General features: G+C 71.5%; 56 protein-coding genes (2 of these 56 cut by a window edge). 31 read left to right on the top strand and 25 right to left on the bottom strand.

What is annotated here, in order from left to right; all coding sequences use genetic code 11:
- The 6 genes from dnaQ to GNT64_RS17040 all read left to right on the top strand — a co-directional run.
- Positions 1–331, top strand: partial view of a DNA polymerase III subunit epsilon gene (gene dnaQ, locus GNT64_RS17015; RefSeq protein WP_156680595.1) — the 3' portion only. It extends 383 nt beyond the left edge of the window; only the last 331 of its 714 coding nucleotides appear in the window; its start codon lies beyond the left edge, outside the window; its stop codon occupies positions 329–331.
- 82 nt (positions 332–413) lie between these two features.
- Positions 414–980 carry a ribosome hibernation-promoting factor, HPF/YfiA family gene (hpf, locus tag GNT64_RS17020; protein ID WP_156680596.1) on the top strand — a complete coding sequence of 189 codons (567 nt, stop codon included), beginning with the start codon at positions 414–416 and terminating at the stop codon, positions 978–980.
- 11 nt (positions 981–991) lie between these two features.
- Positions 992–1,501: a PTS sugar transporter subunit IIA gene (locus GNT64_RS17025; protein WP_156680597.1), complete on the top strand. Its 510-nt coding sequence runs from the start codon at positions 992–994 to the stop codon at positions 1,499–1,501.
- Positions 1,502–1,518: 17 nt separating this feature from the next.
- A complete protein-coding gene (locus GNT64_RS17030; protein ID WP_156680598.1) occupies positions 1,519–2,004 on the top strand; it encodes a PaaI family thioesterase in 486 nt (161 codons plus the stop codon).
- On the top strand, positions 2,001–2,339 hold the full coding sequence (locus tag GNT64_RS17035; protein WP_156680599.1) for a DUF1491 family protein: 339 nt from the start codon (positions 2,001–2,003) through the stop codon (positions 2,337–2,339). The genes GNT64_RS17030 and GNT64_RS17035 overlap by 4 nt, the downstream gene beginning before the upstream one ends.
- A 42-nt stretch (positions 2,340–2,381) precedes the next feature.
- Positions 2,382–2,870: an MmcB family DNA repair protein gene (locus tag GNT64_RS17040; protein WP_156680600.1), complete on the top strand. Its 489-nt coding sequence runs from the start codon at positions 2,382–2,384 to the stop codon at positions 2,868–2,870.
- Between the two features lie 7 nt (positions 2,871–2,877).
- Here GNT64_RS17040 and GNT64_RS17045 read toward each other — a convergent pair whose 3' ends face one another.
- Positions 2,878–3,450, bottom strand: a complete 573-nt coding sequence (locus tag GNT64_RS17045; RefSeq protein ID WP_231639067.1) for an ankyrin repeat domain-containing protein — start codon at positions 3,448–3,450, stop codon at positions 2,878–2,880.
- Between the two features lie 103 nt (positions 3,451–3,553).
- Here GNT64_RS17045 and GNT64_RS17050 point away from each other — a divergent pair, with 103 nt between their 5' ends.
- From GNT64_RS17050 to GNT64_RS17090, 9 genes are all read left to right on the top strand, one after another.
- A complete protein-coding gene (locus tag GNT64_RS17050; protein WP_231639068.1) occupies positions 3,554–4,150 on the top strand; it encodes an SCO family protein in 597 nt (198 codons plus the stop codon).
- On the top strand, positions 4,147–4,593 hold the full coding sequence (locus tag GNT64_RS17055; RefSeq protein WP_422396601.1) for a YcgN family cysteine cluster protein: 447 nt from the start codon (positions 4,147–4,149) through the stop codon (positions 4,591–4,593). The genes GNT64_RS17050 and GNT64_RS17055 overlap by 4 nt, the downstream gene beginning before the upstream one ends.
- Complete coding sequence (locus GNT64_RS17060; RefSeq protein WP_231639069.1) at positions 4,574–5,302, top strand: M48 family metallopeptidase; 729 nt, start codon at positions 4,574–4,576, stop codon at positions 5,300–5,302. Before GNT64_RS17055 ends, GNT64_RS17060 begins: the two co-directional genes overlap by 20 nt.
- A gap of 105 nt (positions 5,303–5,407) precedes the next feature.
- Complete coding sequence (locus GNT64_RS17065) at positions 5,408–7,093, top strand: thiamine pyrophosphate-binding protein (RefSeq protein ID WP_156680605.1); 1,686 nt, start codon at positions 5,408–5,410, stop codon at positions 7,091–7,093.
- Between the two features lie 84 nt (positions 7,094–7,177).
- Positions 7,178–9,553 (top strand): DNA translocase FtsK, encoded by a 2,376-nt coding sequence (locus tag GNT64_RS17070; protein ID WP_422396602.1) that lies wholly within the window; start codon positions 7,178–7,180, stop codon positions 9,551–9,553.
- 94 nt (positions 9,554–9,647) lie between these two features.
- Entirely contained in the window at positions 9,648–10,247 is a 600-nt protein-coding gene (locus tag GNT64_RS17075) for a LolA family protein (protein WP_156681721.1), read from the top strand.
- A gap of 486 nt (positions 10,248–10,733) precedes the next feature.
- Positions 10,734–11,516 carry an exodeoxyribonuclease III gene (locus tag GNT64_RS17080; RefSeq protein WP_156680606.1) on the top strand — a complete coding sequence of 261 codons (783 nt, stop codon included), beginning with the start codon at positions 10,734–10,736 and terminating at the stop codon, positions 11,514–11,516.
- A gap of 7 nt (positions 11,517–11,523) precedes the next feature.
- The gene (gene ribA, locus GNT64_RS17085) at positions 11,524–12,591 is read left to right on the top strand and encodes a GTP cyclohydrolase II (protein WP_156680607.1); all 1,068 of its coding nucleotides are present in this window, start codon (positions 11,524–11,526) and stop codon (positions 12,589–12,591) included.
- Positions 12,588–13,094 (top strand): L,D-transpeptidase family protein, encoded by a 507-nt coding sequence (locus GNT64_RS17090; protein ID WP_156680608.1) that lies wholly within the window; start codon positions 12,588–12,590, stop codon positions 13,092–13,094. The genes ribA and GNT64_RS17090 overlap by 4 nt, the downstream gene beginning before the upstream one ends.
- Before the next feature lie 112 nt (positions 13,095–13,206).
- Here the strand turns inward: GNT64_RS17090 and purH are convergent, their stop codons facing one another.
- The 9 genes from purH to GNT64_RS17135 all read right to left on the bottom strand — a co-directional run bounded on the left by purH (position 13,207) and on the right by GNT64_RS17135 (position 23,944).
- A complete protein-coding gene (gene purH / locus GNT64_RS17095) occupies positions 13,207–14,775 on the bottom strand; it encodes a bifunctional phosphoribosylaminoimidazolecarboxamide formyltransferase/IMP cyclohydrolase (protein ID WP_156680609.1) in 1,569 nt (522 codons plus the stop codon).
- An 85-nt stretch (positions 14,776–14,860) separates the two neighbouring features.
- Positions 14,861–16,660, bottom strand: a complete 1,800-nt coding sequence (locus GNT64_RS17100; protein ID WP_156680610.1) for a heparinase II/III family protein — start codon at positions 16,658–16,660, stop codon at positions 14,861–14,863.
- A 2-nt stretch (positions 16,661–16,662) separates the two neighbouring features.
- Entirely contained in the window at positions 16,663–17,325 is a 663-nt protein-coding gene (rpe, locus tag GNT64_RS17105) for a ribulose-phosphate 3-epimerase (RefSeq protein WP_156680611.1), read from the bottom strand.
- A gap of 81 nt (positions 17,326–17,406) precedes the next feature.
- Positions 17,407–18,672, bottom strand: a complete 1,266-nt coding sequence (locus tag GNT64_RS17110; RefSeq protein ID WP_156680612.1) for an RsmB/NOP family class I SAM-dependent RNA methyltransferase — start codon at positions 18,670–18,672, stop codon at positions 17,407–17,409.
- Between the two features lie 30 nt (positions 18,673–18,702).
- Positions 18,703–20,721, bottom strand: coding sequence for a transglycosylase domain-containing protein (locus GNT64_RS17115; protein WP_156680613.1), 2,019 nt, complete (start codon positions 20,719–20,721; stop codon positions 18,703–18,705).
- A gap of 59 nt (positions 20,722–20,780) precedes the next feature.
- Positions 20,781–21,857: an NAD(P)/FAD-dependent oxidoreductase gene (locus tag GNT64_RS17120; protein WP_156680614.1), complete on the bottom strand. Its 1,077-nt coding sequence runs from the start codon at positions 21,855–21,857 to the stop codon at positions 20,781–20,783.
- Positions 21,854–22,507 (bottom strand): methyltransferase domain-containing protein, encoded by a 654-nt coding sequence (locus GNT64_RS17125; protein ID WP_156681722.1) that lies wholly within the window; start codon positions 22,505–22,507, stop codon positions 21,854–21,856. Before GNT64_RS17125 ends, GNT64_RS17120 begins: the two co-directional genes overlap by 4 nt.
- 35 nt (positions 22,508–22,542) lie before the next feature.
- Positions 22,543–23,601, bottom strand: coding sequence for a type III polyketide synthase (locus tag GNT64_RS17130; protein ID WP_156680615.1), 1,059 nt, complete (start codon positions 23,599–23,601; stop codon positions 22,543–22,545).
- 91 nt (positions 23,602–23,692) lie between these two features.
- A complete protein-coding gene (locus tag GNT64_RS17135; RefSeq protein WP_156680616.1) occupies positions 23,693–23,944 on the bottom strand; it encodes a hypothetical protein in 252 nt (83 codons plus the stop codon).
- Between the two features lie 175 nt (positions 23,945–24,119).
- Between GNT64_RS17135 and GNT64_RS17140 the strand changes: the two genes are divergently transcribed.
- The gene (locus GNT64_RS17140; protein ID WP_156680617.1) at positions 24,120–26,153 is read left to right on the top strand and encodes a trifolitoxin synthesis, TfuA; all 2,034 of its coding nucleotides are present in this window, start codon (positions 24,120–24,122) and stop codon (positions 26,151–26,153) included.
- Here GNT64_RS17140 and GNT64_RS17145 read toward each other — a convergent pair.
- The 3 genes from GNT64_RS17145 to GNT64_RS17155 are packed head-to-tail and all read right to left on the bottom strand — an operon-like array spanning position 26,143 to position 28,269.
- Complete coding sequence (locus GNT64_RS17145; protein ID WP_156680618.1) at positions 26,143–26,820, bottom strand: TfuA-like protein; 678 nt, start codon at positions 26,818–26,820, stop codon at positions 26,143–26,145. The two genes, GNT64_RS17140 and GNT64_RS17145, sit on opposite strands and share 11 nt — an antisense overlap.
- Positions 26,817–27,968 (bottom strand): YcaO-like family protein, encoded by a 1,152-nt coding sequence (locus tag GNT64_RS17150; RefSeq protein WP_156680619.1) that lies wholly within the window; start codon positions 27,966–27,968, stop codon positions 26,817–26,819. The genes GNT64_RS17145 and GNT64_RS17150 overlap by 4 nt, the downstream gene beginning before the upstream one ends.
- 7 nt (positions 27,969–27,975) lie before the next feature.
- A complete protein-coding gene (locus GNT64_RS17155; protein ID WP_156680620.1) occupies positions 27,976–28,269 on the bottom strand; it encodes a hypothetical protein in 294 nt (97 codons plus the stop codon).
- Positions 28,270–28,504: 235 nt separating this feature from the next.
- On the opposite strand from GNT64_RS17155, the gene GNT64_RS17160 reads away from it, so the two are divergent.
- On the top strand, positions 28,505–28,726 hold the full coding sequence (locus GNT64_RS17160; protein WP_156680621.1) for a hypothetical protein: 222 nt from the start codon (positions 28,505–28,507) through the stop codon (positions 28,724–28,726).
- Between the two features lie 12 nt (positions 28,727–28,738).
- Here the strand turns inward: GNT64_RS17160 and GNT64_RS17165 are convergent, their stop codons facing one another.
- Positions 28,739–31,033 carry a CDC48 family AAA ATPase gene (locus tag GNT64_RS17165; RefSeq protein ID WP_156680622.1) on the bottom strand — a complete coding sequence of 765 codons (2,295 nt, stop codon included), beginning with the start codon at positions 31,031–31,033 and terminating at the stop codon, positions 28,739–28,741.
- Positions 31,034–31,252: 219 nt separating this feature from the next.
- On the opposite strand from GNT64_RS17165, the gene GNT64_RS17170 reads away from it, so the two are divergent.
- Complete coding sequence (locus GNT64_RS17170; RefSeq protein WP_197277053.1) at positions 31,253–32,137, top strand: LysR substrate-binding domain-containing protein; 885 nt, start codon at positions 31,253–31,255, stop codon at positions 32,135–32,137.
- Positions 32,138–32,181: 44 nt separating this feature from the next.
- Here the strand turns inward: GNT64_RS17170 and GNT64_RS17175 are convergent, their stop codons facing one another.
- A complete protein-coding gene (locus GNT64_RS17175; protein WP_156680623.1) occupies positions 32,182–32,646 on the bottom strand; it encodes a peptidylprolyl isomerase in 465 nt (154 codons plus the stop codon).
- A 215-nt stretch (positions 32,647–32,861) separates the two neighbouring features.
- Between GNT64_RS17175 and mgtE the strand changes: the two genes are divergently transcribed.
- From mgtE to GNT64_RS17190, 3 genes are read left to right on the top strand one after another with little or no spacing between them, the layout of a single operon-like run.
- Positions 32,862–34,271, top strand: a complete 1,410-nt coding sequence (gene mgtE, locus GNT64_RS17180; protein WP_156680624.1) for a magnesium transporter — start codon at positions 32,862–32,864, stop codon at positions 34,269–34,271.
- Between the two features lie 55 nt (positions 34,272–34,326).
- Complete coding sequence (locus GNT64_RS17185; protein ID WP_156680625.1) at positions 34,327–34,734, top strand: DUF1489 domain-containing protein; 408 nt, start codon at positions 34,327–34,329, stop codon at positions 34,732–34,734.
- A 56-nt stretch (positions 34,735–34,790) separates the two neighbouring features.
- Positions 34,791–35,168, top strand: a complete 378-nt coding sequence (locus GNT64_RS17190) for a VOC family protein (protein WP_156680626.1) — start codon at positions 34,791–34,793, stop codon at positions 35,166–35,168.
- Positions 35,169–35,170: 2 nt separating this feature from the next.
- Here the strand turns inward: GNT64_RS17190 and GNT64_RS17195 are convergent, their stop codons facing one another.
- From GNT64_RS17195 to GNT64_RS17205, 3 genes are read right to left on the bottom strand one after another with little or no spacing between them, the layout of a single operon-like run.
- Entirely contained in the window at positions 35,171–36,589 is a 1,419-nt protein-coding gene (locus tag GNT64_RS17195; protein ID WP_156680627.1) for an efflux transporter outer membrane subunit, read from the bottom strand.
- The gene (locus GNT64_RS17200; protein WP_156680628.1) at positions 36,589–37,773 is read right to left on the bottom strand and encodes an efflux RND transporter periplasmic adaptor subunit; all 1,185 of its coding nucleotides are present in this window, start codon (positions 37,771–37,773) and stop codon (positions 36,589–36,591) included. Before GNT64_RS17200 ends, GNT64_RS17195 begins: the two co-directional genes overlap by 1 nt.
- Positions 37,766–40,951: an efflux RND transporter permease subunit gene (locus tag GNT64_RS17205; RefSeq protein WP_156680629.1), complete on the bottom strand. Its 3,186-nt coding sequence runs from the start codon at positions 40,949–40,951 to the stop codon at positions 37,766–37,768. The genes GNT64_RS17200 and GNT64_RS17205 overlap by 8 nt, the downstream gene beginning before the upstream one ends.
- 118 nt (positions 40,952–41,069) lie before the next feature.
- On the opposite strand from GNT64_RS17205, the gene GNT64_RS17210 reads away from it, so the two are divergent.
- Positions 41,070–41,990, top strand: a complete 921-nt coding sequence (locus GNT64_RS17210; protein WP_156680630.1) for a LysR substrate-binding domain-containing protein — start codon at positions 41,070–41,072, stop codon at positions 41,988–41,990.
- Positions 41,991–42,068: 78 nt separating this feature from the next.
- Here GNT64_RS17210 and GNT64_RS17215 read toward each other — a convergent pair whose 3' ends face one another.
- Positions 42,069–42,965, bottom strand: coding sequence for a LysR family transcriptional regulator (locus GNT64_RS17215; RefSeq protein ID WP_156680631.1), 897 nt, complete (start codon positions 42,963–42,965; stop codon positions 42,069–42,071).
- Between the two features lie 91 nt (positions 42,966–43,056).
- Here GNT64_RS17215 and GNT64_RS17220 point away from each other — a divergent pair, with 91 nt between their 5' ends.
- Entirely contained in the window at positions 43,057–43,923 is an 867-nt protein-coding gene (locus GNT64_RS17220; protein ID WP_156680632.1) for an aldo/keto reductase family oxidoreductase, read from the top strand.
- A gap of 66 nt (positions 43,924–43,989) precedes the next feature.
- On the opposite strand, the gene GNT64_RS17225 is transcribed toward GNT64_RS17220, so the two are convergent.
- Both GNT64_RS17225 and GNT64_RS17230 read right to left on the bottom strand, forming a co-directional pair.
- A complete protein-coding gene (locus GNT64_RS17225; protein WP_156680633.1) occupies positions 43,990–45,651 on the bottom strand; it encodes an FAD-dependent oxidoreductase in 1,662 nt (553 codons plus the stop codon).
- Between the two features lie 19 nt (positions 45,652–45,670).
- On the bottom strand, positions 45,671–46,198 hold the full coding sequence (locus tag GNT64_RS17230) for a GNAT family N-acetyltransferase (protein WP_156680634.1): 528 nt from the start codon (positions 46,196–46,198) through the stop codon (positions 45,671–45,673).
- Positions 46,199–46,284: 86 nt separating this feature from the next.
- On the opposite strand from GNT64_RS17230, the gene GNT64_RS21625 reads away from it, so the two are divergent.
- Both GNT64_RS21625 and GNT64_RS17235 read left to right on the top strand, forming a co-directional pair.
- Positions 46,285–46,428 (top strand): hypothetical protein, encoded by a 144-nt coding sequence (locus tag GNT64_RS21625; protein ID WP_197277054.1) that lies wholly within the window; start codon positions 46,285–46,287, stop codon positions 46,426–46,428.
- 108 nt (positions 46,429–46,536) lie between these two features.
- A complete protein-coding gene (locus GNT64_RS17235) occupies positions 46,537–47,373 on the top strand; it encodes a class I mannose-6-phosphate isomerase (protein ID WP_156680635.1) in 837 nt (278 codons plus the stop codon).
- A 60-nt stretch (positions 47,374–47,433) separates the two neighbouring features.
- Here the strand turns inward: GNT64_RS17235 and GNT64_RS17240 are convergent, their stop codons facing one another.
- Complete coding sequence (locus tag GNT64_RS17240) at positions 47,434–48,126, bottom strand: S24 family peptidase (protein ID WP_231639071.1); 693 nt, start codon at positions 48,124–48,126, stop codon at positions 47,434–47,436.
- A 91-nt stretch (positions 48,127–48,217) separates the two neighbouring features.
- Between GNT64_RS17240 and GNT64_RS17245 the strand changes: the two genes are divergently transcribed.
- Both GNT64_RS17245 and GNT64_RS21630 read left to right on the top strand, forming a co-directional pair.
- Positions 48,218–48,403: a hypothetical protein gene (locus tag GNT64_RS17245; RefSeq protein WP_156680637.1), complete on the top strand. Its 186-nt coding sequence runs from the start codon at positions 48,218–48,220 to the stop codon at positions 48,401–48,403.
- Positions 48,403–48,699: a hypothetical protein gene (locus tag GNT64_RS21630; RefSeq protein WP_197277055.1), complete on the top strand. Its 297-nt coding sequence runs from the start codon at positions 48,403–48,405 to the stop codon at positions 48,697–48,699. The genes GNT64_RS17245 and GNT64_RS21630 overlap by 1 nt, the downstream gene beginning before the upstream one ends.
- A 9-nt stretch (positions 48,700–48,708) precedes the next feature.
- Here the strand turns inward: GNT64_RS21630 and GNT64_RS17255 are convergent, their stop codons facing one another.
- On the bottom strand, positions 48,709–49,458 hold the full coding sequence (locus tag GNT64_RS17255; protein ID WP_156680638.1) for a hypothetical protein: 750 nt from the start codon (positions 49,456–49,458) through the stop codon (positions 48,709–48,711).
- Between the two features lie 5 nt (positions 49,459–49,463).
- Positions 49,464–50,675, bottom strand: coding sequence for a TIGR04063 family PEP-CTERM/XrtA system glycosyltransferase (locus GNT64_RS17260; RefSeq protein WP_156680639.1), 1,212 nt, complete (start codon positions 50,673–50,675; stop codon positions 49,464–49,466).
- A gap of 244 nt (positions 50,676–50,919) precedes the next feature.
- On the opposite strand from GNT64_RS17260, the gene GNT64_RS17265 reads away from it, so the two are divergent.
- Complete coding sequence (locus GNT64_RS17265) at positions 50,920–52,302, top strand: putative O-glycosylation ligase, exosortase A system-associated (RefSeq protein WP_156680640.1); 1,383 nt, start codon at positions 50,920–50,922, stop codon at positions 52,300–52,302.
- Here GNT64_RS17265 and GNT64_RS17270 read toward each other — a convergent pair.
- On the bottom strand, positions 52,299–52,799 hold the full coding sequence (locus GNT64_RS17270) for a sterol desaturase family protein (RefSeq protein WP_156680641.1): 501 nt from the start codon (positions 52,797–52,799) through the stop codon (positions 52,299–52,301). The genes GNT64_RS17265 and GNT64_RS17270 overlap by 4 nt on opposite strands.
- 76 nt (positions 52,800–52,875) lie before the next feature.
- On the opposite strand from GNT64_RS17270, the gene GNT64_RS17275 reads away from it, so the two are divergent.
- From GNT64_RS17275 to GNT64_RS17285, 3 genes are all read left to right on the top strand, one after another.
- Positions 52,876–53,226, top strand: coding sequence for a hypothetical protein (locus tag GNT64_RS17275; protein WP_156680642.1), 351 nt, complete (start codon positions 52,876–52,878; stop codon positions 53,224–53,226).
- 96 nt (positions 53,227–53,322) lie between these two features.
- Positions 53,323–54,522: an ADP-forming succinate--CoA ligase subunit beta gene (gene sucC / locus GNT64_RS17280; RefSeq protein WP_156680643.1), complete on the top strand. Its 1,200-nt coding sequence runs from the start codon at positions 53,323–53,325 to the stop codon at positions 54,520–54,522.
- A gap of 151 nt (positions 54,523–54,673) precedes the next feature.
- Positions 54,674–55,184, top strand: partial view of an electron transfer flavoprotein subunit beta/FixA family protein gene (locus GNT64_RS17285; protein WP_156680644.1) — the 5' portion only. 239 nt of this gene lie beyond the right edge of the window; 511 of the gene's 750 nt are visible here — the first part of the coding sequence; the start codon lies at positions 54,674–54,676; the stop codon falls past the right edge of the window.

A 55,184-nucleotide genomic window follows, 5' to 3' on the forward strand; every position in this document is an offset into this window, starting at 1 on the left:
CGCCAAGCACAGCCTCGATGCGCTCTGCACCCGCTACGGGATCGATCGCAGCCACCGGGTCAAGCATGGTGCGCTGCTGGATGCCCAGCTGCTCGCCCAGCTTTATGTCGAGCTGACCGGCGGGCGCCAGATCGGCCTCTCGCTGCGCGCCGAACCCCTTATGCCGAGCGTCGCCGCGTCCCATGCCGCCGCCGCAACGGCGGCACGCCCTGCCCTCATCATCCGCCCGCCGCGGCCGCACGCGGCATCGGCGGAGGAACTTAGCCGCCACTCGGCCTTTGTCTCATGTCTCGCAAACCCGCTTTGGGGGGAGGCTTCGACGCCCGGTTGACCGGGCACATACCCGGGCCTAAGGCCGCCCCGCCCGTCAGGCGGGTGCGGCGGAACATCGTTTCGTTACGCAGGAGAAGCCCATGGAAATCCGTGTCTCTGGTCATCACGTCGATACCGGCGATGCCCTTCGACAGCATGTCGACGAACGGATGCAGGCGCTGGCGGAGAAGTTCTTTTCGCGCAGCATCTCCGCCCACGTCACCTTCAGCCCCGGCCCGCACGCCAGTTTCGTGTGCGATATCGTGGCCCACGTGATGCAGGGCGTGATCCTGAAGGGCAGCGGCCAGGCGAACGAGGCGCACCCCGCCTTCGATCGGGCGGCGGACCGGATCGAGACGCAGCTGCGCCGCTACATGCGCCGCCTAAAGGATCGCCACGCCGGCAACGGCGTCGTCGAGATCGAGGCGGACGCCGGCTACACCGTGTTCGATGCGCCGCCCGAGGACGAGGCGGAGGACAATCCCGTCATCATCGCCGAGACGCGGGTCGACGTGCCGGAGGCCAGCGTGTCCGATGCGGTGATGATGCTCGATCTGCGCAACACCGGAGCGCTGTTGTTCCGCAACAGCGGCACCGGCGCCTATAACATGGTCTACCGCCGCAACGACGGGACGATCGGCTGGGTCGAACCCCAGCGCGCCGCCTGAGGACAGCCACCGTGGAAGACGACGCCGCCCAAGCCGAGCCGGTCAGCCGCTCGCTCGACGATCTGAGCGACCTGCTGGCGCCGGCGGCGATCGTCTCCGCGCTGGCGGTGCCGAACAAGAAGGCGCTGTTCCAGCAGCTCGCCGCCATCGCCGCCAAGGCTGTGCCGCTGGATCCGAAGCTGGTGGTGGAGCGGCTCGCCGATCGCGAGCGGCTGGGCTCGACCGGCTTCGGCGGCGGCGTCGCCATTCCGCACGGCAAGATCGACGGGCTGGAGCGGGTGATCGGCGTGTTCGCCCGGCTGGCCACGCCGATCGACTTCAACGCCATCGACGACATGCCGGTCGATCTCGTCTTCCTCCTGCTATCGCCGCCCGATGCCGGCGTGGAGCATCTGAAGGCGCTGGCGCGCGTCAGCCGGCGGATGCGCGATCGGGCGTTCGTCGCCAAGCTGCGCGGCGCGGGCACCGAGGATGCGCTCTACGCCCTGTTCGCCAGCGGCGAATCGCGCAATGCCGCCTGACCGTGCGGCGCCCGACGGTGGCCGCTGACGCCGCCGAGCCGCCGTCCGGCGCGGAGGCGCATTTCCGGGCGCTCGAATCGCTCTATCGCGCGGCTCCGATCAATCTCTTTTTCCCATCCAGGCTGGAGATCGTCGAGGAGGGTGTGGCCCGCATCCGCTTCCGCGTGGACGCCGCGGTGCATCACGCGGCCGGCGCGGCGCACGGCACGACCTACTTCAAGATGCTCGACGATGCCGCCTTCTATGCGGCGAACAGCCTCGTCTCCGATCGCTTCCTGCTCACCACCGCCTTCAACCTGCTGCTCACCCGCCCGCTGAAATCCGGCGAGGTGGTGGCCGAAGGCCGCTGGATCAGCGGCCGCCGCCGCGTGCTGGTGGCGGACGCGCGCCTGCTGGACGAGGCGGGGGAGGAGGTGGCGCGCGGCACCGGCACCTTCATGCGCAGTCGCATCCCGCTCGCCACCCTGCCCGGCTACGCCGCACCGCCCGGCGGCACGGCGTGACGCCGCGGCCCGCGTCGGGCCTGCTCGTCTCCGCGCTGGTGCGGGCGATCGAGGCGGCCGGCGGCGGCGCAATGGTGCTGGCGAAGGGCGATGCGACCTCGGGCGGCATCCTGCTCGCGCTCGCCGATCGCGGCCGAGCGACGGCGCTGGTCGAGCGCACGCTCGGCATGGACGACATCTACCGCTGGAGCGCGGCCGGCCCCGCCGACCTCGCCGATCCGCTCGCTTTCTCCGACTATCTGGCGCGGCGCCGGCAATCGGACCCGGATCTCTGGGCGGTCGAGCTCGATCATCCGCAGGCGCGCGACATCGCCGATCGGCTGATCGGCGCCTGATCGGCCGCTTTCCACTGTTCCCGGCCTGTTCTATGCAGGCGCATGGCCACCGCCCCCGAATCGCCCTGCTTCGACGATGCGCCGATGGTCGCGCGCGATGTGGCGCGCGGCGTCTGCCGGCTGTTCTTCCGCCAGGATCTGTTCGCCCTGTGCGAGGTGCCGCTGCCCAACGGCCGCCGCGCCGACCTGATGGCGATCGACGCGAAGGGCTGCCTGACGATCGTCGAGATCAAGGTCTCGCGCGCCGATCTGCGCGGCGATGCCAAGTGGCCCGACTATCTCGATTATTGCGATCGCTTCTTCTGGGCCGTGCCCGCCGGCTTCGATCTGTCGCCCTTTGCGGAGGAGGCGTTCCGGCCGGAGATCGCCGGCCTGCTGGTGGCCGACCGCTACGACGCCGCGACTCTGCGCGAGGCCGCCCACCGTCCGCTCGCCGGCGCCCGCCGCAAGGCGGAGACCTTGCGCTTCGCCCGCCGCGCCGCCCGCCGCCTGCTCGGCGACCTCGACCCCGGCCTGGCGGGGATGGACTGAGCGGAAGCTACAGCCTCGGCCCGGCCACCGGGCCCTTCGGCTTGGCCGGCTTCGTGTCGTCGATCAGCTTCAGGATGGCGGCGGAGCGGCGATCGCGCGCGGCATAGTCGCGCGCGCTGAGGCCGGCGACCCGATCGGTGAGCGCCGGGTTCGCGCCGGAGGCGAGCAGCAACCGCACCGTCGCCAGGTCGCGCGCCTGCACCGACAGGATCAGCGGCGTCTCGCCCTGGTTGTTCGTCGCGTTCACGCCGGCGCCGCGATCGATCAGCAGCGCGGCGCCCTCGCTGAAGCCGATCTGCGCGGCGAGGCCCAGCGGCGTGTTGCCCTGCGTGTCGCGCACGTCGGGCTTGGCCCCCTTGGCGAGCAGGAAAGCGAGCCACGTCGCGTCGCGCCGCTTCGTCACGATGTGCAGCGCCGCGTCGCCATCGTCGCCGCGCACGTTGACCAGGGTGGAGCCCGGCTGGTCGATTACCTCCGTCACCTTCGCGCCGTCGCGATCGCGCACCGCCTTGAGGAACTTGTAGCTGTCGGAAAACTGCGCCGTCGCCGGGCCGGCGGCCAATCCGATCGCCAGCATCATCGCCAAACCCAGCCTTGCCTGCCGCATATTCGTCCGCTTCCCTGCCCTTGCCCGGTCCGTGCCCTTGCCTGGCCGCGCATAGCCTAGCATGGCTGGCGGTGCCATGAACAAGCCCCGCCTGCCCGCCCTCCTCCTCGCCGCCCTCCTCGCATCCTGCGGGCTCGCCGGCTGCCAGCAGCGCGCGGCCGATCCGCCGCTGGCCGGCGCGCGCATCGGCGGGCCGTTCTCGCTGATCGATCAGGACGGCCGGGCCGTATCCGATCGCCAGTTCGCCGGGCGCTACCGGCTCGTCTACTTCGGCTACACCTTCTGTCCGGACGTCTGCCCGACAGACCTGCAGACGCTGATGAAGGGCCTGACCCGGTTCGAGGCGCAGGATGCCGCCCGCGCCGCCAGGGTGCAGCCGATCTTCGTCACCGTCGATCCGGAACGGGATACGCCGGCGGTGCTGAAGGCGTGGGTCGCCGCCTTCCACCCGCGCCTGATCGGCCTCACCGGCACGCCCGCGCAGATCGCCGCGGTGGCGAAGGAATATGCCGTCTACTACAAGAAGGTGGAAACCCCGGGCACCGCTTCCTACCTGATGGATCATGCGCGCCAAGCGGTGCTGTTCGGCCCGCAGGGCGAGCCGCTGGCGCTGATCCCGCAGGATGACGGGCCGGAGGCGGCCGCCGCCGAGCTGGCGAAATGGGTGAGATGACCGAAACGCCGCAGAGCCGCTTCTGGGAGACGACACCGCTCCACCGGATGACCCGTGCCGAGTGGGAGTCGCTGTGCGACGGCTGCGGCAAATGCTGCATCCACAAGCTGGAAGACGACGAGACCGGCGAGCTCTACCCCACCAACATCGCCTGCAAGCTGCTCGATCGCCGCACCGGCCAGTGCAGCGACTATCGCCGGCGCCACGCCTTCGTGCCCGAGTGCGTGCGGCTGACGCCGGCCAAGCTGCGCCAGCTGGAATGGCTGCCCACCACCTGCGCCTACCGCCTGATCGACGAGGGCCGGCCCCTGCCCGATTGGCACCATCTGGTGAGCGGCGATCGTGAGGCGGTGCACCGTGCCGGTGAGTCGGTGCGCGGCTGGACGGTGTCCGAGGAGGATGTCGGCGACTTCGAGAACCATATTGTCGATAGGATCCTCTGAGCCGCGCACGCCGGCCTTCTCCGGCGGCGGCCTTACGCGCGCGCTCACCGTGGTGCGGCGGCCGCAGGCGCGGCGGATGCGCCTCTCGGTCGATCCGCGCGACGGCACGGTGCGGCTCACCTTGCCGCAGCGCGCGGCGCTGAAGCCGGCGCTGGCTTGGGTGGAGGGCAAGCGCGGCTGGATCGAGGCGACGCTCGCCACCCTGCCCGCGCCGCACGCGATCGTGCCCGGCGGCACCATCCCGTTCGAGGGCGGCCTGCTGCGCATCCTGTGGCGCGAGGGCGGTTCGCGGATCGTGCGGCGGGAGGCCGAGGCGCTGGTGCTCGGCGGCCCGGCCGAGTCGCTGGCGCCGCGCGTGCTGCGCTGGCTGAGGCGGGAGGCGCTGGCGCGGCTGGAGGCGGAAACCCGCGCCTTCGGCCTGCGCGCCGGCGTGTCCATCGGCCGCGTCGCGGTCGGCGATCCGCGTGCGCGCTGGGGCAGCTGCTCGTCCGCCGGCGACATCCGCTACAGCTGGCGCCTGATCCTCGCGCCGGTCGCGGTGCGCGAGGCGACCGTGGCGCATGAGGTGGCGCATCGCCTGCACATGGACCACAGCCCGGCCTTCCACGCGGCGGTGGCGGCGCTGCTCGGCCGCGATCCGGCGGCGGAGCGCGTGTGGCTGCGCCGCCATGGCGCCGCGCTCTACTGGATCGGGCGCCAGGAGGCCTAAGCGCGGGACCTTGCGCGCGTCACTGCCCGGTGCCGCCCCGCACGGAACGCGGCTCCGGCCTCGACGGTTTGAACCGCCGTTCCACCCGCAGCACGAGACCTCATCATGGCCCGCACCGTCGCCGACGCCCTCGTCGCCACCCTCGCCGATCTCGGCGTCCGCCAGATCTTCGGCGTCGTCGGCGATGCGCTGAACCCGCTTACCGACGCGATCCGCCGGCAGGATGCCATCGAGTGGGTCGGCGTGCGGCACGAGGAGGGCGCGGCGCTGGCGGCGGCCGGCCAGGCGAAGCTCACCGGCAAGCTCGGCGTGTGCTGCGGCACCACGGGGCCTGGTGGCAACCACCTCGTCGCCGGGCTGTACGAGGCGCGCAAGGATCATGCGCCCGTGCTCGCGATTTCGGGCGGCGTGCCGGCCGAACAGCGGGGCACCGACTATCTGCAGGAGGATACGCCCGACCTGCTGTTCCGCGACGTCGCCGTCTACACGCAGACGGTGGTGGCGGCGGAGCAGGCCGCGCCGGTGTTCCGCCAGGCGATCGCCGAAGCCTATGGCAAGCGCGGCGTCGCCCACCTGAACCTGCCGCCGGAGGTGCTCGCCGCCAAGATGCCGGAGGATGTGGCGAGCATGCCCACCCTGCGCCCGCGCCCGCCGGTGCTGCCGGACCGCGCCGACATCGCCGCGATCGCCCAGGCGATCGATCAGGCCGGCAGCGTCGCGATCTTCGCCGGCGAGGGATGCCGCCACGCCATCAGCGAGGCGATCGCGCTGGCGAACAAGATCCAGGCGCCGATCGCCCACACCTTCCGCGCCAAGGATCTGGCGGCCTACGATCATCCGCGCTGGATCGGCGGCGTGGGCCTGATCGGCGGCGCGCCGGGCGTGGATGCGCTGCGCGACGCCGATCTCGTGCTGATGCTGGGATCGGACTATCCCTATGCCGAGTTCCTGCCGCAGGACGGCAAGGTGATCCAGATCGACGAGCGCGCCTTCGTGCTCGGCCGGCGGGCGGCGGCGAAGCTGGGCGTGGTCGGCTCGGTCGGCCCGGCGCTGGAGGCGCTGATCCCGCTGGTGCAGCAGAAGACCGACACCGCCTTCTTCGACAAGGTGACGAAGGCGCGGCACGACTGGGATGCCATGCTGGACAAGCGGGCCGATCCCGCGCGCAGCGCCGACCTGATCCACCCGCCGGCGCTCGGCCGGATGCTGGGCGACATGGCCGCGCGCGACGCGATCTTCGTGATCGATACCGGGGAAGTCACCCTGTGGTCGGCCAACTGGCTGCGGCAGACCGGCCAGCAGCGCATCCTCGCCTCGTTCAACAACGCGGCGGTCGGCACCGCGCTGGGCCAGGCGAACGGCGTGTCGGCGCTGGACAAGCGGCGGCAGGTGATCGCGGCCTGCGGCGACGGCGGCTTCACCATGCTGCTCGGCGAGTTCATGACGGCGGTGGAGCACAAGCTGCCGGTGAAGGTGGTCGTCTACAACAACAGCGGCTGGGGGCTGGTGCATCTGGAGATGGAGGAGGCAGGCATGCCGGCCGCCGCCGGCACGAAATTCCCCAACCTCGATTTCGCCGCCTTCGCCCGCGCCTGCGGCGTGGAGGGCTTCACCGCCCGCCGGCCGGACGAGCTTGCCGGCGCCATCGCCGGCCTGCTCGCCAGCCCCGGCCCCGCGATCCTCGATGTGTTCGTCGATCCCGCGGAGCTGCCGACGATGCCGCACATCACACCGGCCAAGGCGGTGAAGTTCGGCATCGGCAAGCTGAAGGAGCTGGTGCTGGGCGCGTGAGCCGGCCGCCCGCTTGACCCTCCTTTGCGGCAGCGGCATTGTCGCCGCGCGGAACATTCCGCGAATGGTGCCGGGGGACGGGGCATGGCGGTGCATGACGTGGCGATGGGGCGGCCTGCCGCGCGGGAGCCGCTAACGCGGCCGCGCGCCGCTGCCGCAGTGCGCAAGGCGGCCGTGCGCAGCGGCGCGCTGGCTGGCGGCGCGGCGCTGCTGGCGCTGGTCGCCGCACTCGCCCTCGCGCTCGCCAGCTATCGCACCACCGATCCCTCGCTGAACACCGCCGCCGCCGGGCCGGCGCACAACCTGCTCGGCCTGCCGGGCGCCACCGCCGCCGATCTGCTGCTGAGCCTGCTCGGCCCGCCGGCCGCGCTGCTGCTGCCGCTGCTGCTGCTGATCGGCCTGCGGCTGTGGCGCGGCGCGCCGGCCGGCAACTGGCGGCGTTCGCTGGGCATCGCCGCCGTCGCCGTCATGCTGTTCGACGTCGCGCTGGCGCTGCTGCGCGGCGGATCGGTGGCGGGGCTGCCGGGCGGGTGGGGCGGCGGCATCGGCCTGGCCGGCGCCGGCGGGCTGGATGCGCTGATCGGTCTCGCGCCGGCGGCGCCCGTGCAGGCGGGCCTGCGCATCGCCGCGATCCTGCTGTTCGGACTCGGTGGCCTCGCGCTCGGCGCCTGGGGTCTCGGCCTAGATGCGGCGGAGCGCGGCTGGCTGCTCAAGCGCGATCGCTTCGCCCGCACGCCGCGGGTGACGATCGCGCCGGCCACCTTCCCGGCCGATCCCGCCACCCCGCCGGTGGTGCGCGAGAAGGCGGCCAGGCCGCTGCCGCGCCCGGTGGTGGAGCCGGAGGCGACCGCCGCCGAGCCGCCGACCATCCGCGAACCCGTCGCCCGCCCGGCGCAGGAACCGCGCAAGCGCGAGGCGCAGGCCAAGCTGGCGCTCGACACCTTTGCGCTGCCGCCGATCGAACTGCTGGCCGCGCCGCCGCCGAGCAACGGTACGGCGATCGACCGCGCCTCGCTGGAGCGCAACGCCCGCCTGCTGGAGACGGTGCTCGACGACTTCCACGTGAAGGGCCGCATCACCGAGATCCGGCCCGGCCCGGTGGTGACGATGTACGAGCTGGAGCCCGCGTCCGGCATCAAGGCCAGCCGCGTGATCAGCCTGGCGGACGATATCGCCCGCAACATGTCCGCCCTGTCCGCCCGCGTGGCGACGATCCCCGGCCGCAGCGTGATCGGCATCGAGCTGCCTAACCAGAAGCGCGAATCCGTGCTGCTGCGCGAGCTGGTGGACAGCGAGGGGTTCGAGACCTCGACCGGCCAGCTGCCGATCATCCTCGGCAAGAACATCGCCGGCGATCCCGTCATCACCGATCTGGCGCCGATGCCGCACCTGCTGATCGCCGGCACCACCGGATCGGGCAAGTCGGTCGGCCTCAACACCATGATCGTGTCCTTGCTCTACCGGCTGACGCCCGATCAGTGCCGCATGATCATGATCGATCCCAAGATGCTCGAACTCTCCGTCTACGACGGGATCCCGCATCTCCTCTCGCCCGTCGTCACCGAGCCGCCGAAGGCGATCCGCGCGCTGAAATGGGCGGTCGAGCAGATGGAGGACCGCTACCGCATGATGGCCTCGATCGGCGTGCGCGGCCTGGGCGGCTTCAACGATGCGGTGCGCGCCGCCAAGGCCAAGGGCAAGCCGATCACCCGCCGCGTGCAGACCGGCTATGACGGCGAGACCGGCCAGCCGATCTACGAGGAGGAGACGCTGGAGTTCGAGCCGCTGCCGCAGATCGTGGTGATCGTGGACGAGCTGGCCGACCTGATGATGACGGCGGGCAAGGAGGTGGAGTTCCTGATCCAGCGCCTGGCGCAGAAGGCGCGCGCCGCCGGCATCCACCTGATCATGGCGACGCAGCGCCCGTCGGTCGACGTCATCACCGGCGTGATCAAGGCCAACCTGCCGACGCGGATCAGCTTCGCCGTGACCAGCAAGATCGATTCGCGCACCATCCTGGGCGAGCAGGGGGCCGAGCAGCTGCTGGGTAAGGGCGACATGCTCTACATGCCCGGCGGCAAGCAGATCGCCCGCGTCCACGGGCCGTTCGTGTCGGACGACGAGGTGCGCGCCATCGCCGATCACTGGCGCGGGCAGGGCACGCCCGACTATATCTCCGCCGTCACCGAGGAGCCGCTGGAGGGCGGCTACGAGATAGAGGGCGCACCCACCGGCCCGGACGATCCCGAGACGCAGACCTATCGCCGCGCGGTGCAGCTGGTGGTGGAGAACCGCAAGGCATCGACCAGCTGGCTCCAGCGCCAGCTGCGCGTCGGCTACAACAGCGCCGCCCGCCTGATCGAGCGCATGGAGAAGGAGGGCATCATCTCCACCCCCGATCATGTCGGCCGCCGCGAGGTGCTGTTCGATCCGGCCGATCTGGCGGGCTTCTGGAGCTGATGGAGAGCCGGGCCGGGTTCAGCGGCAATTCAATCGCGGCCCTCTAGCGCCGCAAGCCCGACTTGCCGGAGACAGACCTTTGACCTTCCGCCCCATGCTGCTTGTCGCGGCACTCGCCATTCCTGCCGTCGTTTCCGCCCAGCCCGCACCTTCGCCGCTGGCGGACGTCTCGGCCCATCTGCGCGCCGTCGATACGATGACGGCGGCCTTCACCCAGACGGATCGTAACGGCAAGTCGCTCACCGGCACGCTCACGCTGAAGCGGCCGGGCCGTATCCGCTTCCAGTATCAGGCGGGGGTGCCCCTGCTGGTGGTGGGGGACGGCAAGGCGCTGTGGATGATCGATTATTCGGTGAAGCAGGTCTCGCGCTGGCCGATCGGCAATTCGCCGCTGGGCATCCTGCTCGATCCCTCGCGCGATCTCACCCGCTTCGCCCGCGCGCTGCCGACCACCGATCCGCGCGTGGTGCTGGTGGAGGCCAGGGATCCCAAACATCCGGAATATGGCACGATCACGATCGCCTTCGCCCGCGTGGCCGGCGCACCGGCGGGGCTGATGCTGCGCGGGTGGAGTGTGCTCGACGCGCAGGGCAACCGCTCGACGATCCAGCTCTCGGGCCAGCGCTTCAACGTGCCGGTGGAGGACCGCGCCTTCCGCTGGACCGATCCGCGCCAGCAGGGGCCGCGGAGATAATGCCGCGCAGGCCCGGCAGTCAGCGCATCAGCAGATAGAGCAGCGCGATCCACACGGTCGGCGTGACGAGCGCGACCATCGTCAGATGCGGGCAGAAACGGCTTTCTCGGGCGGGCGGCTGCACGTAACTCTCCTCGATTCGCCCGCTTGGCGCGGGGCTGATCTTCGATCCTGTCGTGGAGGCCGCCGGGGTGCGGGCGAAAGCCACCGCGTCGGCGTATCCTCCACGTCCGGCCGTGCATCGTGAGCGACGACCGTCACCCTGTCCAGCCCCATTCATGCGGGCGACAGGTTGGATCGCCTAGAAAGCCTCAAGCGGTCGCGGGGACCGCGCCGGGATTCCCCCCTGTTGCCCGGCTCGATCACCCCGCGTCCCGCCTCGCGTGACGAACGCCAGGTCGGCCCTCGCTCCATGCCCCCGGAGCGGGGGCCATTCCTTTTTCGAAGGTCTGGCCCCGGCGGCGACGCGTCGCTACATCGCCGGCCATGAAGATCGTCTCCTGGAACATCAACTCGGTACGCGCCCGCCTCGACATCGTCGAGCGGCTGCTGCGCGAGGAGCAGCCGGACATCCTGTGCCTGCAGGAAACCAAGGTGGTGGACGATATCTTCCCGGCCGAGATGTTTCAGCGGCTGGGCTACCTGCATCGCCTGCTGAACGGGCAGCGGATGCACCACGGCGTGGCCATCCTCAGCCGGCTGCCGCTGATCGAGGACCTGCGGCACGACTGGCAGGACAATGGCGAGGCGCGCCACATCGGCGCCCGCCTGCCGAACGGCATCCGGCTGGAGAATGTCTACGTGCCCGCCGGCGGCGACATACCGGATCGCACGCTGAACCCGAAGTTCGGCCAGAAGCTGGATTTCGTCGAGCGGATGACGCGCTGGTCGGAGGATCTGCGCGAGCCGACCCTGATCGTCGGCGACTTCAACATCGCGCCGCTGGAGTGCGACGTGTGGAGCCACCGCCAGCTGATCGACGTCGTCAGCCACACGCCGATCGAGGTGGAGGCGCTGGGCCGCCTGCAGGCGAGCCACGACTGGGTCGATCTCGGCCGCCGCTTCATCCCGGCGCCGCAGCGGAACTTCACGTGGTGGAGCTACCGATCGAAGGACTGGACGGCCAATGATCGCGGCCGTCGGCTCGATCACATGTGGGCCACCGCCGACGTCGCCGCCACGGCGACCGCGCACCGCGTGCTGGAGCCGTGCCGCAGCTGGCTGAAGCCGTCCGACCACGTGCCGCTGATCACCGAGTTCGCGCTGTGAGGCGGCGGTGACGGCGGACCGCGCCGCCGCGCGCGCGATCGACGCGCTGCGCCGCGGCTGGGCGGTCGGTGTCTCGGCGGACGACGGGCGCGTCGCGATCCTGGCGATCGAGGGCGCTGACGACGGGCGCCTCGCCGCCTTCGATCCGGATCGGCGGGCCGCCGTCCTGCTCTCGGCCGGGCGCGCCGCCACCCTGCATTTGACCAACCAGCTGCCGGCGGCGGCAGCCGAGGAAGGGGCGGGCGCGGTGCAGGTCGCCCGCGTGCCCTGGCTGGATCTGCCGGCCGCCGTGGCGCTGGCCGATCCCGCGCTCGATCTCGTCCGGCCGCTGTCCGGGCCGTGGCGCAGCGAGCCGGTGGCGGCGCCGCTGGCGGCGGCGGCGGCGCTGCGCCTGGCCCGGCTGGCGGGGCTGCTGCCCGCCTTCTTCGTCGGCGACGGCGCGGTGGAGGTGGAGGTGGCGGCCGCCGCGATCGCGCTGCACGACGCGCCCGCCCGCCTGGCCATCGCATCGCGCGCGCGCCTGCCGATCGCGGCGGCGGACGCGTGCGAGATTGTCGCCTTCCGCAATCCGGACGATGCCGCCGAGCATGTCGCGCTGCTGATCGGTCAGCCGGACGGCCGGCCGCCGCTGGTGCGGCTGCACAGCGAATGCCTGACCGGGGACGCGCTCGGCAGCCTCAAATGCGATTGCGGGCCGCAGCTGGATGCGGCGCTGGCCGCGATCGCCGCGAGCGGCTGGGGCATCCTGCTGTATCTGCGGCAGGAGGGGCGCGGCATCGGCCTGGTCAACAAGCTGCGCGCCTATGCGCTGCAGGATCAGGGTTTCGACACGGTGGACGCCAATGTGCGGCTGGGCTTCGCCATCGACGCGCGCGATTTCGGCGCGGCGGCGGCGATGCTGCGCCTGCTGGGGCAGGATCGCATCGATCTGATGACGAACAATCCCGCCAAGGTGGCCGCGCTAGAGGCGGCCGGCATCGCGGTGGCGCGGCGGGTGCCGCATGCGGCCGGTGCCAACCCGCACAACCACGCCTATCTCGCCACCAAGCGCGACCGTACCGGGCACATGCTGTGACCTTGCTGCGGGTGGAGGCGGGGGCGGGCAGGATGCACGCGTTCGGCCGCGCCATCCCCTGCGCGATCGGGCGCGGCGGCGTCACCCCCGCAGCGGCGAAGCGCGAGGGAGACGGGGCGACACCGCTCGGCCACTGGCCTCTGCTCGGCATTATGCTGCGGCCCGATCGGGTGCAGCATGGGCGCAGCAATCTGCCGTGGCGCTGGCTGCGGCCGGACGACGGCTGGTCGGACGACGTGGCCGATCCCGCCTACAATCGCCCCGTCCGCCACCCGCATCCTTTCTCGGCTGAGCGGCTGTGGCGCGCGGACGGCCTCTACGACGTCATCGTCGTGCTCGGCCACAATCATGCGCCGCCGGTCGCGGGGCTGGGCAGCGCCATCGTCCTCCACTGCTGGAACGAGGGCGGCGCGACCGAAGGCTGCGTCGCGATCGACAAGGCCGAACTCGTGGCGCTGCTGCCGCTGCTCGCGCCTGGCGACACGATCGGGATCGTCGTCTGAGCCCGGATCGACACTTAAGCGAATCAAGTCGATCTTACGCGTTCTTACGAGCGGACATGCAAAAGGCTGAATGTCGATCCGGCCTCAGGCGTGGGCCGTCCGGCAGCCCGCCTCAGTGGCGGAAGTGGCGCATGCCGGTGAAGATCATCGCCAGCCCCGCCTCGTCGGCGGCGGCGATCACCTCGGCATCGCGGATCGATCCGCCGGGCTGGATCACGGCCGTCGCACCCGCCTCCGCCGCCGCCAGCAGCCCGTCCGCGAACGGGAAGAACGCGTCGGAGGCGACGGCCGATCCGATCGTCCGCGGCTCGGCCCATCCCGCCTTCTCGGCGGCGTCCTTCGCCTTCCACGCCGCGATGCGCGCGGATTCCAGCCGGTTCATCTGCCCCGCGCCGATGCCGGCGGTCGCGCCGTCCTTGGCATAGACGATCGCGTTCGATTTCACGTGCTTGGCGACCGTCCAGGCGAAGCGGCAGTCCGCCTGCTCCTGCGTGGTTGGCGCGCGGTGCGTCACCACCTTCAGGTCGGCATCGGCCAGCCGGCCGAAATCGCGCGACTGGACGAGGAAGCCGCCGGCGACCGACTTCATCGTCTTGCCCCGCCGCGCCGGATCGGGCAGCGGGCCGGTGAGCAGCAGGCGCAGATTCTTCTTCGCGGCGAACACCGCCTTCGCCGCATCGTCCGCATCGGGCGCCGCCACCACCTCGGTGAAGATACCCGCGATCGCCTCGGCGGTCGGCCCGTCGAGCGGCCGGTTGACGGCGATGATGCCGCCGAAGGCCGATACGCTGTCGCAGGCCAGCGCCTTGGCATAGGCTTCCGCCAGCGTCGCGCCGGTCGCCACGCCGCACGGATTGGCGTGCTTCACGATCACCACGGTCGGCGGGCCGTCGCGAAACTCGCTGACCAGTTCCAGCGCGGCGTCGGCATCCGCGTAATTGTTGTAGCTGAGTTCCTTGCCCTGGATCTGGCGCGCGCCGGCGAGGCCGCCGTCGCCGCCAGCCGGGGCATAGAGCGCGCCCATCTGGTGCGGGTTCTCGCCGTAGCGCACCTGCGCCACCTTCGTCATGGCGATCGCCACCCGGTCCGGAAAGCGCTCGCCCTGGTCGACATGGGCGAACCAGCCGGCGATCGCCGCATCATAGGCGGCGGTCGCGGCGAACGCCTTGGCGGCCAGGCGGCGGCGATCGTCGAGCGTGGTGGTGCCGCCGGCGACGAGCGCATAGTCGGCCGGATCGGTGACGATCGCGACATGAGCGTGGTTCTTCGCGGCCGAGCGCACCATCGAGGGTCCGCCGATGTCGATATTCTCGATCACCTCGTCGCGCCCCGCACCCTTCGCCACGGTGGCGGCGAACGGATAGAGGTTCACCACGACGAGATCGATCGCGCCGATGCCGTGCGCCGCCATCGCCGCGACATGGGCGGGATCGTCGCGCACGGCCAGCAGGCCGCCATGCACGTTCGGATGCAGCGTCTTCACCCGCCCGTCCATCATCTCGGGAAAGCCGGTGAGGTCGGAGACGTCGCGCACGGTGAGGCCCGCATCGCGCAGCACCCTGGCGGTGCCGCCGGTGGAGACCAGCTCCACGCCCTTGGCCGCCAGCGCAGCGCCTAACTCGGCGAGGCCGCTCTTGTCGGACACGGAGAGGAGGGCGCGGCGGATGGTGACGTCGGACATCGGGGTTCCTGTATCGCTCGACCCCTCGGGATGAGCGGGAGGATGTGGGGCGCCCCTAAGGCATCCCGTTGCTCGTGTCAGCCCTTCACGCCGCCCGGCGGAACAGCCAGCTCACGCTCGCGCCGCCGGCGGCGGCCTCGCCGGTCATCACGATCTGCACCGATCCGCGCGGGCGCCCGGCCGGGTCGATCCACAGGCTCTCCTCGGTCGCCAGCGCCGCGCCCTTGCAGCGGAACTGCCACAGCGGGCCGCCCGGCAGGCGCAGCAGCGCGCCCTGCTCGTCGGCGGTCGGCGTCACCTCGATGCCGGGGGCCAGGTGGAAGCGGATGGCGAAGCCGGCGTCGCTGGCGCGGCGACGGCGGTTGGCCGGCAGCAACACGTCCTCGCCCTTAAGCTCGCGCCCGTCGCCGGAGAGCAGCAGCTGGCGGCGGTGGATGAAGCCGAAGCGGCGGGCATAGCCGTCATGGCTCACGTCCAGCCGGCTGCCGCCCTCCAGCTCGTGCCGGTCGAGCTCCACCTCGGTGACGCCGCGGCCCAGCGATCCGTCGTCGTGGATGGCGGTGGAGTTCGAATCGGCCACGATCAGCGTGGAGTGGGCGGCGGTGGAGCGCAGCGCCTCGGCGAATTCGGCCGGCAGCACGCCGCCGCCGCGCGGGCCGCCGCAATTCACGATCAGCCGGTGCGCCCCGTCCGAGAACTCGAAGGCGAGGGTGGAGGCGCAGCCGCCCGCCGCCAGCCGGCTGGCCGGCGGCGGGGCGGCATCCAGCACCAGCACCGCCTGTCCGCAGCCGAGCCGCTGATAGCCCCAGTCGCGCGCCTGGCGCAGCGGCCGGGCGCGCACGCCCGACGCCTCGATCGCCGCCGCCACCCGCGCCGCGGCGATCGGCGCGCCGCCCTGCCAGCTGGAAAGGCCGCCGTCGCCCAGGGTGACGCCCAGCAGCGCCGGCACCGCGCGGGAGAGGGCGGCGCTCACCGCCTCGTGCGGCTCCCGGTCCATGCCGAGATAGACGGCGCGCAGCTGCGCCAGCAGCTCCACCAGCTCCAGCTGCGCCACCGGCGAGCGGTTGGCGAGGCCGCCGTCGCCGTAGAGCGAGGCCGCCATCGCCCGTGCCAGCCCCGCCTCGCCGGCGGCCAACCGCGCGTCGCCGCCGGGGATCAGCAGGCCGGCGGCGATCACCCCGGCAAAGGCGGTGAGCCGGGGCAGGCCCTGCTCAGCCTTCTCCGCCCCGCGATCCAGGTGCCGCGCCGCCCGCGCCAGATTGTTGAGCACGGCCGAGCGGTAGACGACGTCCGCGCTGGACAGGATCAGCGGCGCGTGCGCGCCCCAGAACAGGATGCGGCGGCCGATGATGTCCGCCCGCCAGGCCGGCTCCGCCACCTGCGCGCCGTGTGTCGCCAGCCACTCGCGCGTGATCGCCTCCGCCACCGGCGCGGCCCGTTCGCGCGGGGCAGCGGCGGCCAGATCGCGCAGCCAGGCGAAACCGTGCAGCGTATCGACGAAGCCGGGCGACAGGCCGGGTGCGGCGAGATCCATCGTCTCAAGATCCAGGCTCTCGCCCAGGTGAATCATGCGGCCGCCCATCAGCGCGCGGCCGGCGGAAACGTCCCCGGCGATCGGATCGGCCGGCACGCCCAGCAGCTTCAGCGGATAGCGGCCGCGCAGCCGCAGCGTGTGCAGCGGCGTGCGCCAGGCGAGCCGGTGGAGGCGCGCCGCCAGTCGCTCCGCCAGCGACTGGCTGCGATCGCCGGCCACGCGGATCAGGCGCTTGCCCGGCTCGATGTCCCCCTCGCCGGTCCGGTCCTCGCCGGCGCGATCGTCCGGCGCTCCGCCGTCCCCGGCGCCCGGCGCGATCGGTTCACCGGGGCTGCCGAGCGGGCGGGCCATCGTCAGGCGGCCTTCAGCGCGGCGATGTTGGCCGCATATTCCGAAGGGCCGCCCTTGAAGGTGGCGGTGCCGGCCACGAACACGTCGGCGCCGGCATCGATCGCGGCGCGGATGGTGGTCCGGTCGATGCCGCCGTCCACCTCCAGGTCCACCGTCAGGCCCTGCTTGTCGATCGCCTTGCGGATCGCCTCGATCTTGCGGAGCTGGCTGGCGATGAAGCTCTGCCCGCCGAAGCCGGGATTGACGCTCATCACGAGCACCAGGTCCACCTCCTCCAGCACATAGTCCAGCATCTTGGCGGGTGTCGCGGGATTCAGCGAGACGCCGGCCTTCCTGCCCAGCGCGCGGATGCGCTGCAAGGTGCGGTGCAGGTGCGGCCCGGCCTCGGCATGCACGGTGATGATGTCCGCGCCGGCCTCGGCAAAGGCGTCGAGATAGGCATCGACCGGCGCGATCATCAGGTGGACGTCGAACGGCCTGGCGGTATGCGGCCGCAGCGCCTTCACCACCGCCGGGCCGATCGTAATGTTGGGCACGAAGTGGCCGTCCATCACGTCCACGTGGATCCAGTCCGCCCCGGCTGCGTCGATCGCGCGTACCTCCTCCCCCAGCTTCGCGAAATCGGCGGAGAGGATGGAAGGGGCGATGCGGATCGGCTGGGTCATAAGGGCGCAAGCCTTAGAGCCTGATCGGGCGAAACGGAAGCGCGTCGCGCGTGGGCCACGGGCAGGCGCGGCCGGCGCGGATCAGGCCGGCTTGCGGAAGCGGGCGACGAAGAAGCCGTCGATGCCGCCTTCCTCCGCCAGCATGTGCGGCAGCACGCGCACGCGGCCCGCCTCGTCCGGCACGATCCCGGCCGGCAGCTCGGCAGCGGAGACCGGCTCCAGCGCGAAGCCGTGGCCGACGGCGAAATCCTCGGCGACCCGCTCGCCCTCCGCCCGCTCCAGCGAGCAGACGGCGTAGACCAGCGTGCCGCCCGGCCGCACCCAGGAGGCCGCCCGCGCGATCATGGCGCGCTGCGCCTCGGCCAGCGCCTTGATCGCGCGATCGGTCACGCGGTGCAGCACATCAGGATGGCGGCGGAAGATGCCGGTGGCGGAGCAGGGCGCGTCCAGCAGCACGGCATCGAACGGCGCATCGGGCGCCCATGCCATCACGTCCGCCACCTCGACGCGGGCCGGAAGGCCGGTGCGGGCGAGATTGTCGGTCAGGCGGGCCAGGCGCGGCTCCGACGCATCGATCGCCGTCACGTCCCAGCCGGCGGCGGCCAGCTGCATCGTCTTGCCGCCGGGCGCGGCGCACAGATCGAGCACGCGGCGGCCCGCGCCCGGCCCGAGCAGGCGGGCGGGCAGCGAGGCGGCCAGATCCTGCACCCACCAGGCGCCATCGGCATAGCCGGGCAGGTCCGCCACCGAGCCGCCGCGGGCGACGCGCACATGCCCCGGCGCCAGCGAGATGCCGCCGAGCCGCTCGGCCCAGCCGGCGGTATCGTCGCCGCGCAGCGACAGATCGAGCGGCGGCGGGGCGGCGATGGCTTCGCCGGCGGCCGCGACCGCCTGTTCGCCCCACGCCTTGCGCCACCGCTTCGCGACGCCGGCGGGCAGCGACGGCGGCTGCGGCAGGGCCGCCTGCGCCCGCATCACCGCGCCGAACACGCCGTGCACCAGCTTGCGCGGTCCGCCGTCCACCAGCGGCAGCACGGTGGCGATCGCCGCGTGCGGCGGCGTGCCGAGCGCCAGCGCCTGCGCCAGCGCGATGCGCAGCACGCCGCGCGCCTTGGCGTCGTGCGGCAGCGGCCGCTGCGTCGCGCCGTCGATCAGCGCGTCCAGATCGGGCAGGCGGCGCAGCACCTGGGCGGCGATCGCGTGGGCGAGGCCGCGATCGTCGGCGCGGTCGAGCCCGGCGGTGGCCGATGCCATCGCCGCCTCCAGCGGCAGCCCCTGGCGCAGCACCGCATCGAGCAGGCGCAGGGCGGCACGGCGCGCGGGCGTGCCGGCGGCATCGGGTGTCAGCGGATGGTCCTTGCGATCACGCGGGGGCGTTCAGTTCGGCCGCTGGCGGCCGAGGACGCCGTTCAGCCACTGCTCGTCCAGCTGCTCCGGTGCCTGCACGTCCTGCTGGCCCGCCGGCGCGGCATCCTCCTCGCGCGGGGCGGGTGCGGCTTCCTCCCGGCCGATGCCGTTCTCGTCGACGAAGCTCTCGTCCGGCTGGCCGAAATAGGCCTCGTCGTCCGGCTCCAGCTGCCACTCGGGCAGAGTCACCTCGGTGTCGAACGCCTCGGTCGGCCGCTTGGCGACGGCGACGCGCATGAAGGCGGCGAACGCCTGCGCCGGCGCGCGGCCGCCCTGCAGGCCGGGGATCGCCTTGGCATCGTCGCGCCCCATCCACACGCCGGTGGTGAGGCCGCTGGAGAAGCCGACGAACCAGCCGTCCTTGTTCGACGAGGTCGTTCCCGTCTTGCCCGCCACCGGCCGGCCGATCTGCGCCGCGCGGCCGGTGCCGGTGTTGACCGCCGTCTGCAGCAGGTCCGTCATCTGCGCGGCCACGTAGGGCGCCACCAGCACGCGCGAGGTATCCACCTTGTGCTCGTAGAGGATGTCGCCGGCGCCGGTCGTCACCTTCAGGATGCCGTACGGGGTCACGGCGATGCCTTTCTGCGCCACGGCGGCGAAGGCGCGGGTCATGTCGATCAGCCGCACATCGCTGGTGCCCAGCACCATCGAGGGGTGGGTATCCACCGGCGTGGTGATGCCGAAGCGGCGGGCCATGTCCGCCACCGTATCGAAGCCGACCTCCGATCCCAGGCGCGCGGCGACCGTGTTGATCGAGAAGGCGAAGGCGCTGCGAACGTCCATCTCGCCGTTGAAGCGGCCGCTGCTGTTGCGCGGGCGCCAGCCGTCGATGTCGATCGGCTCGTCCACCACGCGATCCTCGGGCTTGTGCCCGGCCTCCAGCGCGGCGAGGTAGACGAACAGCTTGAACGCCGATCCCGGCTGGCGCACCGCCTGCGTCGCGCGGTTGTAGATCGAGGAGACATAGTCGGTGCCGCCGACCATCGCCCGCACCTCGCCGCCTCGATCCAGTGCCACCAGCGCGCCCTGCGTGCCCGGCGGCGTGTTCTGGCGGATCGCATTGTCCGCCGCGCGCTGCATCGCCAGGTCCAGCGTCGTCCACACGTCGATCGGCTCGCTCGTCTCGTCCACCAGCGTGTCCAGCTGCGCCAGCGCCCAATCGGTAAAGTAGCGCACGCTGTTCTGCTTGGGCTCGGGCGCCAGCGCCACGGCGGCGGGATCGGCGGAGGCTGCCTCTGCGGCGCTGATCTTGCCCTGCGCGCGCATCAGATCGATCACCACCTTGGCGCGGCCCACGGCGGCGGCGGCATCGGCGGTGGGCGAATAGTTGCTGGGCGCCTTCACCAGCCCGGCGATGATCGCGGCCTCGCCCAGGGTGAAGCGATCGGCCGAGTGGCCGAAGAACTTGCGCGCGGCGGCATCGATGCCATAGGCGCCGCCGCCGAAATAGACGCGGTTGAGGTACAGCTCCAGGATCTGCTGCTTGCTGAACTTCCGCTCCATCGCCAGCGCCAGGATTATCTCGCGGAACTTGCGGGCGAAGGTGCGGGTGTTCGAGAGGAAGATGTTGCGCGTGAGCTGCTGGGTGATCGTCGACCCGCCCTGCGCCCAGCGCCCGCGCTCCACGCGCACCATGCCGCTCCGCGCGATGCCGATCGGGTCGACACCGGGGTGCATGTAGAAGCGCCGGTCCTCGGTGGCGATCATCGCGTCCACCATCGGCTGCGGGATCTTGGCAAACGGGATCCACTGGCCGTAGCTCGGCCCGAGCGAGACGATCACGGTGCCGTCCGCCGCGTGCACCCGCACCATCTGGCCGTTGGGCGAGGATTTCAGCTCGTCATAGCCGGGCAGCGAGGCCATCGCGATGACGACGGCGATGACGAGCGCGACGACCGCCGCCAATCCGCCGAACACGAGGATCTTGAACGTCCGCACGATGGTGCGGCGGACGGGGCCGGTTTGGGGACTGGAGCGCTTGGATGCCATCGGTGAGGCGCCCGATTATAGGTTAAGCCGCGGCGCCACAAGCCGCGTGCGCGCCCGCCTCAGCCACCGATGCGGGTGAGACGGGCGAGCAGGCCGGCGAGGCCGGGCACGCCGGCGAGCGGCGGCAGCAGCGCCCGCGCCGGCCCCTCGGCGATCGTCCGCAGGCCGCTCGCCAGCCGCAGCGGCCGTGCGGCATGGGCGGCGAAGGCGCGCTGATAGGCGGGGGCGCCGCCCGCGCCGGCGCGGGCGTGATGCGCCGCCGCCAGCCGGCCGCTGGCCAGCGCGATCGCCACGCCATCGCCCGCCAGCGATGCGATCACCGCCGCCTGGTCGCCAAGCCGGAAGAGCCCCGGCATCGTCTCGCCGGTGCGCCAGCCATAGGGCACGGCGGCGATCGCTGCCCACGCGGGCGCATCCTCCGCGCCGGCGATCCGTGCCGCCAGCGCGGGCGCGTCCGCCGCGAGGCTGGCGAGCAGCGCCTCCGGCCCGGCGCCCAGCCGCGAACGCTTGACCGAGAGGCAGAGGTTGATCGATCCGTCCTCCTGCACCAGCAGCCCGGCATAGCCACGGTCGAGCAGGTGCAGCTCGATCGTGCCGGCCAGCGCCGCCGCCAGCGCGCGGCCGGGCCGCAGACGCGCGCGTAGGCCCACCGCCGGATCGTCGCCGCCGGCCTCACGTGGCCGGGCGAGGCCGCGCAGATCATGCTTGCCGGTGGCGAGGAACAGTGCGTCGGCCGTCAGCTCCGCGCCGTCGGCCAGCCGCAGTCGTAGCCCCTCGGCCGCGCGCACCGCCAAACCGCGCTCGATCCGCGCGCCGGCCGCGGCGGCGGCGCGCAGCAGCGCCGCGTCGAGCGCGTAGCGGGAGAGGCCGGCGGCGCGGCCGGGCAGGCGGCTCTCGGCCGAGCGTCGCCCCGCGATCAGCCGCAGCCGGCCGATCGGCCGGGCGCCGAGCGCCGCCGCCTCGACGCCGATCCGGTCGAGCGCCGCCAGCGCATCCCAGCCCAGGAAGCCGCCGCACACCACGTCCCGCGCCTCGCGGCTCCGCTCGACCAGCAGCGGCGGGGTGCCGGCGCGGGCGAGCAGCAGCGCGGCGGCGGCCCCGGCCGGGCCGCCGCCCACCACGATCGGCCCGCTCATCGGAACCGTTCGACGCAGAGCCGGAACGGGAAGCGCCGTACGACGCGCGCCTCGGCTATCCCGGCATCCGCGAGCATCGCCCGCCACTCGTCCGGCCGAAAGGCGCGCGCCACCGACAGGCGCCCGTCCGCCCGCACGATCGGGTGCCAGCGCAGCGCCGCAGCGAGCAGCGGGAAGCCGTACCAGGCGAAGCGGTGGCGGTGCAGATCGTTGACCATCCAGCCCATCGCCGACTCGGCTTCCATGAAGCGCAGGAAGGCGTCGATCTGCGCCTCGTCCATGTGATGCGTCACGAAGCTGCTGACGATGCAATCCCACCGCTGGCCGGCAAGATCGGCATAGTCGCCGGTGCGATAGTCGATCGCCATGTCCGCTGGCGTCGCCGCGCGGGCGGCCGGCGCGCTGTTCGGGTTGAGATCGATGCCGACCAGCTCCGCCGCGATGCCGCGCCGGCCTGCCCAACGGGCGATCGCACGCAGCATGTCGCCCTGGCCGAAACCGACGTCCAGCAGGCGCAGCCGCCGGGCGGCGCCGACCGCGCGGGCAAGGAAGGCGAGGGTGGGCCGCGCCGACATCGTCACCACGTTGACCCGCGCCAGATCGGCGAGGACGGCGGCGTAGGCGTCGGCCGGCAGGTCGGCCGCGTCCATCTGCTCCTCCTGCCGCCAGCGGCGGGCGAGCGGGTTCACGGCACGCTCCGGAAGCGGAACCCCTCGGCGGCCAGGCCCGGGCCGAACGCCACGGCGACGCCGTTCGCCACCGGCCGCCCGATCAGCCCGGCCAGCACGAACATCAGCGTGGCGGAGGACATGTTGCCGTAATCGGCCAGCACCCGGCGGGATGGCGCCAGCGCCTGCCCGTCCAGCGCCAGCGTGCCTTCCACGGCATCGAGTATCGATCTGCCGCCGGCGTGGACGGCCCACGCGTCCACCGCCTGCGGCGGGCCGAACAGGCCGGCGGTGAAGGCGGGGTCGCGCAGCGCCGCCGCGATCCGGCCGGGCACCTCGCCGGACAGGTGCATCGCGAAACCCTGGTCGCCGATGCGCCAGCGGATCAGGTCCGCCGAATCGGGCAGGGTGGCGGCGAACATGCCGTCGATCGCCAGGCCGTGGGGATCGGCGCTGACGATCGCCGCGGCGGCGCCGTCGCCGAACTGGAGCATCGCCAGCAGCGGCTCCAGCGTGTCGTCGGGCTGCAGGTGCAGGGTCGAGAGCTCCACCGTCACCACCAGCACCCGCGCCGCCGGCTCCGACCGGACGATGTGGTGCGCCGCGCGCAGCGCCGCCACCGCCGCGTAGCAGCCCATGAAGCCCACCAGCGTGCGCTCGACGCCGCCGTCCAGCCCCAGCGCGGCGGCCAGGATCTGGTCGATGCCGGGCGCCACGAAGCCGGTGCAGCTCGCCACCACCAGGTGGGTGATCCGGCCGAGCGGCCCCAGCCGCCCGATCGCCGCCAGCGCCAGCGCCGGCGCCGCCTGGGCATAGACGTGCATCCGCGCGGCGGTGGAAGGCAGGATCGCGTCCGCGTAGAAGCCGCTCACCTCCACCGGCGATCCGCCATGCGCCGCCGTGGGCAGCACGGACCAGCGGTGCGCGATGCCGGATCGCTCGGCCATGCGGCGGAACAGCGCCCGCTTGCGCGGATCGGCCAGCCGCCGCTCCGCCCAGCCGATGAAGGCGGCGTGCACATCGTGATCGGGAACGGCGGTGCCGATGGCATTGATGGTGGCGGTCGGTCTGTCCACGCGATCCTGTCCGTCCGCCGCCGGGGTGCCCGGATCACGCGATACTGCGGACAATCATCGCCGAGGCAAAATGTTTCGGTGAAGCGGCCAGTTAGGCGTGGCGGGTGGTCGGACGCGGCCGATCCGTGCGCTTGCCGGGGAACGGATTGGCCGGCGCGATCGGCGGATCGTCGCTGCTCCGGCCGAACAGGCCGCAGGCGCGCGGCAGGCGGCGGGGCGGGGCAGGGGAGCCGGCGTCACGATCGCCGAAAAGGCCGTGGGACATGTCGGGCTCCCGCTCCGGGCACAGGATCAGGCCGAGGCAGGGGTTCGCGGCATCGATGCGAAGGCTCGGCAGCAGCATCTCGGGCACCCCTCCGGCCGGGCAGCCCGGCCTGTTCGTCTGTTCGGTTGCCGGAAGGCGCGATGACGTCGCGTGAACATCGCCCTTCCGACAGGGACGTGTTAGGCGCGCCGCCGTGAGCGCATCCGTTGGTCTATCGTGAAAAGATCGTGAATCCGGTAGTGCAGGGGGCAAGATGGCGGCCGAACGATCCTCCTTCGCCGAACCCGGATATCTGATCCGGCTGCATGGCGACTTCCGCGTGGTCGATTGCGCCACCGGCGGCGACGCCACGCCGCGCAGCCGCAAGGCGCGGGCGCTGCTCGCCTACCTCGCCCTCTCGCCCGATCGCTGCGCCGGACGCGAGCGGCTGACAGGCCTGCTGTGGAGCGATCGCGGCGAGGAGCAGGCGCGCGCCAGCCTGCGCCAGACGCTGGCCGAGCTGCGCGGCCTGCCACTGGGCGAGGGGATGGCGATCACCCGCCGCGACGTCTCGCTGATCGAGGGCGCGTTCGAGACCGACCTGCACCGCGTCGTCGCCGCGGCGCAGAGCGGCGACCTCGCCCGGCTCTACGATCCGCTGAACCAGCTCGGGCCGGTGCTGCTCGGCGATCTGGAGGGGGCGGACCGCTGCTATGACGACTGGCTGCTGGTGGAGCGCGGCCGCCAGCAGGGACGCATCGTGCAGACGGTGCTGGCCGCCACCGCCGGCGTCACCACGCCGGGCACGCTGCCGCTGCGCCGCGCGATCCTGACGACGGTGCAAGGCCTCGATACCGGCGACGAGGAGATCGCCCGGCGCGGCATGGCGCTGGACCACCAGGCGGGCGATCTCGCCGCGCTGCATCGCCGCTACCGCCAGCTCGATGCCGGGCTGAAGCGGGACTATGACGCGCCGCCCTCGCCAGAGACGCAGCGGCTGTTCCGCCAGTTCACCGCCGTCGGCCCGGTCAACGTCGCGCCGGCCGAGCCCGCCCCGTCCGGCCCGCGCTTCCCCGCCCCGCGCGAGGCGGCGGCGGCGCGGCGCATCGAGCCGCCGATCCTCGTGATCTCGCCGTTCCAGGTGATCGGCGCGGGCGGCGAGGAGGCGTTGCTGGCGCAGATCTGCCACGACGATCTCCAGACCGCGCTCGGCGGCTTCCGCGATCTGCGCGTCCTCTCCGTCTCCGATTCGGGCACCGCCCGGCTGGATGCCGCCTGCGCCGCGTCGATCGCCAGCTACGCCCTCTCGGGTTCGGTGCGCGGGCATGACGGCGAGTATCGCATCAACCTGCGGCTGACCGCGATCGAGAGCGGGCTGCTCGTCTGGACGCGGCAGCTCTCGGTGCGGCAGACCGGCCTGGGCGCGGCGATCGACGATCTCGTCGCCCGCATCGCCGGGGCGGTGCTGCCCGTGGTCGAGCGCGACATGAGCCGCGTGCTGGAGGAGGCGCACGATGCCGATCCCGCCGCCTACGCGCTCTATTTCAGCGGCCGCGCCCGCCTGCTGGTCTCGCAGAGCCTGGCAGACGTGCGCGCCGCCGCCGACATGTTCGAGCGGGCGATCGATCTCGATCCGGCGCTGACCAACGCCTATGTCGAGCTGGCACGGCTCTACAATACCGATTTCCTCCAGCGCATGGCCGGGCACGATATCGCGCCGCTGCGCGCCCGCGCGTTCGAGCTGAGCAGCAAGGCCGCCTCGCTGGATCCGGAGAGCGGCCACGTCCACTCGCGGCTGGCCTGGTGCTATCTGCGGCGCGGCGACGGCGCGCTGGCCGAGCAGCGCTTCTCGGCCGCGCTGGAGGCGAGCCCCTATCATGCGGACGGGCTGGACGAAGCGGGCTTCGGCCTCGTCCATCTCGGCGCGTTCGATCGGGCCGAGGCGCTGCTGCGCCGCGCGTTCGAGTTCAATCCCTTCCCGCCCGACGAATATTTCTCCGACATGGCTGTGCTGCTGGCGCTGCGGCACGAGCATCAGCGCGCCGAGGAGCAGTTCGAGATATCGCGCAATCCATCGATCCACTATCTCGCGATCCGCGTGGCCAACCTCGCCTTGCTCGGGCGGACGGATCAGGCCGCGGCGCTCGGCGGCACGCTGCGCGCGCGCTTCGCGCCGCTGTGGCAGGCGGCGGGCAGCCCCAGCGACGCTGACCTGATCGAGGGCATGTTTCACTTCCTGCCGTTCCAGCGCCCGCAGGATCGCGAGACGCTGACGCGCGGCCTGTGCGCCGCCGGCTTCAGCTGCTGATCCGCCGCCGCAGCCCGCGCAGGAACACGGTTTCGGGTGGCGGCCGGCAGGGTGGGGGCGCGATCGGCATGGCGAGGCGATCGATCAGCGCCTCGGCGTCGCGGCGCTTGAGGCTCGCCTGCTCGTCGAGCGGGGCAAGCGGCCGGCCGGTCGCGGCGGCGAAGCGCGCCCGCAGCGCCGGCCATGTCCGGTCGCGAAAGTTCATCGCCGCCGCGATCCGCATCAAGGCGGCGCGATCGGCGGGCGGCGCGGCGGCCACCGCCGCCGCCACGTCGACCAGCGCCACCGTCAGCGGCCGGCTGCCGAGCGCCGGCGGCGCGTGGCTGACCATCACGGCGTCGTCGCGCGTCCAGCGGCCGTCGCGATAGGCGGCGTAGATCGCCCCCACGCCGATCATGCCGAACCGGTCGAGCTCGGCCGCGCGCAACGCGCCGAGGCTCGCCGCGCCGAGCACCGGCACGCCGACCGCGATGGCCGCCAGTATCTCCTTGTGCCACACGCTGGGGCCGCTCTCGAACACGCCGTCCACCAGGCCGATCGCGGCCGGCCGTTCGGCGGCGGCGCGCAGCACGTCGCCGCAGCCGGCCGGCGGGCGCAGCACGAGCCCACGCGACAGCGGGCGTCGCGATCCCCACAGGCTGGGGCCGGCGAACAGGATCGCGCTCATGCCGCGAACGCCGGCAGGGCGGACGGGCGATCGTGATCGCCGAACCCCGGCACGACGACGCGGACCACCGCTATATTCGCGCCGGCCGGGCTGAGATCGACGCACGGCACGCGCCCCGCGCCGGCCGCCTCGCAGATCGCGAGCAGGCGCTCGCGCGCGGCGGGCAGCGTCAGGCGGCAGTCCGGCACGTCGGCGAAGGCGCGCATCGGCCCGCCGCCGAAATCGTGCATCGCGAAGGTGAGCGCCGCTCGCTGGCCGCCCGGATCGGCATAGTCGGCGGGCGAGAGATCGTCGCGCGCGCCGGCGATCAGCGCGCTGCGGGTCTGCGCCGCCTCGGTGATCGCGCGGGCGAGGGCGATCGGCGCGCGCGGATGGCAGCCGGCGCCGAAGGCCGGCGGCAGCGCCAGCGTTGCGGCCGGCGCGGGATCGACGATCGCGCAGCCGATCGTGGCGATGCCGTGCGCCGCGCTCATGTCCCACAAAGCGCAGCGCAGCCCGGCGCGCGCCACCCGCGCCAGCAGCCATCGCCCGGCACGGTCGCCGATCGTGGCGGGATCGATCGCGGTGGCGCGGCGCGCGCGGGGGCGGGCCGCCATCCAGCGCGCCTGCGCGTCCCGCTCCACCGCCTCGCACAAGGCGGAGACCTGCGCCTCCACCGCGTCGTTGCCCGCCGCCAGGCCGTTGGTGTTCGGCCACAGATCGGCCGGGCGCTGAACGGTGCAGTCCATCGAGACCAGCCCGTGCGGAACCCGCATCGCCGCGCCGGAGAGCAGGTCGACGGCGGCGCACCAGCCCCGCGCGCCGAGCGGATCGAACATTGCCTCCTGCTCGAAGGCTTTGGGTATGCGCGCCCAGAACGTAGCTTCGTCGATCGTGGCGCGGCCCTGCCCCGCCGGGGCCAGCGACTCGGCGCAGTGCAGCTCGATCGCTTCCATCAGCGCGGAGACGCGCGCCGCGTTCGCCGTCAGCCCCTTGCCCTGCGACACGCTGAGCGACCGCGCGAGCGGCCGGACGGCCTGGAAGACGGGGATGCCGATCCGGTCCAGCCCGGTGACGTCGGCCAGGCGGGTGACGCCGATGGCGCGCGCCAGCGGCAGGATGCGCGCCAGCGTCTCGGCCGTGCGGACGCCGCGCCCGTAACCGGCGATCGCGACGTCAGGCTTCGCGGTTGTTGCCGCTGCCGATCATCGCGAACATCTTGACGCCGGTCGGCTTGTGCGGCGGCAGCGCGACGGCATCGAGAACCTCGCGCGTGCGGGCGAAGGTCTGCTCGGCCGCCTCCAGCGCCTCCTTCTGCGCGCCCAGCAGATCGTCGCGATTGGCGACATAGTCGATCTGCTCGGCCATGGCGTAGCCGATCACCTTCTTGGGATCGCCTGGTGCCGTCAGCCTGATGACGAACAGACGTGGTGCGTCGTCATGCTTGGTCTTGTCGTCAGCTAGTGTCATCGCCGCCTCCCGTCGCGCCTGTCGGGCGCCTCGGAGGTACTGGGTAAAGCCCCGTTCGTGGTCTCGCAAGGTGTCAAAGCGGTTTTCGAACACGACGACATGTTCAGCCCCACCAAGCATCGATCCTGTTGCCCTCACCGATCATCGAATATTCATGATTATTCCAGCATTCCGCGCGTATATTGGCATGTCGAGAGGTGGAATCCGCCGCCAGGAGCGGAGATCGGACGGGGCAGTGACGAAGACCATCTCCGTGCTGCTGACCGAGGACGAAGCCGATCTGCTGCTGGCGGCCCTGGACACGGAGCGGGAGATCTACCTCCAGTCGGCGCGCGATGCGTGCGCCGACGGCAGCCACGATCTTGCCGTGACGCTGGGCAACGCGGCCGATCGCGTCTGCGCCTTCCGCACCCGCCTGCTGCGCGAGATGGAAGGCGCACGCCTCAGACAGCGATAGGCCGCCCCCGCCTCACTCCGATCGCGGTTTCAGCATGCCGGGGGCGATGAAGCCGATCGGGTCGAGCGCCAGCGAATCCTGCTTCAGCCGCGAGGACATCTGCTCATATTCGCGCTCGATCTCCGGCGTCACGCTCGCGCGCGTCTCCTGCAGCGCATGCTCGAAATCGGCCGCCGTCACGGTGTCGGCCGCCAGCGATCCGCGCAGTGCGAAAAGGCCGGCGCGCCGCACCAGATCCTCCAGATCGGCACCGGTGAAGCGATCGGTACGGCGCGCCAGCGCGTCGAGATCGACATCGTCGGCCAGCGGCATGCCGCCGGTGTGGATGCCCAGGATGCGCCTGCGGCCGCCCTCGTCCGGCACGCTGACATAGACGAGCTCGTCGAAGCGGCCGGGACGCAGCAGCGCCGGATCGATCAGGTTCGGGCGGTTGGTGGCGCCGATCACCACCACCGACTGCAGCTCCTCCAGCCCGTCCATCTCGGCGAGGATGGTGTTGACCACCCGCTCCGTCACCTGCGGCTCGCCCATGCCGCCGCCGCGCGCGGGCACCAGCGAGTCGAGCTCGTCGATGAAGATCACCGTCGGCGCCACCTGCCGCGCGCGGGCGAACAGGCGGGCGATCTGCTGCTCGCTCTCGCCATACCATTTGCTCAGCAGGTCGCTCGACTTGGTGGCGATGAAGTTCGCCTCCGCCTCGCGCGCCACCGCCTTGGCGAGCAGCGTCTTGCCGGTACCGGGCGGCCCGTAGAGCAGGAAGCCCTTGGCCGGGCGGATGCCGAGCCGGCGGAACGCCTCCGGGTTCTTCAGCGGCAGCTCCACGCCCTCGCGCAGCCGCTCGCGCGCCTGGTCAAGCCCGCCGATATCGTCCCAGCCCACATTGGGCGCCTGCACCATCACCTCGCGCATGGCGGAGGGCTGCACGCGCTTGATCGCGAGCTGGAAGTCCTCCCGCGTCACGGACAGCGTATCCAGCACCTCCGGCGGGATCGTGCGCGAATCGAGATCGAGCTTCGGCATGATCCGCCGCACCGCCTCGATCGCCGCCTCGCGGGTGAGGGCGGAAAGGTCGGCGCCGACGAAGCCGTAGGTCTGGCGGGAGAGCGAGTCGAGATCCACCTGGTCGCCCAGCGGCATGCCGCGCGTGTGGATGCCCAGGATCTCGCGCCGGCCGCGCTCGTCCGGCACGCCGATCACGATCTCGCGATCGAACCGGCCGGGCCGCCGCAGCGCCTCGTCGATCGCCTCGGGCCGGTTGGTCGCGGCGATGATGACGGTGTTCTGGCGCGACTCCATGCCGTCCATCAGGGTCAGCAGCTGGGCGACGAGGCGCTTCTCCGCCTCGCCCGTCACCTGCCCGCGCTTGGGCGCGATCGAATCGATCTCGTCGATGAAGATGATCGAGGGCGCGGCCTTGGCGGCCTGCTCGAACACCTCGCGCAGCCGCTTCTCGCTCTCGCCATAGGCCGATCCCATGATCTCCGGCCCGTTGATGAGGAAGAACTGCGCGTCACTCTCGTTCGCCACGGCGCGGGCGAGGCGGGTCTTGCCGGTGCCGGGCGGGCCGTGCAGCAGCACGCCCTTCGGCGGCTCCACGCCCAGCCGCTGGAACAGCTCGGGATAGCGCAGCGGCAGCTCCACCATCTCGCGCACCTGATCGATCGTCGAGCCGAGCCCGCCGATATCGTCATAGTTCACGTCGGCACGGCGGGCCTCCTTCGCCTCCTCATATTCGGGCCGCAGCTCCACCTCCGTGTCGGCATCGATATGGACGATGCCCTTCGGCACGGTGGAGACCACGGCGAGGCGGACCTCCTGCAGCGAATAGGCCGGCGCGTTCAGCATCTGGCGCAGCTGCGGCGGCATGTTGCCGTGGTTGATGCGCTGCTGCCCCGCCGTCGCCACGATGTCGCCGGTGGTCAGCGGCCGCATGCCGAAGCTGCGCTTCAGGGCGTCACCCGATCCCTGGAGACGCAGATTCTCCTGCGCCGGCGCGAACACCACCCGCTGGGCCGGCTTCGACTCGGCCTTGCGTACGACCACGAAGTCGCCGGAGCCGACGCCGGCATTGGCGCGCTGCAGCCCGTCCAGCCGCATCACGTCCAGCCCCTCGTCCTCGGCATAGGGCAGCACCGCGCGGGCGGGGGTGGATCGCTTGCCGACGATCTCGACGATATCGCCCTCGCTCAGCCCGAGCGCGTTCATCGTCGCGCGGGAAAGCCGCGCCAGACCACGCCCGGAATCGTCGGGTCGCGCATTCGCGACCTGGATCCTGCGCCCGTCGGCAATCGCTTCGGCATCGGCCATCGTTCGTCTCCCTCAGCCCGCCTAGAAGATAGGAGACCCGCCGGCGGTTTCGATGCGGTACGAAAAAAAGCCGGAGCGGGCGGTTGTGCGGTGCATGATTTCCTGTTGCAGTGCAGGGAACATCGCGATCGTCGCCCCGTTGGCATCGATAGCGAACCGGGATCACAGGGATTCGTGGCGACCGCAATGCACCATGAAGCCGGTGGATTGGAGTAAGCCGTGCGACGTCTGCCACCCCTCACCGCCGTCGAGGCATTCGTGCAGGTGGCGCGACTCGGCTCCGTGAAGGCGGCGGCCGAGGAACTGGCTTTGTCCTCGCCGGCGCTCAGCCGACGGGTGCAGGCGCTGGAGCGGTTCGTCGGCCGCTCTCTGTTCGAGCGCCGCCATCAGGCGATGATCCTGAACGCGGAGGGCGAGATCCTGCTCGGTCGGCTCGCCCCCGCGCTCGATCAGCTGGCCGAGGCGATCGACATGACCACCGGCGAGGCGGAGATCGTGCGGCTGCGGCTGGCGGTGACGCCGCTGTTCGCCTCCCAGCGGCTGATGCATCGCCTGCCCGAACTGCGCGGCCGCCATCCGGAGCTGCATATCGACATCGATACCGCCGCGCACAGCCTGGCGCGGCTCAGCGAGGGGATCGACGCCGCGATCGTGCTCGCCCGCGACATCGATCCCAGCCTCTACGCGCACCGGCTGGATCGCAACAAGGTGCTGGCCATCGCCTCCCGGCGCGTGGTGGAGGGCGCCGGCGGGGTGAAGCGGCCGGAGGATCTCCACCACGCCACGATCCTGATCCACCGCGACATGCCCGACACGTTCGAGACCTGGCGCGAGGCCGCCGGCCTGCCGCAGATCGAGCCCGGCGCGGTCGATCACTTCGATTCGGGCCAGCTGATCCTGGATGCCGCGGCGCAGGGGCTGGGCGTCGCCTTCATGCACGAGAGCCATTTCGACGACGCGCACGACGACCGGCTGGTGCGGCTGTTCGATTTCGACGTCGACAGCCCGTACAGCTACTGGTTCGCGTGCCGCCGCTCGTCGCTGTCGCGGCGACCGGTGAAGATCTTCCACGACTGGCTCGTCGCGGAAGTGGCGCGCGGCTGAGCCGGTCCGCCGCGGCCCCGCCGCGCCGGACCGGCTCCCGGCGATCAGGCGCCGACGGTGGCCTTCACGATCTTGCCCGGCGTGCGCGGCGGCTCGCCCTTGGGCAGCGCGTCGACATAGTCCATGCCGGAGACGACCTCGCCCCATACCGTATACTGGTTGTCCAGGAAGCGGGCGTCATCAAAGCAGATGAAGAACTGGCTGTTGGCGCTGTTCGGGTTGGAGCTGCGCGCCATCGAGCAGACGCCGCGCACGTGCGGCTCCTTGTTGAACTCGGCCTTCAGGTCCGGCTTCTTCGATCCGCCCATGCCGGTGCCGGTGGGATCGCCGCCCTGCGCCATGAAGCCGGGGATCACGCGGTGGAACACCACGCCGTCGTAGAAGCCCTCGCCCGCCAGTTCCTTGATCCGCTCGACATGGCCGGGCGCCAGATCGGGGCGGAGGCGGATCACGACGTCGCCGCCGCTATCCAGGGTGAGCGTCAGTGTGTCGTCTGTGTCTTCGGCCATCAAACCCTCCTGCGTGGCGGAACGGGGGTTTCTAGGCAGCCGTTCCCCGCTTCGCCAGCCCATATCCGCCGTGTCGGCGCACGCGTTTGTCGCGGGAGATGCCACACGGCCGTCCGCGGCTGCCGCGCGGCGCCGCCGGGCGCGCCTTTCGGCTTCCTTCCCGCGCCCGGATGGTTCAAGCGCGGGGCGCATCCGCGCAACGGAAAGGGCCGGCGATGAGCGAAACCGTGATCGACGCCACCACCGATGCCGACCGCGACGGCGCCCGGCTGGACGAGGACGACCGGCTGAAGCCGGAGTTCGTCGCCCAGGTGATCGAGCGGGTCGAGGCCGGCGACCCGGAGGGGGCGCGCGCCCTCGTCGCCCCGCTCCACCCGGCCGACCTGGCCGACCTGTTCGAGCTGGCGCCGACCGAGCAGCGCCGCCCGCTCGCCGCCGCGCTGGCCGAGATGCTCGACGGCGACGTCCTGGCCGAGATGAACGACTGGGTGCGCGAGGAGCTGATCGACGCGCTCGAACCGCACGAGGTGGCCGAACTCGCCACCCAGCTCGATACCGACGACGCCGTCGCCATCATCGAGGACATGGAGGAGGACGATCAGCGCGCCGTCCTCCGCGCGATGGAGCCGGACGACCGCGCCGCCATCGAGGAGGCGCTGAGCTTCCCCGAGGAGTCCGCCGGCCGCCTGATGCAGCGCGACCTGATCGCGGTGCCCGAGCACATGACGGTGGGCGACGTGCTCGACTATCTGCGCCGCAACGAGGATCTGACGACCGACTTCTGGGAGATCTACGTCGTCGATCCGCAGCACAAGCCGGTCGGCACCTGCAAGCTCTCCTGGATCCTGCGCACGCCGCGCGGCGTATCGATCGGCGACGTCATGGCGCGCGAGCAGACGCTGATCCCGGTGGACATGGATCAGGAGGAGGTGGCCCTCCGCTTCCAGAAATACGCGCTGATCTCGGCCGCCGTGGTCGATCATGTCGGCCGCCTCGTCGGCATGATCACCGTCGATGACGTCGTCCACATCATCCAGGAGGAAGCCGGCGAGGACGCGCTGCGCCTGTCCGGCGCCGGCGACGGCGACATCAACGAGCCGATCCGCTTCACCGTGCGGACGCGCCTGGTCTGGCTCGTCGTCAACCTGTTCACGGCGATGATCGCGGCCTCGGTGGTGGGCCTGTTCGAGGGCGAGATCGCCAAGTTCGCGCTGCTGGCGGCGCTGATGGGCATCGTCTCCGGCATGGGCGGCAACGCCGGCACGCAGACGCTGGCCGTGGTCGTCCGCGCGCTGGCGACGAACCAGCTGACCAGCTCGAACACGCGGCGCATGATCGTGCGGGAGTTCCGCATCGCCGCCGCCAACGGCGCCTCGCTCGGCACGATGATCGGCATCGGCTCGTGGCTGCTCTACGGCCGCGCCGATCTGGCGCTCGTGTTCGGCGCGGCGATCCTCATCAACAATCTCGTCGCCGGGCTGGCCGGCGTGCTGGTGCCGCTTACCCTGGAGCGGGCGAACGTCGATCCGGCGGTCTCGTCGGCGGTGTTCGTCACGATGATGACGGACTGCATGGGCTTCTTCAGCTTCCTCGGCCTCGCCGCCCTGTTCGGCCTCACCGGCTGAGCCGGGGCCGGGCGCCGCCGCTTGATCCGCGCCGCGCCGCGCCCACATCGCCGCCATGGCTTCGTTGCACATCACCAAGGTAGCGGTCGGCTGCGCCGATGCCGACTATCTGCGCGACCGCATGATCGAGCGGGCGGAGGGCGGCACGGCGGCGATCTTCACGCGCTACCGGCCGACGCGCCACGCGGAGCTGATCGGCGGATCGCTGTTCTGGATCATCAAGCACCGGCTGGTCGCCCGCCAGACGATCGTGGGCTTCGAGGAGGTGGACGACGGCCGGCGCTGGCTCGTGCGGCTGGAGGCGCGGGTGGTGCCGGTGCGCGCGCGCTTCAAGCGGGCGCACCAGGGCTGGCGCTACCTCGCCGCCGGCGACGCGCCCGACGATTATGGCGAGGGCGACGCCGACCTGGCCGAGATGCCCCGCGCCATGCGCGACGAATTGAGCGCGCTGGCGCTGATCTGAGCCGCCACCCGGATCCGCCCTGATGCGTTCTTCACCGGTCTTGCAGGAGGACAATCATGATCCACCACGTCTCTGTCGGCACGAACGACGTCGCCCGCGCCCGCGCCTTCTACGATGCCGTGCTGCCGATCGTCGGGCTTGCGCTCATGAAGGCGTCGGACCGGGCTGTCGACTATGGCAGCGGGCACCTGCTCTTCAGCGCGGAAACGCCGCTCGACGGAGCGCCGGCCACGGCGGGCAATGGCAGCCACATCGCCTTTGCCGTCGAGGATCGCGCGATGGTCGATCGCTTCCACGCCACGGCGCTGGCGAACGGCGGCACCAGCGACGGCGCGCCCGGCATCCGGGCCGACTATGACGCGCATTACTACGGCGCTTTCGTGCGCGATCCGGACGGCAACAAGATCGAGGCGATGACCTACTCGGCCAAATAGGCTCAGGCGGGCGCGCCGCCGCCGATCGCGCGCACGATGGCCGTCGTCGCCTGCAGCCGCTGGGTGCGCAGGGCCAGCGCCGATCGCTCCGCGATCAGGCCCGCCGTCTGCGCCACCACGACCTCCAGATAGTCGGACGCGCCGTCGCGGTAGCGGATCAGGGCGAGATCGGTGGTCTTCGCGGCGGCGCGGGCGGCGGTCTGCTGCTCGCGCTCGGCATCGGCCAGGTGGCGCGCGGCGGCGAGCCCGTCCTCCACCTCGCGGAAGGCGGTGAGCACGGTGCCGCGATAGTCCGCCGCCGCCTCGGCGAAGTCGGCGCGGGCGCGGCGGATGTCGGCATTGCGGCGGCCACCGTCGAACAGCGGCGCCGCCAGCGACAGCGGCCCCAGCGCCCAGTAGCTCGCCGCCGAGGCGAGGAGGCCGCCGCCCGCGCTCTGGTAGCCGCCCGAAGCGCCGAGCGTGACGAGCGGGAACCACGCCGCCTTCGCCCCGCCGATGCGGGCGTTGGCGGCGAACATGCGCCGCTCCGCCGCCGCGATGTCGGGCCGGCGCTGGAGCAGCTGCGACGGGGTGCCCGCCGGCACGCGCGGCGGCTCCAGCTGGCCGGTGACGGGAACGATGGCGAAGCCGGCCGGCGCCTCGCCCACCAGGGCTGCCAGCTGGTGCTCGGCCGTCGCGCGATCCAGCGCCACCGTGGCGAGCTGCGCGCGGGCATCGGAGAGCTGGCTCTGCGCGCGGCTGGTATCCAGGCCGGAGGCGATGCCGCCCGAGTGGCGGATGTCGGTCAGCTCGAAGGCGCGGGCGTAGGCGGCTGTCGTCTGGCGCAGCAGCTCCGCCTCCGCATCCAGGCCGCGCAGGCGGAAATAGGTGTCGGCCACGGCGGCGTGCAGGCTGAGCCGGGCGGAGGCGAGATCGGCGGCGCTAGCCGCCGCATCGGCGCGGCCGGCGCGGGCATTGTCGCGCAGCCGCCCCCAGAGATCCACCTCCCACCCGAACGACCCGCCGAGCGTGCGGTTCGTGTAGGTGCCGCCGTTGCCGCGCGCCAGCGGCCGACGGCTCGACGCACGCTCGCGCGACAGGTCCGCTCCGGCCGAGACGGTCGGCAGGCGCTCGGCATCCGCCCGGTCGGCGATGGCGAGCGCCTGATCGTAGCGGGCGATCGCGGCGGCTATCGTCGGGCTGGCGGCCTCGGCCCGCGTCTCCAGCCCGGTCAGCACGGGATCGCCGAACCCCTCCCACCAGGCGCCGCGCGGCGCGGTATCGAGCGGGGTCGCTGCCGCCCAGCCCTGCGCCTCCTTGAAGGCGGCCGCGGCGGGCACGGCCGGCGGTGCGTAATCGGGCGCCAGCGAGCAGGCTGCGAGCGCCGCCAGCGTGATCGTCGCGGCGGCGGCCCGCGCCGCGCCCGGCCTCGCGCGCCGCATCAGCCGGCCGCCTTCGCCGCCGGCGCCGCCGCCTCCACCCGCACCCGATCGCCGTTCACCAGTGCATCCGGCGGCGTATCGACGACGCGGTCGCCGGGGGTGAGGCCGGTCGCGATCGTCACCGTCGCGCCCTCGTCCCGCGCGATCGTCACGCGGCGGATGCGCACGCGATTGTCCGGCCCGACGATGGCGACGGCGGTGCCGTCCTCCCGCACCATCAGCGCGCTGGCCGGCACGGTGACGCCGCCGGCGCCGCTCACCGGGAAGCGCACCTGCGCGTAGCCGCCCGGCTTCAGCGCGCCGTCGCGATTGTCCGCCTCCAGCTGCACCAGCACCGTGCCCGACGTGGGATCGACGGCGTCCGCCGAGCGGGTGAGCGTGGCGGCAAAGGTGCGGCCGGTATATTCGGGCACCGTCACCTCGGCGCGCATGCCGGCATGCACCTGGCCGGAATAGCCCTGCGGTATCCGCACGAAGATGCGCACGCGGCGCACGTCCGATACGGTGAACAGCGGCTGCGAGGCGGCGTTGCCCGCCACGATCAACGCGCCGATCTGCGCCGACCGGCTGGTGACGACGCCGGCGAACGGCGCCTCGATGCGGGTGAAGCCCTGCAGCGCCTTCAATCGGCGGACGTTGGCCGACTGCGCGTTGGCGAGCGCGGTGTTGGCGGCGAGCGCGCCGCGCTTCTCGTCCGCCTCCTGCTTGGAGACGGCGTCCTTGGCCAGCAGCGCATCCCAGCGCACCGCCGTGGTGCGGGCCAGCGACTGGTTGGCGCTGGCCGTCTGATAGTCGGCCTGGGCCTGGGCCAGCTGCTGGTCGATCTCCGGCGCGTCGATCACCGCCAGCACCTGGCCGGCGGAGACGCGATCGCCGATGTCGGCCAGCCAGCGGCGGACATAGCCGTTGGTGCGGGCGAACAGGGCGGCGCTGTTATAGGCCTGGATGTTGCCCGGCAGGGTCAGCCCGTCCGCCTCCGCGCCCACCTTGGGACGGATGACGGAGACGACCGGCGTGCCGTTGTCCTCCGCCACCGCCTCCAGCGCATGATCGTTGCTCACCCGCGCGCCGATGCCGACCGCCACCACCGCCAGCGCGACGAGGCCGGCGACGATGCCGAAGCGGGCGAGCGAGCGGTTGCGCGGCCCCTCGGGCGGCACGGGCGTATCGGACATGTCAGGCATGAGCGAGTTCCAGTTCGGCGGGGCTGCGGCGCGTGATCCCCTTGCGGTGGGCGAGGCTGAAGATGACGGGCACGAACATCAGGGTGGCGATCGTCGCGGCCAGCAGCCCGCCGATCACGGCTCGGCCCAGCGGCGCGTTCTGCTCGCCCCCCTCACCCAGGCCCAGCGCCATCGGCAGCATGCCGATGATCATCGCCAGCGCCGTCATCAGCACCGGGCGGAAGCGGACCATGCCGGCCTCCAGCGCCGCCTCGAACGCGTTGCCGAGCGCCGCCAGCCGTTCCCGCGCGAAACTGACGACGAGAATCGAGTTGGCCGTCGCCACGCCCATGCACATGATCGCGCCGGTCATCGCCGGAACGGAGAGGGTGGTGCCGCTGGCGAACAGCATCCACACGATGCCGGCCAGCGCCGCCGGCAGCGCGGTGATGATGACGAAGGGATCGACCCAGCTCTGGAAGTTCACCACGATCAGCAGGTAGATCAGCACGATCGCGCCCAGCAGGCCGAAGCCCAGGCCGGAGAAGGCCGCGTTCATCGTGGCATATTGGCCGCGCAGCTCCACCGTGACGCCCTTCGGCTTCTGCGCCTCCAGATCCTTCAGCACGGTGCGGATCGCGGCGGCGGTGGCGCCCAGATCGCGCCCCTGGGTGGCGGCGAAGATATCGATCGTCGGCTGGATGTTATAGTGGCTGACCACGGCCGCGGCCTTCGACCGGCCGATCGTGGCAATACCGCCGAGCACCTGCGTGCTGCCGCCGGCGCCGGAGATCGGCACGTTCACGAGATCGCTGATCGAGCCGATCTGATATTCCGGCGTCTGGCCGACGACCGGGTAGGAGACGCCGTTCTCAGGATTAAGGAAGAAGACGGGCGCCGTCTGCGAGGTGCCGGCCAGGGTTGTGCCCAGGCTGTTCGTCACGTCCCGCTCGGTCAGGTTGTACTGGCCGATGCGCGATCGATCGACGTCCACGTTCAGCTGCGGATAGGAGGCGGACTGCTGGATGCGCGCGTCCGCCACGCCCGGCACCGCCCGGATGCGGCGCAGCAGCTTGGCGGCGTAGGCGGCGTTGGCCGCGGCGTCGCGCCCGCTGATCTGCACGTCGATCGGCGCCGGCGCGCCGAAGTTGAGGATCTGGCTGGTGATGTCCGCCGGCAGGAAGGCGAAGGTCGCGGTCGGGAAGGCGCGCGGCAGCTCCCGCCGCAGCAGCGCGACATGGCCCGGCGTCGGCGCGTGGCCCTCGCGCAGGGTGACGAGGATGTCGCCGTCCTGCGGGCCGATCGTGCCGCTGTTGTTGTAGACCGTGTTGATGCCGCTGACGGGCAGGCCGATATTGTCGGTGAGCGACGCGACCTCGCCTGCGGGCAGCAGCTGGCGGATGCGCGCCTCGATCCGCTGGAACATCGCCGACGTCGTCTCGATGCGGGAGCCGACGGGTGCGCGGACGTGGATGGCGATCTGCCCGGCGTCCACGGCGGGGAAGAAGTTGCGGCCGAGGAACGGCGTCAGCAGGAAGCTGAGCAGCACGACGGCGAGGAAGCCGAGGACGAACGGCCGCGGTGCGCCGAGCGCGCGGCGCAGCAGCCCGCCATAGCCGATCCGGATCCGCTCGAACCGATGCTCGAAGCCACGCTGGAAACGGACCAGCGGGTTGCGCGATGCGGTGTCGCCCCCCTCGTGCCGGTCGCCCGCCACGTGCGGGCGCAGCAGGTACATCGCCATCGTCGGCACCAGCGTGCGCGAGAGGATGAACGAGGCGATCATCGCGAACACCACGGAGAGCGCCATCGGCACGAACAGGAAGCCGGCGACGCCGGGCAGGAAGAACATCGGCACGAACACGATGCAGATGCACAGCAACGAGACGAAGGCCGGCGTCACGATTTGGGCGGCGCCGTCCAGGATGGCGGGGATCACGCCCTTGCCCTGCTCCAGATGCCAGTTGATGTTCTCGATCGTCACCGTCGCATCGTCGACGAGGATGCCCACCGCCAGCGCCAGCCCGCCGAGCGTCATCGTGTTCAGCGTCTGGCCGAAGGCGGCCAGTGCCCCCACCGCGGCCAGCACGGCCAGCGGGATGGAGACGGCGATGATGACGGTGGAGCGCCACGAGCCGAGGAACAGCAGGATCATCAGCGACGTGAGCATCGCGGCGATCGCGCCCTCCTTCACCACGCCTTCCACCGCCGCCTTCACGAACAGCGACTGATCGCCCACCGGCAGCACCCGCAGGTTGCTGTTGAGCCCCGCCTGGATCGCCGGCAGCTTGTCCTTCACGCCCTGCACGATCGCCAGGGTGGAGGTGGCGCCGTTCTTCAGCACCGTCATCAGGGCGGAGCGGCGGCCGTCGACATGGACGACGTTGGTCTGCGGCGGGCTGCCGTCGCGCACATGCGCCACGTCGCGCATGTAGATGGTGGCGCCGTTCACCACCTTGACCGGCAGATCGTTGAGCGCCTCCACCGAGGAGGGGGCGTTGTTCAGCTTCACGCTGTACTGAAAGGTGCCGATCTTCACGAAGCCGGCCGGGTTGATCTGGTTCTGCGCGGCGATCGCGGTGGCGACGTCCTGCGCCGAGAGGCCGTTGGAGACGAGCGCCTGCGGATCGATGTCGATCTGGATCTGGCGCTGCCGCCCGCCCGAGGGGTAGGGGATGGCGGCGCCGGGCACCGTCACCAGCTGCGGGCGGATCTGGTTCTGGCCGAGGTCGAAGATCTGCTGCTCGCTCAGCCCCTTGCCGGAGAGAGCCAGCTGGATGATCGGCACCGTTGAGGCGCTGTAGTTCAGGATCAGCGGCGGCGTGACGCCGGGCGGCATCTGGCGCAGCACCGTCTGCGAGACGGACGTCACCTGCGCGGTGGCGGTGCGGATGTCGGCACCCGGCTGGAAGTAGATCTTGACGATGCCGATGCCCGGCAGGGACTGGCTCTCGATATGCTCGATGTCGTTCACGGTCGTCGTCAGCACCCGCTCATAGGGGGTGATGATGCGGCCGGACATGTCCTCCGGCGGCAGGCCGGCATAGTTCCACGCCACGGCGATCACGGGCACGCGGATCTCGGGAAAGATGTCCACGGGCGTGCGGATCGCGGCGAGCACGCCGACGATCAGGATCAGCATGGCCATGACGATGAACGTCAGCGGCCTGGTGAGGGCAATCCGGACTATACCGATCATCGAAGACGCAATCTCCGGCCGCAGCGGCGACCATAGTCTACTTGCCGCAGTGCAACAGGCAATCGCGCACGTCTAATATGGATTGCGCGCCGATCCATATCGCGTACGACTTAATCGCATGGAGCTGCGCCACTTTCGCTACTTCGTGGCCGTCGCCGAGGAGATGCATTTCGGCCGCGCGGCCGTGCGCCTCGGCATCTCGCAGCCGCCGCTCAGCCAGCAGATTCGGCTGATGGAGGAGGAGATCGGCACGCCGCTGCTGGAGCGCACCAGCCGCCGCGTGAGCCTGACGGAGGCGGGCCGGCACTTCCTGATCGAGGCGCGACGGACGCTGGACCAGGCGGCCCATGCGGTCGCCGTGGCGCGCCGGGTCGCGGAAGGGGCGGCGGGCGAGGTGGCGGTGGGGTTCACCTCGTCCGTGCCGTTCGCCACCGTCGTCGCGCGGGCACTCTCGGCCTTTCGCGCGGCGTACCCGGCGGTGCGGCTGAACCTGGTCGAGATGCCGCGCGGCGCGCAGATCGAGGCGCTGGCCACGGAGCGCCTCGACGTCGGAGTCATCCGCGGCATCGAGCCGCCCGTGCTGCCGGCGACGATGCGGGCGACGCTGCTGACCACGGAGCCGCTGCTGGTGGCGATGCGCAGCGATCACCCGCTGGCACTGGCGCCGCGCGACCCGACGATGGCGGACCTGCGCTGCGAGTCGTTCGTCCTCTACCAGCGCGATCTGGGCGCCGGCTTCAACGAGCATCTGGCCCGCCTGTGCACCCGCGCCGGCTTCGTCGCCAACGTGGTGCAGGAGGTGACGGGGCCGTCCACCCTGCTGGGGCTGGTCGCGGCGGGCATGGGCATCACCATCCTCACCCCGTCCCTCGGGGCGCTGCACCCGGAGAACATGGTCTCCCGCCCGCTCGACGATCCGGAGGCGCTGAGCCGGCTGTGGCTGATCCGGCGCAACGGCATATCGGAGGCGGCGGGCCATTTCGTCGCGCTGATCCAGGCCGCCAGCCGGGACGAGCCGGCGGCGTCCGATCCCCGGTGAGGCTCGCTGCCTGCACCGTGGCAGATTGCGAGTCGCTCGAGGCGCGGCGTCTTGCGCCGACCTGAGCTAGCATGGCGCCTAGCCGCGGATGAAGTCGAGAAAGGCACGCAGCGGCGGCGGCACGAGGCGGCGGCCCGAGTGATAGAGGAACGGTCCGGAGAAGGACTGCCACCAGTCCGGCAGCACGGGTTCCAGGGCGTCGCTGTCGATCGACGGCCGCAGCCAATCCTCGAACAGCGAGATTATGCCGCCACCCGCGATCGCCACGTCGACCAGCAAGTCGGCCGCGCCGGAGACACTGGCGATCAGTGGCCCCTGCGGCTCGATCCGCACGATCTCGCCGTCGCGCTCGAACTCCCAGGGGCTGGTGAGCGCTCCACTGGTGAAGCGACCGCGCAGGCAGGCGTGTTCCAGCAGGTCGCGCGGATGGTTCGGGCGGCCGCGGGCATCGAGATAGGCGGGCGCCGCTGCCGTCGCGAAGCGCTGGACACGCGGGCCGATCGGCACGGCGATCATGTCCTGCTCCAGCCGCTCGTCGTAGCGGATGCCCGCGTCGCAGCCCGACGCGACCATGTCGACGAAGCCGTCCTCGGCGACGATCTCGACCTGGATGTCGGGATAGGCGGCGAGAAAGCCGGGCAGGATGCCGGGCAGCACCAGCCGCGCCGCGCTCACCGGCACGTTGAGCCGCAGCGTGCCCGCCGGCCGATCGCGGAACAGGTTCACGACGTCGAGCGCCGCCTCCACCTCGCAGAACGCCGGCGCGAGACGCTCGATCAGCCGCGTGCCGGCCTCGGTCGGCGTCACGCTGCGGGTGGTGCGGTGGAGCAGGCGCACGCCCAGCCGCACCTCCAGCCGTCTCACCGCCTCGCTCAACGTCGAGGCGCTTGATCCGGCGGTGCGGGCCGCGTCGCGAAACCCGCGCGCCTGCGCGACCGCCAGGAAGGCGTTGAGATCGGCAAGGTCGGCCTTCATCGTTCGGTCTTCCGTACAGCCCGTGCGGATCACTCCGGCTTATCGCGATGATCCGCAAGCCGTATCCCGGCGCCGGCACAGGAGACCGACAATGATCGACCAGGCAGGCACCTTTTCCATCGCCGGACGCAGCGTGAGGCGGCTCGGCTACGGCGCGATGCAACTCGCCGGGCCGGGCGTGTTCGGCCCGCCGCGAGACCATGATGCTGCGATCGCCGTCCTGCACGCGGCGGTGGCAGCAGGCGTGAACCACATCGACACCAGCGACTATTACGGTCCGCACTTCACCAACCGGCTGATCCGCGAAGCGCTGTCGCCCTATCCCGACGATCTGCTGATCGTGACGAAGATCGGCGCGCGGCGTGGCGAGGATGCCTCGTGGCTGCCCGCGTTCGAGCCGGACGAGCTGGCGCGCGCGGTGGAGGACAATCTGGCGAACCTGGCGCTGGAGGCGCTGGACCTCGTCAATCTGCGCCTGATGTTCAGCGCCCACGGCCCGGCGGAAGGATCGCTGGCGGCGCCGCTGAAGGCGGTGGCGGATCTGCAACGGCAGGGCTTGGTGAAGCGCATCGGCCTCAGCAACGTGACGCCCGCGCAGTTCGAGGAAGCGCGTGCAATCGCCGAGATCGTCTGTGTCCAGAACCACTACAACCTCGCGCACCGCGACGACGATGCGTTCATCGATGCGCTGGCGGCGGACGGCGTCGCCTATGTTCCGTTCTTCCCGCTCGGCGGCTTCAGCCCGTTGCAGTCGGCGGCATTGTCGGACGTCGCCGCGCGGCTGAAGGGGACGCCGATGCAGGTGGCGCTCGCCTGGCTGCTCCGGCGCTCGCCCAACATCCTGCTGATACCCGGCACTTCGTCGGTGGCGCATCTCGAGGAGAACCTCGCCGCGGCGTCGTTGACGCTGCCCGAGGACGCAATGGCCCAGCTCGACGCCATCGGTCGATCAGGCTAACGGGTTTTACCAAGGCGCAACGGCGCCCGAACGGACCTTGCCGGAGGGGTTGTCCGATCCGACGCGCTAGCCGCTGTCAGCCAGCATCGCGTGGATCTGGGCGACCACCGCCGCGCCCTCGCCCACCGCCGCCGCCACGCGCTTGGTGGAGCCGGCGCGCACGTCGCCGGCGGCGAACACGCGCGGGTGGCTGGTTTCCAGCGGGTGGGCGGTGCGCGCCACGCCGCCATGGGTGAAGGCGCCGCCGGTGACGACGAAGCCCCTGTCGTCCAGCGCGATCGCGTCCCGCAGCCAGTGGGTGTTCGGATCGGCGCCGATGAACAGGAACAGGTGGCGCAGGGCGCAGTGATGCTCCCGCCCGTCGCGATTGCGGAACACGGCGCCGGTCAGCCCGCCGGCGCGATCGCCTTCCAGCGCCACCACCTCGCTGCCGGTGTGCAGTTCCACGTTGGGCAAGGCGGCGATGCGATCGACGAGGTAGCGCGACATCGATGCCTCCAGCCCGTCGCCGCGCACGATCATGTGCAGCCGCTCCACCTTGTCGGCGAGGAAGACGGCCGCCTGACCCGCCGAATTGCCGGCGCCGATCAAGGCCACCTCCTCGCCGGCGCACAGCTTCGCCTCGATCGGCGAGGCCCAGTAGGAGACGCCGGCCCCCTCGAACGTCTCGATGTCGGGCACGTCGGGGCGGCGGTAGCGCGCGCCGGAGGCGATCACCGCGCTGCGCGCCCGCACCGTCACGCCGTCAGCCAGGCTCAGGCGCACCTGGCCGGCGCGATCGTCGCAGGCCAGCGCCTCGGCGGTGATCGGGATGCCGAGCTCCGCGCCGAACTTCTGCGCCTGGCTGTAGGCGCGGCCGGCCAGCGCCTGGCCCGAGATGCCGGTGGGAAAGCCGAGATAATTCTCGATGCGCGCCGATGCCCCGGCCTGCCCGCCGATCGCCCGCGAATCGAGCACCAGCACCGACAATCCCTCGGACGCGGCATAGACGGCGGTGGCGAGGCCGGCCGGCCCAGCGCCGACGACCGCGACATCGTAGACCTTCTCCGGATCGAGCTCCGTCGTGATGCCCAGGCAGCGCCCGGCCTCCGCATCGGTCGGGCGGCGCAGCAGGCTGCCGTCCGGGCAGATCATCAGCGGCAGCTCGTCCTCGCCCACGCCGAACCGTTCGAGCAGCGCCCGCGCCTCCGGATCCTCGCTCGCGTCCATCACGTTGTGCGGATAGCCGTTGCGGGTGAGGAAGCCCTGCAGCCGCACCAGATCCGGCGTGTGCGCGGGGCCGATCAGGATCGAGCCGGCGCCGTCGCTCTCGATCAGGCCGACGCGGCGCAGGATCAGCGCGCGCATCACGATCTCGCCCAGGTCGGCCGATCCGACCAGCATCGCGCGCAGGTGCGCCGCGTCGAACGGCAGGGCGCGGCAGCCATCCGGCCCGGCGCGGCCCACCGACAGCGAGGCGCGGCCGCCGAGCTGGCTGATCTCGCCGGAGAACTGGCCGGCGCCTTCCGTCGTGATGTGGGTTTCGTTGCCCAGGCCGTCGCGGCGGAACACGTCGATCGCGCCCTCCAGGATCAGCCAGAGCGGGGCGGCGACCTCACCGACCGCGAACAGCGTTTCGCCCGCCGCGAAGCGACGGGCCGCGCCGCTGGCGAAGCGGCGGGCGACGGCGATCTGCTCGGCCGAGAGGATGGGGAACATCTGCTCGCGGCGGCTGTCGATCAGGTCCATGACGGTCTCCTCCGGCGGGTCAGAGCGGCTTCGTCAGCACCACGAAGGCGAGGTCGGGCCTGAGCGGCAGGCCGAACCGCTCGTCGCCATAGGGGAAGGGCCGCTCCTCGCCGGTCAGGGCATAGCCGCGCCGCTCATAATAAGCGATCAGCCTGTCACGCTGGCGTATCACCGTCATCTCCATCGTCGCGGCGCCGAACAGGTCGCGGGCGGTGCGCTCGGCGGCGGCGATCAGCTGCCGGCCGAGCCCCGCCGCCTGCCGCGCCGGATCGACCGAAAGCAGGCCGAGGGCGGCGGTGCCGCCATCCCTGCGGCTCACCTGCACGCACCCGGCCAGGCCCGCCTCCCCTTCCGCGACCAGCAGGCGCTGATCCGCATCGGCGAGGATCGCGGCGAGTGCCGCGACATCGGTGCGCTGGCCGCCCAGCAGATCGGCCTCGTACGTCCAGCCGGCGCGGGATCGCTCGCCGCGATAGGCGCCCTCCACCAGCCCGTGGAGCGCCGCGATATCGCCTGCGACGGCGAGACGTATGACCGTATCGGACATGCCCCTTCCTAGCGGCTGCCCTCGTGCGGCAAAAGGCCCGCTACGCGCCGCCGCGCGTTGACTCCGCAGCACGCAAAGGATCAGCGATGGACGACGACATGATGATCGACACGCCGGACGGGCCGATGCGCTGGGCCGACTGGAAGAAGCGCAATCCGGTGCAGCTGCCCTCGCGCCGCACGAAGGGCAAGGATCTGCCGAACAAGGTGAAGCAGCGCACCGGCGAGTGAGGCCGGCGGTCTCCGCCCGCAGAAACTTGGCGGAATGGAGGAAACGCATGCGGCCGCGCCACGTTCGAGCGCATATTGCGCCGCATCACGACTCCGAGGAGACCGTCCATGTCCGTCCGCCGCCTGACCACCAAGCGCGTCGAGAAGCCATGGGGCCGGCACGATCTGTGGCCCGGCTTTCCCGATGCGCCGGAAGGCGGCGCCAAGGTGGGGGAAGTGTGGTTCGAGGCGCCGGGCGATCCGGAACTGCTGGTGAAATATCTGTTCACCAGCGAGAAGCTGTCGATCCAGGATCATCCCGACGATGTCTATGCGCGGGCCCACGGCTATCCGCGCGGCAAGGACGAGGCGTGGCTGATCCTGGCGGCCGAGCCGCACGCGACGATCGCGATCGGCACGCTGGCGCCGATGACGCACGAGGAGCTGCGCGCCTCCGCGCTCGACGGATCGATCGAGGACAAGATGGACTGGAAGGCGGTGAAAGCGGACGACAGCTTCTACTCGCCGGCCGGCACGGTGCATGCGATCGGTCCGGGGCTGACCCTGATCGAGGTGCAGCAGAATGTCGATCTCACCTACCGGCTCTACGACTATGGCAGCGACCGGGAGCTGCACCTGGACGACGGCATCGCCGTATCCAAGCCGGTGCCGTTCGTGGCGCCGCACATCGCGCGGGACATCGCGCCCGGTCGCACGATCCTGGGCGACGGGCCGGCGTTCGTGATGGAGCGGTGGAAGCGCAGCGGCACGGGCACCCTGGCGCCTGCCGCCGATCGGCCGGTGTGGCTGGTGCCGGTGGCTGGCGGCGGTACGATCGACGGCGAGCGGCTGGAGGCCGGCGGCGTGTGGCTGGCGGACGGCGATGCCGCGCTCACGCTGGACGAGGGCGCCGACATCCTCGTCGCCTATCCGGGCGATGCGGTGGTGGAGACGATCTGGGGCTGAGGGCGGTCGCGACGAGCCGGTGGAGCCGGATCGTAGCCGCTTCCGCGCGGCGCGGCGGGATCAGGCGATCCGCCGGCCGACCCATACGGCGCGGCCGATCAATTCGATCTCGGCGGGGTCGCGGTCCGGCCAGGTCGGGTAGGCGGGATTGTCGCTGACGATCGTGATCGATCGCGCCGCCGGGTTGATCGCCAGCCGTTTTACGACGAGGCCGTCGTCCACGCGCAGCACGTAGATGCCGTCGCGCAGCCGCTCGGCGGCGTCCGTGCCGTCGACGAGTATCTCGTCGCCGTCGGCCAGGGTCGGCGACATCGAATCGCCGGAGACGCGGATCATCGACAGGCCGGCGGGGCTCCCGCCGGTGACTTCGCGCAGCCAGCCGGGATGGAAGCCCAGGCGGGCGACCGGCCGCTCGTTATCCGTGGCGGCACCGTGCCCGGCGGAGGCGCGGATATCCAGCCGCGGCACCAGCACCAGGTCGCTCCCGCGGGTGCGCGAGCCCTCCGCCGTGGCGACGGTGGCGACGGGCTGGCGCGGGCCGCCCAGCTTCTCCTCCGGTATGGACAAGTATCGGGAAAGCTGGCGGCGGTCCTCCTCGGCCAGCCGGCGCGGCACGCCGCGCTTGATAAATTGCTGGATGTACGCGGCGTTGCGCCCGATCAGCCGCGACAAAGAGGAATAATCCTCGCCGCTCCGCTGGATCGCCGCCTCCAGAACCGCCCGCGGATCTTCCTCACGCATAACCTCGCCCATTCTGGATAGGAGGATTCCTAGACAAGTAGGACTTCACATAGATGATGGCAGGAACATCAACGGAACGCGCACCTCCTGCCAAGGAACAGACATGCAACTGCTTCCCGTCATCGAGAAGTTCATTCGCGCCCGCAATATTGCCCCGACCCGTTTCGGACGCGATGCGGTGCGCGATCCCCGCTTCGTCCTCGATCTGCGCAACGGCCGCGAACCGCGTCGGCGCACCGTCTCCCGCGTCCTTACCTATATCGACGGCCAGTCGCAGGGGGATCGCTGATGCGCGACGCCCAGACCCTGCTGCTCCGCGCGCTCTGCCCGCCGGGCATGCCGGCGCCCACGCTGCGGCTGGCCCATAGCGAGGCATGGGCCAGCGCCACGTTCGCCGGCGCCCGCCACCGCTTCGAGTTCGACACGGTCGCGCCGGCCCGCGCGGATGCGTTCGCCGCCGCGCTCGGCGATCGCGAGTTCGCCCTGCCGGGGCATCTCGTCGCCGACATCGCGGTGACGGGCAGGACGGCCAACGCCGCCGGCGTTGCGCTGACGATCGAGGCGCTCACCGTGGAGAACGAGTAACCGCGCGCCTCAGCGCCGCCCGGCCGTGCGCTGCTGCAATTCCTCGACCGCGGCGCGCAGGGTGCCGCCGATCGGCCGGATCTCCCGTTTCAGCGCGGTGACGTTCGGCTCCGCGCCGGCGAGGACCAGCGCCTTGCGCGCCAGCCCGGTCTCCAGCCGCACCATCAGGGCGGCGAGCGGCGGCTTCCTGTCGGCGGCGATGGTCTCGACCGTCTCCGCCGGGATCGCCTCCGCCGCCTGGGTCGGCACCGGCACCAGCGTCGGCCCGGCGGCCGCCATCTCGTCTTCCGGCTCGTCGTCGATCGCGGAGGAAGGGGCAAGCTCGCGCGGCGGATCGGGGAAGGCGAGGGGCGGTTCCTCCGCCCGCCAGCCGTCCGGCAGCGGATCGACGAGATCGAGCGGCGTGCCCAGATCGCTGCCGGCGAAGATCGGGCGGCGCGGCGGCGCATCCGGATGCGCATCGGCGCGGCGGAGCACCGGCGCGTCGGCCGCCACCGGCGCCGCGGCGAACGGCAGACGCGCGGCCCGATCGAGCAGCACGAAGCCGAGCCACGTCGCCCCGCCGATCGCCAGCCCGCAGAGCAAGGCGAGCGGCAGGCGCCCGCCGAGGATCGCCGGATCGAGCAGCCGGCCGATCAGCGCCGCCGGCATGGCGTAGCAGAAGAAGGCGGCGGCGGCGCCCAGCAGCACGGCGGCGATCGGCCCCAGCAGGGGCTCCATCCGCCGTGCCAGGGTCACGGGTCTCGCGGCTCCGGCCATGTCCGTCATCCCTTGCCCGTCAGCTTGCGGTAAACGGGCGCATAACGCGAAACGTTTGACGACCAGTTACGATCGCGCTCCACGAAGGCGCGCGCCACCGCCCGCCGCCGATCCCACCCGGCGCGATCGGCGAACAGCCCGGCCAACGCCGTCGCCAGCGCCGCCGGATCGTCCGGCGGGAAGAGGGTGCCGGTCACGCCGTCCTCGATCAGCTCGCGATGCCCGCCGACGTTGGAGGCGGCGACCAGCCGGCGCTGCGCCATCGCCTCCAGCGGTTTGAGCGGCGTGACGAGCTCGGTCAGCCGCATCGCCTTGCGCGGATAGGCGAGGATGTCGACGAGGCTGTAGTAGCGCTCCACCTGGTCGTGCGGCACGCGGCCGGCGAAGGTGATGCGGGCCGCCGCGGGCGAGGCCGCCGCCTGCGCCTTCAGCGCCGCCTCCATCGGCCCGCCGCCCACCAGCAGCAGGTGCGCATCGGGCCGCGCGGCGACGAGCGCCGGCATCGCCGCGATCAGATCGTCCAGCCCCTCATAATCATAATAGGAGCCGATGAAGCCGACCACCTCGCGCCCTTCGAGCCCGAGCTCGCGCGCCAGCGCCGTGTCCGGCGGCGGCGGATCGCCGAACAGGTGCAGGTCCACGCCGTTGGGCGAGACCATGATCTTCTCCGCCGGGATCCCGCGCGAGACGAGATCGCCGCGCAGCCCCTCGCAGATGACGGCCACCGCATCGGCCGAGCGGGCGGCGCGGGTTTCCAGCAGCCTGGTCACGCGGTAGCGCGCCGATCCCTCGCGATCGGTGCCGTTGCCCACCGCCGCATCCTCCCAGAAGGCGCGGATCTCATACACCAGCGGCAGGCCGTGTCGGCGCGCGACGCGCAGGGCGGCGAGCGCGTTCAGCACCGGCGAGTGCACGTGCAGCTGATCCGGCCGCCACTGCGCGATCACCGCGTCCAGCCGGCGGCCGAGGGCGGCGATCTCGCGCCACTCGCGCATCGGCGAGCGGGCGGGGGCGGGGTGCGGCGTGCGGAAGAAGGTGAGGCCGTCGACCACCTCCGCCAGCGACTCCGCGCCGCGCACCTCGGGCAGCTGGCGCGCGCCGGTGAGGCCGGCCACCTCCCACCCCATCCCGATCTGCGCCTTCAGGATCGCGCGGGTGCGGAACGTGTAGCCGCTGTGGATCGGCAGGCTGTGATCGAGGATATGGAGGATGCGCATGGAAGCCCTCTGCCACCGCGTGGCTTAACGGCGCGTCAACCGGCGCTCGCCTAAGCCGCGTCGGGTCTGCCATACCCGCTTCCGCTCCGCCGGGCGAGGTGGGCGGCGGCGAACGAAGCGAGGAGTGCCGGCATGATCGATCTCTTCTCGCTGGCTCTGTCGCACGGGCTGATGCTGATCGCCGCCTGGCGCCTGCTTCACCGCCCCGATCTCGATCGTGAGCCGCCGCCCGGGGAGCCGCCCGTTGCGTGATCTCGCCTTCGTCGCCTTCCTGGCGGCCCTGCTGGGCTTCGGCTTCAAGCGGCCCTTCCTGTTCGTGCTCGCTTATGTCTACGTCGATATCGTATCGCCGCAGCGGCTCTCTTATACCCTGCTCACGGTGGTGCCGATCTCGCTGATCTGCGTCACGCTGGCGGTGGGCGGCTGGGCGCTGGCGGACCGCAAGGCCGGCAGCCGCTTCGCCACCCGCCAGTGGCTGCTGCTGATGCTGCTCGGCTGGGCGGCCTACACCACGATCAACGCCGATCTGCCGCTCGACGCGCTGGATAAATGGGGGTGGGTGTGGAAGGCGCTGGCCTTCGCCATCTTCCTGCCCTTCACCCTGCGCACCCGGCTGCGCATCGAGGCGCTGCTGCTGTTCCTGGTGCTCTCGGTCTCGTCGATCGTGGTGGTGGGCGGGATCAAGACGCTGGGATCGGGCGGCGGCTACGGCGCGCTCAACCTCATGGTCTCGAACAATAGCGGGCTGTACGAAGGCAGCATCATCTCCACCTTCGCGATCGCGGTGATCCCGCTGATACTGTTCCTGGCCAAGCACGGCACCGTGTTCCCCGGCGACTGGCGGGTGAAGGCCTATGCCACGGCGCTGATCTTCGCCTGCCTGCTGATCCCGGTCGGCACGCAGGCGCGCACGGGCCTGATCTGCATCGCCGTGCTGGCGGTGCTGACCCTGCGCGCGACGAAGCGGCGCATGCTCTATCTGGTGCTGCTCGGCGGGGCGGGGGCGCTGGCGGTGCAGTTCCTGCCTTCCAGCTACAGCAAGCGCATGGAGACGATCCAGGGCTATCAGGCGGACAGTTCCGCCTCCACCCGTCTCGCCGTGTGGCAGTGGACATGGGACTATGTGAAGGCCAATCCGGCGGGTGGCGGCTTCAACGCCTATATGCAGAACCGCATCACCATCGACATCAAGAAGACCGCCGGCGACGCCAATAACGAGACGGTGACGAACTCGAAGGATTACGACGCCGGCCGCGCCTACCACAGCAGCTACTTCGAGATGCTGGGCGAGCAGGGCTTCCCCGGCTTCTTCCTGTGGATCCTGCTCCACCTGCTCGGCCTGATCAGGATGGAGGCGGTGCGCCGGCGCCACCGCCGGGCGACCGGCGACGATGCCTGGATCGCCCCGCTGGCGACGGCTCTGCAGCATGCGCACATCATCTACATGGTCGGCTCGCTGTTCGTCGGCATCGCCTTCCAGACGACGATCCTGATGCTGATCGGTTGCGAGATCGGCCTCGACACCTATCTGCGGCGACGCGGCGGCGCGATGGCCCGGGCCGTTGGCACAGCGCCGGGCGCAATGCCGGCCGCGTCCGGTTGGCGTCGCGCTCCGATCAGACGCTAGGCGTCCCGCGCGGCGCGCACGCCGGCGCGGCCGCGACGGACGAGCTCCGCCTTCAGCGACTCGGGGCTGGGCGCGACGAGGAAGCCGAAGCTCAGCGTGCCGCCTTTCGTCTCCACCGCGTGGTGCAGCCGATGCGCCTGCACGATCCGTTTCATGTAGCGCCCGCGCGGCACGTAGCGGTGGCCGATCCGGCGGTGGACGATCACGTCGTGGAAGCCGAAGTAGATCGCGCCGTAGGCCGCGACGCCGGCGCCGACCCAGGCATAGCCGGCGCCCCAGCCGAGCTGCACGCCGGCGAGCAGCAGCAGGATCGAGGGTATGGCGAAGATCACCGCGTACAGGTCGTTCGCCTCGAACGGCCCGGTGCGCGGGCGGTGGTGGCTGGCGTGCAGGAACCAGCCCGGCCCGTGCATGATCCAGCGGTGCGCCGCATAGGCGACACCCTCCATTACGGCGATGGTGGCGAGGAACAGCAGCAGGCCGGGAAGCGGGGACATGGCGGCGCTATAGCGGAACGGACGCGGCCGCGCACCCGTTCAGCCGGCCGTCAGCGATGAAGCGGGAGAAGGCGCGATGATCGCGCGATCGACGATGTGCGCCACCCGGCCCGGCCGGCGCCGGGCCATCCTCCTCCTCCTCCCGCTCGCCCTGCTCGCCGGCTGCGCCTCGCGCGAGTCGCGGGTCGAGGCGGCGCTGGTGAAGGCCGGCGTGTCCGCGCGCCTGGCCGCCTGCCTCGCGCCGCGCCTGGCCGAGCGGCTGAGCGACGACCAGTTGCGCGCGCTCGCCGCCGCCGCCCGCCGCCCGCCGGGGGACGATCGCAAGGCGCGCGTCGGCGACGTCGTGGCCCGCGTCGCCGGCACCGGCGACCCGGCGATCATCGACGCGGTGACGAAATCCGGCATCCACTGTGCGCTGAAAGGCTGATCCCCGCCCCGGCTTTTCCGCAGGGTAGCCTTCGCGGACGCGATATGCTTTAGCGCAGGGCCGACGGCTCCCCGATCAGGAAGAGACAGGCATCCCATGAACATCCATGAGTATCAGGCCAAGGAATTGCTGGCGAAGTTCGGCGTGGCGATTCCCGCCGGCTATGCGGCCCTTTCCGTCGACGAGGCCGTGGAGGCCGCCGGCAAGCTGCCCGGGCCGCTCTATGTGGTGAAGTCCCAGATCCACGCCGGCGGGCGCGGCAAGGGCAAGTTCAAGGAACTGGGGCCGGACGCCAAGGGCGGCGTGCGCCTGTCCAAGACGATCGACGATGTGCGCCAGAACGCCACCGACATGCTCGGCAACACGCTGGTAACGATCCAGACGGGCGAGGCCGGCAAGCAGGTGAACCGCCTCTACATCACCGACGGCGCGGACATCGCGAAGGAATATTATCTGTCGATGGTCGTCGATCGCGGCACCGGCCGGGTCGCCATGATCGTGTCGACCGAGGGCGGCATGGACATCGAGACAGTGGCCCACGACACGCCCGAGAAGATCACCACGATCACGATCGACCCGGCGGAGGGCTTCCAGCCGCATCACGGCCGCGCCGTCGCCTTCGCGCTGAAGCTGAAGGGCGATCTGAACAAGCAGGCCGCCAAGGTGGCCGAGCAGCTCTACACCGCCTTCATGGCGACCGACATGTCGATGCTGGAGATCAACCCGCTGGTCGAGACCGAGGACGGCAAGATCCTGGTGCTGGACGCGAAGGTGAGCTTCGATTCGAACGCGCTCTACCGTCACCCGGATATCTTCGCCCTGCGCGACGAGACCGAGGAGGATCCGAGCGAGATCGAGGCGAGCAAGTACGACCTCGCCTACATCAAGCTGGACGGCAATATCGGCTGCATGGTGAACGGCGCCGGCCTGGCCATGGCGACGATGGACATCATCAAGCTGAACGGCGAGTTTCCGGCCAACTTCCTCGACGTGGGCGGCGGCGCCACCAAGGAGAAGGTGACGGCGGCGTTCAAGCTGATCCTCAGCGATCCGGCGGTGAAGGGTATCCTCGTCAACATCTTCGGCGGCATCATGCGCTGCGACATCATCGCCGACGGCATCGTCGCCGCCGCCAAGGAGGTGAACCTCGCGGTGCCGCTGGTGGTGCGCCTGGAAGGCACCAACGTGCAGCAGGGCAAGGACATCCTCGCCAATTCCGGCCTGCCGATCGTCTCCGCCGACGATCTGGGCGACGCCGCCAAGAAGATCGTCGCGCAGGTGAAGCAGGCGGCCTGAGCGGGCGGGGGTGGCGGCGGCGCCATCACCCCCGCGATTTCGCAAGCCGCTATTCGCAACTTCGCAACTTCGCAGTTGATTTCGCCCGCCTTGCCATCGAAGGCGAGCCGCATCCAAGGATCCGCCAGGATCGCGAGCAGGAGTGACACCGATGAAGGTGCTGGTGCCCGTCAAGCGGGTGATCGATTACAACGTGAAGCCGCGGGTGAAGATGGACGGCACGGGCGTCGACCTGGCGAACGTGAAGATGTCGATGAACCCGTTCGACGAGATCGCCGTGGAAGAGGCGATCCGCCTGCGCGAGAAGGGCGTCGCGACCGAGATCGTCGCTGTCTCGATCGGCGTGCAGAAGTGCCAGGAGACGCTGCGAACGGCGCTGGCGATGGGCGCCGACCGCGCGATCCTGGTGCTGACCGAGGACGAGGCCGAGCCGCTCGCCGTCGCCAAGATCCTGAAGGGGATCGTCGACGAGGAGCAGCCCGGCCTGGTGATCCTGGGCAAGCAGGCGATCGACGACGATTCGAACCAGACCGGCCAGATGCTCGCCGCGCTGACCGGCCGGCCGCAGGGCACCTTCGCCAGCAAGGTGGAGGTCGACGGCGACTCGGTCAAGGTGACGCGTGAGGTGGATGGCGGGCTCGAGACAGTCAGCCTCAAGGCGC

The sequence above is a fragment of the Sphingomonas profundi genome (genome assembly GCF_009739515.1).
In the GTDB taxonomy this organism is placed as follows: Bacteria; Pseudomonadota; Alphaproteobacteria; order Sphingomonadales; family Sphingomonadaceae; genus Alterirhizorhabdus; species Alterirhizorhabdus profundi.

Coding starts and splice junctions, on each gene's coding strand:
- hpf (WP_156680596.1), top strand. CDS start 414: ATGGAAATCCGTGTCTCTGGTCATCACGTCGATACCGGCGATGCCCTT.
- GNT64_RS17040 (WP_156680600.1), top strand. CDS start 2,382: ATGGCCACCGCCCCCGAATCGCCCTGCTTCGACGATGCGCCGATGGTC.
- GNT64_RS17045 (WP_231639067.1), bottom strand. CDS start 3,450: ATGATGCTGGCGATCGGATTGGCCGCCGGCCCGGCGACGGCGCAGTTT.
- GNT64_RS17050 (WP_231639068.1), top strand. CDS start 3,554: ATGAACAAGCCCCGCCTGCCCGCCCTCCTCCTCGCCGCCCTCCTCGCA.
- GNT64_RS17055 (WP_422396601.1), top strand. CDS start 4,147: ATGACCGAAACGCCGCAGAGCCGCTTCTGGGAGACGACACCGCTCCAC.
- GNT64_RS17065 (WP_156680605.1), top strand. CDS start 5,408: ATGGCCCGCACCGTCGCCGACGCCCTCGTCGCCACCCTCGCCGATCTC.
- GNT64_RS17070 (WP_422396602.1), top strand. CDS start 7,178: ATGGCGGTGCATGACGTGGCGATGGGGCGGCCTGCCGCGCGGGAGCCG.
- GNT64_RS17075 (WP_156681721.1), top strand. CDS start 9,648: ATGCTGCTTGTCGCGGCACTCGCCATTCCTGCCGTCGTTTCCGCCCAG.
- GNT64_RS17080 (WP_156680606.1), top strand. CDS start 10,734: ATGAAGATCGTCTCCTGGAACATCAACTCGGTACGCGCCCGCCTCGAC.
- purH (WP_156680609.1), bottom strand. CDS start 14,775: ATGTCCGACGTCACCATCCGCCGCGCCCTCCTCTCCGTGTCCGACAAG.
- GNT64_RS17100 (WP_156680610.1), bottom strand. CDS start 16,660: ATGGCCCGCCCGCTCGGCAGCCCCGGTGAACCGATCGCGCCGGGCGCC.
- rpe (WP_156680611.1), bottom strand. CDS start 17,325: ATGACCCAGCCGATCCGCATCGCCCCTTCCATCCTCTCCGCCGATTTC.
- GNT64_RS17115 (WP_156680613.1), bottom strand. CDS start 20,721: ATGGCATCCAAGCGCTCCAGTCCCCAAACCGGCCCCGTCCGCCGCACC.
- GNT64_RS17120 (WP_156680614.1), bottom strand. CDS start 21,857: ATGAGCGGGCCGATCGTGGTGGGCGGCGGCCCGGCCGGGGCCGCCGCC.
- GNT64_RS17125 (WP_156681722.1), bottom strand. CDS start 22,507: ATGGACGCGGCCGACCTGCCGGCCGACGCCTACGCCGCCGTCCTCGCC.
- GNT64_RS17135 (WP_156680616.1), bottom strand. CDS start 23,944: ATGCTGCTGCCGAGCCTTCGCATCGATGCCGCGAACCCCTGCCTCGGC.
- GNT64_RS17140 (WP_156680617.1), top strand. CDS start 24,120: ATGGCGGCCGAACGATCCTCCTTCGCCGAACCCGGATATCTGATCCGG.
- GNT64_RS17145 (WP_156680618.1), bottom strand. CDS start 26,820: ATGAGCGCGATCCTGTTCGCCGGCCCCAGCCTGTGGGGATCGCGACGC.
- GNT64_RS17155 (WP_156680620.1), bottom strand. CDS start 28,269: ATGACACTAGCTGACGACAAGACCAAGCATGACGACGCACCACGTCTG.
- GNT64_RS17165 (WP_156680622.1), bottom strand. CDS start 31,033: ATGGCCGATGCCGAAGCGATTGCCGACGGGCGCAGGATCCAGGTCGCG.
- GNT64_RS17175 (WP_156680623.1), bottom strand. CDS start 32,646: ATGGCCGAAGACACAGACGACACACTGACGCTCACCCTGGATAGCGGC.
- mgtE (WP_156680624.1), top strand. CDS start 32,862: ATGAGCGAAACCGTGATCGACGCCACCACCGATGCCGACCGCGACGGC.
- GNT64_RS17185 (WP_156680625.1), top strand. CDS start 34,327: ATGGCTTCGTTGCACATCACCAAGGTAGCGGTCGGCTGCGCCGATGCC.
- GNT64_RS17190 (WP_156680626.1), top strand. CDS start 34,791: ATGATCCACCACGTCTCTGTCGGCACGAACGACGTCGCCCGCGCCCGC.
- GNT64_RS17195 (WP_156680627.1), bottom strand. CDS start 36,589: ATGCGGCGCGCGAGGCCGGGCGCGGCGCGGGCCGCCGCCGCGACGATC.
- GNT64_RS17200 (WP_156680628.1), bottom strand. CDS start 37,773: ATGCCTGACATGTCCGATACGCCCGTGCCGCCCGAGGGGCCGCGCAAC.
- GNT64_RS17205 (WP_156680629.1), bottom strand. CDS start 40,951: ATGATCGGTATAGTCCGGATTGCCCTCACCAGGCCGCTGACGTTCATC.
- GNT64_RS17210 (WP_156680630.1), top strand. CDS start 41,070: ATGGAGCTGCGCCACTTTCGCTACTTCGTGGCCGTCGCCGAGGAGATG.
- GNT64_RS17215 (WP_156680631.1), bottom strand. CDS start 42,965: ATGAAGGCCGACCTTGCCGATCTCAACGCCTTCCTGGCGGTCGCGCAG.
- GNT64_RS17220 (WP_156680632.1), top strand. CDS start 43,057: ATGATCGACCAGGCAGGCACCTTTTCCATCGCCGGACGCAGCGTGAGG.
- GNT64_RS17225 (WP_156680633.1), bottom strand. CDS start 45,651: ATGGACCTGATCGACAGCCGCCGCGAGCAGATGTTCCCCATCCTCTCG.
- GNT64_RS17230 (WP_156680634.1), bottom strand. CDS start 46,198: ATGTCCGATACGGTCATACGTCTCGCCGTCGCAGGCGATATCGCGGCG.
- GNT64_RS21625 (WP_197277054.1), top strand. CDS start 46,285: ATGGACGACGACATGATGATCGACACGCCGGACGGGCCGATGCGCTGG.
- GNT64_RS17235 (WP_156680635.1), top strand. CDS start 46,537: ATGTCCGTCCGCCGCCTGACCACCAAGCGCGTCGAGAAGCCATGGGGC.
- GNT64_RS17240 (WP_231639071.1), bottom strand. CDS start 48,126: ATGGGCGAGGTTATGCGTGAGGAAGATCCGCGGGCGGTTCTGGAGGCG.
- GNT64_RS17245 (WP_156680637.1), top strand. CDS start 48,218: ATGCAACTGCTTCCCGTCATCGAGAAGTTCATTCGCGCCCGCAATATT.
- GNT64_RS21630 (WP_197277055.1), top strand. CDS start 48,403: ATGCGCGACGCCCAGACCCTGCTGCTCCGCGCGCTCTGCCCGCCGGGC.
- GNT64_RS17255 (WP_156680638.1), bottom strand. CDS start 49,458: ATGGCCGGAGCCGCGAGACCCGTGACCCTGGCACGGCGGATGGAGCCC.
- GNT64_RS17260 (WP_156680639.1), bottom strand. CDS start 50,675: ATGCGCATCCTCCATATCCTCGATCACAGCCTGCCGATCCACAGCGGC.
- GNT64_RS17270 (WP_156680641.1), bottom strand. CDS start 52,799: ATGTCCCCGCTTCCCGGCCTGCTGCTGTTCCTCGCCACCATCGCCGTA.
- GNT64_RS17275 (WP_156680642.1), top strand. CDS start 52,876: ATGATCGCGCGATCGACGATGTGCGCCACCCGGCCCGGCCGGCGCCGG.
- sucC (WP_156680643.1), top strand. CDS start 53,323: ATGAACATCCATGAGTATCAGGCCAAGGAATTGCTGGCGAAGTTCGGC.